The organism is Rhizobium acaciae, from assembly GCF_025941625.1.
In the GTDB taxonomy this organism is placed as follows: domain Bacteria; phylum Pseudomonadota; class Alphaproteobacteria; order Rhizobiales; family Rhizobiaceae; genus Rhizobium; species Rhizobium acaciae.
The window spans coordinates 1-57,671 of the sequence record NZ_JAPCZO010000029.1; the positions used below are offsets into that span (position 1 = coordinate 1).

Sequence of the window (57,671 nt, forward strand, 5' to 3'; positions counted from 1 at the left end):
CCCGCCAAACCATGCCGACCTTTCGACAAGTCATCGCGGAGGTGTCAGGCATGTCTCCGAACATCTGTCAGGTATGTATCCGGGCTTTACACTTGTGGGGGAGATGCCCGGCAGGGCAGAGGGGGTACCGCACGGCACAACATCTCCGCTCAATCCGCACGATTGATCACCCCGCCGATCTTCCCTAACCTTCGCCAGTCAACGGAGCATAGGGAGAAAACCCATGAAGGTCCTGCGCATCGTCGCCAATATCCAGGCAGCGGATATCGCCCTGGCCCGGCGCTTCTATCAGGATATCCTCGGTCTTGACGTCATCATGGATCACGGCTGGATTACGACGTTCGGCGCCGCGCGCTCGATGAACGTTCAGCTCAGCATCGCCAGTGAAGGCGGTTCCGGAACGGAGGTGCCGGACCTCTCGATCGAGGTCGACGATCTCGATGCCGCTTTCGAAGCGATGTCAGCTTCAGGCCTCCCGATCGAGTACGGCCCGGCCGACGAGCCTTGGGGCGTCAGGCGCTTTTATGTGCGCGATCCCTTCGGCAAGCTGGTGAACATCCTCGTCCATAAAAATTGAGCCGGCGGCCATCGGCCACCGGCTCCTTCATGTCGGGAAAATCCAAGCCCTTATTTCCGATCGTTCTGGCGATAGGCATTTGCCGTCCCGCCAATGCGGACGGGAACGGGGATGGTGGCGGTGTCGGCGACAAGTTTCCCCTTGACCTTGCCCTGCTGGCGCTTGCGCTCAAGATAATAGGCATAGGCGAATTGTATCGCGATCCCTGCAATCACAACGAGCGGACCGACCATCTGGTCCTTGTTGGTGATGTAGAGCACCACCTGGCCGATCATGGCGAGGATCGTGCCGGCGACGAAGATGTTCAGCGAATGGCGGCCGAGGATCGTCAGCGGATGGTTCGCAGGACGGCGCAGGATGCGCGAGAGCGCCGGGATGCTGATGACGAGATAGGTCAGCGCCAGCACATGCAGCAACCGCGGCAGCGACAGGAAGGTCTTGTCGAAACCGGTGATAACAGTCGGCAGGCCGAGTGCCGCCAGCGAATTGCCCCAGATCCAGAGATGGCCGGTCACCCAGATGAAAGACAGCATGACGTAACCGGCAGCGGCCGCAAGCAGCAGCGGATGCCGCGGGATCGTGCCGCCGCGCTTGATATGCAGCATCGAGACGATGCCGATCGAAAACAGGAACTGCCAGGAAAGCGGATTGAGGAACCAGTAGTCCTCGATCAGCATGTTGTGCGGCGCCACCTGGTAGATGCCCGCAAGCAGCCAGACCGCGGCCGATACGCCGAGCGCCAGCCACGGGCTGCGCGCATTCAACAGCAGGATGATCGGCACCATCAGCATCAGCGCGCCATACATCGGCAGGATATTGTTGTAGCCGATCTGGTGGCCGAGCAGCAGCAGCGCCGGAATGCCTTCCTTCAGGTTCATCAGAACCGCCAGGATATTGATCTCGACCAGCAACCCCGGCCGATGGAACAGCCAGGCACCGCAGATGAACAGCGCCAGCGTCATGAAGGTGGTGATCATATGGGCGAGATAGAGCGTGAAGGCGCGCTTTGCCGCCTTGATCGCCACCGTGAGCCGGTTGCCCGGCTGGAAGCGGGACCCATAGGCAAGGCCGACGGCAATGCCCGAGATCAGCACGAAGGCCTCGGCGGCGTCGGAGAAACCGAAATTCTTCGTCGTCACATATTCGAAGATCTGTCCGGGAACATGATTGATGAAGATCATGATCAGAGCCACGCCGCGCAAGACGTCGAGCCTCGTGTCACGCACTGGCGCAGCTGCGGATAGGGAGCTGCGCCCCGTGACGATGGCTTGGGTCGGCGTGCTTGCCATGGGTTTCTCCTTATTATCCGATTTGCAAACGCGACGATGGCCAAAAGGGTTCCCTTTTGGCCATCGCGAATCGCCGTGTTTTTCAGCGTGGAGAACGCTGTTATCCGAGCGGATATCCCTCTTCGGGATCGGTGACTTCGCAGCCGTTGATCGACAGAGTGTAGCCGCTGTCATTGGACGCTTTTGAGACCGAAATGCGGTATTTGCCGCCGCCTTGCTCCACCTCTGCCGCAAAACCGTCCCATTCCGACGGGAGCGACGGGCGCACATAGAGCCGGCCGTCCTTCAGCCGGATGCCGAGGATGCCCTCGACGGCGGCGCGGTAGAGCCAGCCGGCAGACCCGGTATACCAGGTCCAGCCGCCGCGCGACGTATAGGGCTCGTTTCCGTAGACATCGGCCGCCACGACATAGGGTTCGACGCGGTATTGCTCCGCTGAAGCCTTGTCGAGCGCATGGGTGATCGGGTTGAGGATCTGGAAGCAGCGGAAGGCATCATCGCCCCGCTTCAGCTCCGCCAGCGCCATCACCACCCAGGTCGCCGCATGGGTATATTGCCCGCCATTTTCACGCACACCCGGCGGATAGGCCTTGATATAGCCGGGATCCCTGGCGGAATTGACGAAAGGCGGCGTGAACAGCCGGATGATGCGGGCATCCTCGTCGACCAGCTGGTCAAGCACGGCCTCCATCGCCGTGACGGCGCGGGCCGGATCGCCCTCGCCCGACAGCACGCTCCAGGACTGCGCGATCGAATCGATCCGGCATTCCGGACTTTCCCTGGAGCCGAGCAGTGCACCGTCGTCGAACGTCCCGCGGCGATAGTAGCCGCCGTCCCAGGCCGCAGTTTCGAGCGCCTTCTTGAGCTCGGTAAGATGCGCCGCCCAGCGCTCCGTGCGGGCCGTGTCGCCACGCTCTTCAGCATAGGGAATGAAGGAGCGCAATGCGCCCGCCAGAAACCAGCCGAGCCAGACGCTGGTGCCGCGCCCGCCGATGCCGACGCGGTTCATGCCGTCGTTCCAGTCGCCGCCGAGGAACAGCGGCAGGCCGTTTGCCCCCTTGCGAGCGATGGCAAGATCGAGCGCCAGCGCCGCGTGTTCGTAAACGCTCGCCTTGTCCTCGGAAATTTCCGGCTTGTAGAACGAGTCGTGCTGGCCTTCGAGCAGTGCCGGCCCTTCCAGGAAAGCGATCTCCTCGTCGAGGACGTTTTTGTCGCCGGTGACGCTGCAATAGTGATGGATCGCGTAAGCGAGCCAGACCACGTCGTCCGAGATCAGCGTGCGCACGCCCGCACCCGTTCCCGGCAACCACCAATGTTGTACATCGCCTTCACGGAATTGCCGCGAAGCGGCATTCAGGATCTGCCGACGGGCAAGCGAGGGTTCGTGCAGCACGAAGGCCAGCGTGTCCTGCAGCTGGTCGCGGAAGCCGAAGGCGCCGCTTGCCTGGTAGAAGGCGGTGCGGGCCATGATGCGGCAGCCGAGGCTCTGATAGGGCAGCCAGGTGTTGACGAGATTGTTCATCCCGCGATCCGGAGTCGATATCTGCAGCCTGCCGGTGAAATCCCGCCAGAAGGCGCGGTTTGCCTCGACGGTCTCGTCGAACGAAGCCTTGCGGATATCGGCGATGACAGTCCGCGCTTCTTCTTCCGTCGGGGTATCGCCGAGGAAGAAGGTGAAGTCGCGCTCCTCGCCGGCGCCGAGCTCGATGTCGATAGCAAGCGCCGCGGCCGGATCACCATCGAGTTCCGTCGCGCCGGAAAGGGCGGCGGCGGAAATGACGGCCTGCGGTGCCTGGATCGTTCCCGCCTTGCCGATGAATTCGCGCCGGCTTGCCGAGAAACTCGAAAGCGTCTCGCTCGCCGCGAAGAAGGCGGTGCGGTTGGAAAAATCGATGCTGTAGGGATTGGTGGCAAACAGCGCCCCCGTCTCCTCATCATGGCTCGACAGGATGAAAGGCACCGTGCGTCCCGGATTGCTGCCGAGGATCCATTCGACATAACCGTAGAGACGCAGCTTGCGGCTGGTCGAACCGGTGTTGCGCAGGCGCAGGCGCTGCAGTTTCACCGGCTTTTCGCGATCGATCGTCTGCGTCAGCTCCAGCGCGATATCGTGCTGAACGCTGGAGAAGACGGAATAACCGAGCCCGTGGCGGGCTTCGAAACGAATGTCCGGCCGGCGGGAAAGCGCTGCGAACGGCGTCATGACGGCACCACTGTCCAGATCGGTGAGATAGAACGCCTCGCCCGAACGGTTGACCACTGCATCGTTCGACCAGGAGGTCAGCTGATAGTCGCGCGAATTGACGCTCCAGGTGAAGCCCGAGCCCTCGGCCGACACGTGGAAGCCGAAGCTGTCGTTGGAAATGACATTGATCCAGGGCTGCGGCGTCGCATGACCTCCAGGCAGCCGAACGACATATTCGCGTCCGTCGCGGGCAAAGCCGCCAATGCCGTTCCAGAAGTCGAGATCGCCTTCTTCCTCGATGACGACGGCGGGCACGACAGGTGGCGGCACCGGCGCAACACGCTTGACGGGGGCCTTGTTGCGCTCGACCCGTTCCATCTCCTGCAACTCCTCCTTGGAGGGTGCAAACAGCGCGACGGCGCGGTTGATCTGGTCGACCACCTTGCCGTTTTTGGTGTGCAACGTGACGCGAGAAGCCGCGATCAGCGCATGGTAGGTGCTTTCCTCCATCAGGTCCTTGCGAACCGCAAAGATATGCTGGCGCAACCCGTCGGCCTGGCCCATGCGGCGCACGTTTTCGCACATGGCGTCGAGCGCGTGCTGCATGTCCTGCGCATAGGACGAAGCGCGCTCATTCATGATGACGAGATCGGCGGTGACGCCGCGCGAGCGCAGATATTCCTGCGCCAGCAGCGCCTCGCGGGCGATATCGAGATCCATGTCGTCGTTAATGCGCAGCGTGAAGATCGGGAAGTCGCCGGAGATTGCCAGCGGCCAGAGCGCTGATTGCGACTGCAGGCCGGCCTCGACGGTCGCCTCGTCCTTGCGCAGCTGCATGTCGGGATAGACGAGGTAGCGTCCGAGATGCTGGAAGGCCGCCGCCTGCTGCGAGGTGACGCCGACATGGCGCATCTGCACCTGCGTGCGCGTCCAGGCTTGGACGAGCTCGTGGGTGAAGGCGTCGGGGTGGCGATAGCGGTTGACCGCCTTGTCGACTTCCTCGCGGGTTGGGGCAGCGATCGTCCAGAAGATCACGCTGACCTTCTTGCCGGCCGGCACGCGGACGGTGCGGCGCAGTGACATGACCGCATCGAGCATGAAGCCGTCGCTGCCGGAAAGCGTTGCACCCGGATCGAAGGCGGCCGCATCGGCAAGGCTGCGGCCACGGCCGATGAACTTGCGCCGGTCGGTCTCGAATTCGGTATGGCGGGTATCGCCGGCATTGTCGACGATCAGATGTGCGATGCTGATGTTCGGCTCGTTCGGATCACGCTTGCTGCGTTCGGCGCGGATGACGTCGCCGCGCTTGCCGATCTCTGTCTTGACGAACATGCGGGCGAATGCCGGATGCGCATTGTCGGTATCGTCGAAGGTGATCACCGGTTCGAGATAGGAGGTGACCTCGATGAAACGGTCTTCCGTACCCATGTTGAGCAGGGTGACGCGGCGGGCCTCGGCATCATGCTCGGTCGCGACGATGCACTCCACCTCGCTTGTGAGATCGCCGACCATCTTGGTGAACTGCGCCTTCTCATCGGCGAATTCGACCTTGATCTCTTCGCCTTCGACGCCCTTCGGCTCCGATGTCGCCGACCACCATTCATTAGTGGCGGTATCGCGCAGGAAGATGAAACTGCCCCAGCGGTCTTCGGTCGGATCAGGCTTCCAACGGGAAACGGAAAGATTGTTCCAGCGGGAATAACCGGCGCCCGTCGCCGTCAGCATCACCGAATAATGGCCGTTCGACAGGAACACGAGTTCGCGGTCGCGCGAAGCCGGATCGCTGATCTTCCTGAGTTCCGGCCGCAGGAGATCGTCCTGGATGCTGGCCGGCGTATCGGATTCGTGCTTGCCGCTCATGACCGGAATGTCGCGCGGCGCCTTTTCCTGCAACAGCAGCTCCGCTGCCTCGATGACGGGATCGGCGTGGAAGAGCTCGCGCAGATGACCATTGAAGGCGACGTTGGCGACTGCTGCGATCGACATGCCGTGATGGTGGGCATAATAATTGTAGACCACGGCGCATTTCTTGCCTTCCGGCACGCGCGTCGGCGTGAAGTCGACGGCGTCGTGGAAGCCGAACTTGCCGAGCGCCCCGACCTTGCGCAGCCTCTGCAGGTTTTCGAGCGCGGCCGGCGGGTCGTACTGGGCGGCAAGCAGCGAGGCATAAGGGGCGATGACGGCATTGTGGCCGAGACCGCGCTTCAGGCCGAGCGTGGGCACGCCGAAATTCGTGTACTGATAGTTGAGGTTATGGTCGCGGGCATTGAAGGCCGCTTCCGAAATGCCCCAGGGAATACCGAGCTTGCGGGCGTAATTCATCTGCTCGACGACGACCAGATTGTTGGTCTGGTTGAGAATCCCCCCACCGCGCTCCTGCATAACGAGCGGCGGCATCAGATATTCAAACATCGAGCCGGACCAGGAAACCAGCGCGCCGCGCGACCCCACAGGCACGACCTGGCGGCCGAGGCGGTACCAGTGTTCCGTCGGCAGGTCGCCCTTGGCGATGCCGAAGAGGCTGGTCAGGCGGCATTCCGAGGCGAGAAGGTCATAGCAGGCCTGGTCGAGTTCACCGCTTTCGACGCGATAGCCGATCGACAGCAGACGCCGCTCCGGCCGGAACAGGAAGCCGAAATCCATCGAGAAGGCGAGATCGCGCGCCTTGTCGCGCAGCGCCACCAGCCGCGGCCTCAGCGCATCGACCTTGGAAAGATCGAAGGTGCTGTCGGAAATATGCGCCTCGCAGACCTTCACCAGCGATGCCGCCCACAAGGTGACCTCTTCGCTCTGCTTCGACTTGACCTCATGGTCGAGATTGGCGGCGAGCTTCTCGATATCGCGCGCGAGAACGGCGAGATTGATGATGCGGATCGAGGCGAATTCGTGCTCGCGCTTGACGGCGGCAAGCGCGTTCTGGAAGCCGACAATGCGCTCCTCCAGGCGCCGGCGCAGCGGGCGCACAGTCTTGCGATCGTCGGGCAGGTCCGCCAGCACTTCGCCGAGAATGCCGGCCGTGTCGCCGACGCCGTCGAGATTGCCCTGCATATGGGCGGACGGCGCCTCGGCCCAGTTTCGGCAGGCCGATGAAATGGCGATCAGATGGCCGGCGAGATTGCCGCTGTCGACGGCCGAGACGTAACGGGGACCAAGCGTCTGCAGCGTATCGGTGTGGTACCAGTTGAACAGGTGACCGCGGAATTTCTCCATTTTGTCGATCGTCGCGATGGTCTGCTCCAGCCGCTCGAGCGTCTCCTCGAAGGAGAACCAGCCGAAATGCCGGCCGGAAACGACGGAAAGCAGATAGACGCCGATATTGGTCGGCGAGGTGCGCGCCGCGACAATCACATGCGGCGTTTCCTGGATATTGTCCGGCGGCAGATAGTTCTGCTCGGCCGTCGTGAAGGTCTCGAAATAACGCCAAGTGCGCCGGGCGATCTTGCGCAGTTCGCTCGACACGGAATCGGCGACCTCGAGCCGGTCCTCGGTCTCCGCCGACTGGCTGACATACCAGGCGACAACAGGCGACAGGATCCACAGCAGCGCGAAGGGAATGCCGACGAGGAAGGCGTTGTCGCCGGGAAGGGCAGCAAAACCGAGCGCCAGCAATGCCAGCACCGGTGCATGCCACATCGCCTTGTAATAGGAGATCAACGTACCCTGGCCGCCGGCCTGAACGCTGGCGGCGGTCCGCCACTGCAGCATCAGCTTGCGGCTGACGAACAGGCGGTAGAGCGAACGGCCGATCGCATCCGCCATCATGCAAGCCGAATCGGCGATGAAGACGATGCGCAGCGCAACCTGCGCATTGGCGGCCGTGATATCGGCCCAGACCGTATAGAGATGAGCGCGGGCGATGATATCGCTGGTGCGCGGGATGATGCCGTTGATGAGCGACAGCGTCGGCGCGACAAAGAGGCAGAAGATCAGCAGAATCTGCCAGATGAGCGCGCCGAGCGGCCCCATGAAATACCAGCCGAGCACCGAGGCGAAGAACCAGGCGATCGGCGTCAGCGAGCGGCGCAGATTGTCGAACATCTTCCAGCGGCCGAGTGCCGTGACGCCGTATTTTGGATTGAACATGTAGGGGAGAAGCTGCCAGTCGCCACGCGCCCAGCGATGCTGGCGCGAGGTTTCCACCTCGTAGCGGATCGGGAAATCCTCCACCAGTTCGAGATCTGTGACGAGTGCGCAACGCGCCATCGAACCTTCGAGAAGATCGTGGCTGAGCACGGAGTTCTCGTCGATCCGGCCCTTCAGCGACGCTTCGAAGGCGTCGACATGGTAAAGGCCCTTGCCGGTGAAGGTGCCTTCGCCGGCGAGATCCTGATAGACGTCGGAAACGGTGAAGACATAAGGATCGAGGCCGCGGTTGATCGAAAAGACGCGCTGGAAGACCGACGCGTCCTTGCCCGTCGTCAGCGACGGGGTGACCCGCGGCTGCAGCACACCATAGCCGCTTTCGACGCGGCCGGTTTTCGGATTGATGACCGGGCGGTTGATCGGATGATAGAGCTTGCCGACGAGCTTGGTGACGGCATCGCGCATCAGGCGCGTATCGGCATCGAGCGTCATGACATATTGCACATTGGCCGGCACGGTATTGGCGCCCGGCAGGTAGGTCGTGTCGCGGTCGCCGCGCAGAAGCATGTTCAGCTCGTGCAGCTTGCCGCGCTTGCGTTCCCAGCCCATCCAGACGCCTTCCGAGGGATTGTAGAGGCGGCGGCGATGCAGCAGATAGAAACGCGTCTTGCCGTCATAGGCATAGCGGGCGGAGAGATTGGCGATCTCGCGCCTGGCATAATCGAGAACCTCGAGATCGGCAGGCGTTTCCTCGGCCTCGCTGTCTGGCCAGTCGCTCAACATCGCGAAATAGATCTCGCCACGCGGATTGGCGAGATAATGGACTTCGAGATTGCGCACGTGGTCGTCGACGCTGTCGCGGTTCGAGATCAGGCAGGGCACGACGAGCAGCGTGCGCGCATCTTCCGGAATGCCTTCCTTGAACTCGTAACCGACGAGGCGCGCCGGCGTCACGAAGAAGGATAGCAAGGTGTTGAAGAGGCCTGTCGCCCCCTCCGACGCCGGCACTGAGAACATGATCAGCAGCAGGGCGATTTCAAACGCACCCATGCCGGCATTCGCCATGAACTTGCCGACGATCGCCATGGCGATAACCGTCAGCAGCATGACGGGCACGGCAATCGCCAGCCAGTTGAACCGGCGCACGGCGCGCACAAAATGCTGGATAACCGTCGGGCGATAATTCGCCCGCGCCTCGAGCTTCGGCCGCTGCGCGCCCGACAGGAAGCCGCCGACATTCGGTTCATGCGGCTGCGGCTCGTCGGAGGCCTTGGCGGCATCGGTCATGTCGAGCGCCAGCTGGGCGATTTCCATTTCCGACAGCGGCGAGCGCTTGGCCAGCTTCTCGATCTGCTTGCGATATTTGTTGCGCGAGCCGGAATCGAGTATGCCGTAATCCGAATGCTCCCAGAGCAGCTTGTCGACATGGCTGACCTGCTCGACCCAGACCGACCATTCGGCATCGTCGATCTCGCGAAGGCTGCGGATGATGTTGCCCATCGTCACATTGCCGGACGAGAGTCGGCTGTGTTCGGCCGTCGTCGCCTCTTCGGTGTTGCGGCCGAGCTCTTCCAGCCGCTCGTCGAGCCAGGTGATCGCCAGGCTCGATGTCTGCGAGCCGTCGCGCAGGCGATAGAGGAACTGCGTCGAGAAGGTATTGTCCTCGGCAAGCGGTTCCAGCGTCTTCAGATAGGCAGCCGCCCCGGCCGGATCGGTCAAGCGCACCAATTCGTCGGCCGCCTCGTTGGCTCGACGGCGCAGCCGGCGGCTGGCTTCGACACGGCTCGAAATGCGGCGAAGGTTTTCCACGAGCACGTAGCGCACCAGAGAGGGCAACGCCCAGAGTTCGCCGATCCTCAGCGTCTCGCTGGCCTGGAAGCCGTCGACCAGCGCCGTCAGACTTTCCTGGGAGATGGTGCTGTGGGTATGGGCGACATAGAGCCAGGCAAGTACGAGGGTGCGCGGCACCTCGACGCCGCCGACGACCATGGTCGGCAACTCGCGATAGAAGCGCCGGGGGAAGTCGCGCCGCACCTCCTGGATCGCCTCTTCGACGATATAGTGGTTGTCCAGCAGCCACTCCGCCGCCGGTGTGATCGTCTCGCCGGCCTCGACGTCGGTCGCCGTGGTCCGGTAGACGCGCAGGATTTCCTTCTCGTTTTCCTTATGCCGCGCGAAGAAATCGAAGGGGGCGAAAGCCGGCAGCTTGTCGACGCCGTTGCGGGCGACCGCATCGCCCATCGCCTTGATGTCCTCGATCGAAAGATAGGTCGAACGGATCGAACCGTTGTGATCGATCTGCTTCGTCTCGGGTTCGCGCGGAAGGCTCGGAGAAAGATGAGAAATAGACATGGGTTCGGTTCTGGGTCCAAACGAAGTTATGGCTGTTTTGCTCAGCCTTTTGCACTGCTTATCATGACTGCTACATGAACGGAGCCCTATTCTTCAAAGATCGATGAAGCCGGGGCGAACGATACTCGGGCCAAGCGATGCAGACGGGTTAAGCCCTGTTCAGGACGTCACCCGACGGGATCACGGCCATCGATACCCTCTCTACGAAAGCCATGTCGAAAATTTGGACACCCTCGGGAAAATTCAAGTCAATAGGCATGCGGCGCCGCCCGGCGAGCTTGTCCGGGCAGTGGAAATGATGAAATGCCGGCACCTGGTTGCGGCAACGCAAGAACTCTTCGATTTCAGAAAAACGAAAGACGGATGATCGGCTGACCATGCGTCCGGCGGCGGTTTCGGCGGTTGTGGCCCACGCCGCTTCCACTCGAGATCAAGGTCGCTCGGGATGGCGTGAAAAAACTACAGAAGAACGATGGGGATCGGAATGCCGATCACCAAATGCCTCTCGTGACCATTCTCCCTCTGACATTCGAGTGTCAGGAGAATGCACGAGACAAATTAAACGTTCCGGAATTCAATAAAGGCAGAAACCGCCGCAGCGCCGGCATCTGCCGACGCTTAATCATCCGCCGGATTACCCGACGACGCCACAAACCATGGCTACGACGAACAGGAATGCAGCGGTGAAGATCGCTCCATGGAGCATCGTCTGAAGCCTGTGGCGCGTGGTGAGCGGCTTCTTGGTCGGTACGGAACCATACTGGTTCACGTGAGCATGCGAAATACCCAGATCTGCCATATGTCGCCTCCGTTGTTCTCGTGCGGCCGGTTGTGCGGCTCGCGCTTATATTCTTATTTTCTCTATCAAGTAGGTAGAGATAAATTTTCGTCCAGAGCGAGCGGAAGAGAAAATTCAACCAGCCCTTTTAGCAGAGCGTGCGCCAAGCCCAGATCAACGAGCGCTCGACGGCGTTCTCGGTCTGCGACGGGTTGGAGGAAGTCTCGATCAGCCGACGGTCTTTTTCCGCAGGGATGGATGCCGAAATCTGTTCCCGGCGATCGGCTTTAACAGGAGGATCGAGGTAACCCATGGTCATCCCACCGAGAAAGAACATGCATCAACCTCCATCGATCACGAAAGCTAACAGTCGTTAACGGGATCATGACAGAAGCGAGGCAGCTGTCAATAGTCTAGCTGAATGGTCGTCTTTTAGGGAAGCATTATCCTTAACGCCGCCGCCGGTCTTTTCTTTTCAACGGTTTGAAAAGATTGACTTTCAGGCTTTGACGAAACCCTTGCTCGCGATCATCAAATTTCTCGTATAGTCCTCGTGAACCGTGCCTTGCGCCAGTTCCTGAGAGCTCAGCCGCTCGACGACGGCGCCGTTGCGCATCACGGCGAGCCTTTCACACATATGGGTGACGACACCGAGATCATGGCTGACCATCAAGAAGGTGAGCTTGCGATCGCGCCGGATCTCTTCCAGCAGGTTCAGCACTTCGGCCTGCACCGAGGCGTCGAGCGCCGATGTCGGCTCGTCAAGCAGCAGGATCGACGGTTCCACGATCAAAGCCCGGGCGATTGCCACCCGCTGGCGCTGGCCGCCGGAGAGCTGGTGCGGGTAGCGGAAACGGAAACCATTGCCGAGGCCGACCTCGTCAAGCGCGCGGGCGATGCGCTTCTCGCCGTCGGCGATGCCGTGGATTGCTAGCGGTTCGAGCAGAAGCCGGTCGATCGTCTGACGCGGATGCAGCGAACCATAAGGGTCCTGGAAGACCATTTGCACGCGCCGGTAGAAGGCTTTGCTGCGTTTCGAACCTTTCAGCGGCTCGCCATCGATGTTGATCGCACCGCCGCTGACCGGCGCGAGTCCGGCAACGGCCCGCAGCAAGGTCGATTTTCCCGAGCCGGACTCACCGACGAGACCAAAGGATTCGCCGCGTTCGACAGTGATGCTGACATCCTTCAGCGCATGAAAATGGTCGTAGACGACACTGAGATTGTCGACTTGGAGAGCTGCGCTCATGCCGCCCACTCCGGCTTGCGGTCGAGCACTGGCAACGGATGACGGTTTGCGCCGATCTCGGGCATGCAGTTCAGCAGCCCCTGTGTATAGGGATGCTGCGCATGTTTGAGATCGGACGCCGCCAGCTCCTCGACGATCTTTCCGGCATACATGACGATGACGCGATCGCAGAAGGAAGAGACCAGCCTCAGATCGTGGGAGACGAAGATCAGCCCCATGCCGCGCTCGGACACCAGCCTGTCCATGATCCTCAGCACGTCGAGTTGCACCGTCACGTCAAGCGCCGAGGTCGGTTCATCGGCAATCAGCAGTTCCGGCCCGGCAATCAGCATCATGGCGATCATCGCGCGCTGCCCCATGCCGCCCGAGACCTCGTGCGGATGCAGGTCGAAGACACGTTTCGGGTCGCGGATCTGCACTGCTTCCAGCATGGCGAGCGCGCGCTCGCGCGCCTCCGCCTTGCCGACCTTCTCATGCGTGCGCAGCGTTTCGCAGATCTGCCGTCCGATCGACATGACGGGATCGAGCGAATATTTCGGATCCTGCAGGATCATCGCGATGCGCTTGCCGCGCAGCCTGCGCCTTTCGCCGGCCGAGGCATTGATGAGATCGATGTCGTTGAAATCAAGCCTCTCGGCCGTGACGATACCGTGTTTCGGCGTCAGGCCCATGATTGCCCGTCCGGTCTGCGACTTGCCGGAACCGGATTCGCCGACGATGCCGAGCCTTTCCTTGCCGAGCGTGAAGGAGACGCCGCGCACGGCCTCGATCACGCCGGTGCGCGTGGGATAGCTGACCTTGAGCTTGTCCACCGTCAGAAGTGTCGTCATTGGCCGCTCTCCTTCGGATCGAGCGCGTCGCGCAGGCCGTCGCCGAGGAGATTGAAGCCGAGGCTGACGATGAGGATGGCGATGCCGGGCATCGCCGCGACCCACCATTGATCGAGGATGAAGCGCCGTCCCGAGGCGATCATCGCACCCCATTCCGGCAGCGGCGGCTGCGCCCCCAGGCCGAGGAAACCGAGACCGGCGGCCGTCAGGATGATGCCCGCCATGTCGAGCGTTACACGCACGATCAGCGAGGAAATGCAGAGCGGCATGACATGGCGCACGATAATGCGAAGCGGCGAGGCGCCCATCAGCTTCACCGCCGAAATATAGTCGGAACGCCGGACCGTCAGCGTCTCGGCGCGGGCGATGCGGGCATAGGGCGGCCAGGAGGTGATGGCAATGGCGATGATCGCGTTCTGGATGCCGGGGCCGAGGGCTGCGACGAAGGCGAGCGCCAGCACCAGCTTCGGAAAGGCGAGGAAGATATCGGTGATGCGCATCAGCGTCGCATCCACCCAGCCTCCGGCATAACCGGAGACCGTGCCGACGATCAGCCCGACTGGCGCCGAGATGACGGCGACGAGCACGACGACGAGCAGCGTCAATCGCGATCCGTAGATCAGCCGCGAATAGATATCACGACCCTGATCGTCCGAACCGAGCCAGAACTCCCCCGTGCCGGGCGGCAGCAGCCGGGCATTGCGCAGATCGCCGACAACGGGATTGTGCGTGGCGAGCACATCGGCAAAGGCGGCGATGAAAAGCAGCGCCACGATGATCAGCAGACCGACGACCGCGAGCCTGTTTGCCGTGAACTGCCGCCAGGTGACATAGGTGCGGCCGAGGCGGGCCTGCAGGCGCGATTGCGGCCGGTCGGAGAGCAGCCATTCGCGGCGGCTCATCGGCTGGGATGGGTTGGCGGGAACCGTCATCGGTTTCGCGTCCTCGGGTCGAGCGTCCGGTAGAGAAGATCGGACAGAAGGTTGATGCCGATGAAGACCGTACCGATGACGATCGTGCCGCCGAGCACGGCGTTCATGTCGGCGTTCTGCAGCGAATTGGTGATGTAGAGCCCGATGCCCGGCCAGGAAAAGACGGTCTCGGTCAGCACCGATCCTTCGAGCAAGCCGGCATAGGAAAGCGCAATCACGGTGACGAGCGGCACGGCGGCATTACGCAGCGCATGGCCCCAGATCACCCGCGTTTCCGAAAGCCCTTTGGCGCGTGCGGCAACGATATATTCCTGGGAAAGCTCGTTCAGCATGAAGCTGCGCGTCATGCGGCTGATATAGGCGAGCGAGAAGTAGCCGAGCAGCGAGGCGGGCAGGATGATGTGGCGGAAGACATCATAGAAGACATCCCATTGCCCCTGCCAGGCGCTGTCGAAGAGGTAGAGGCCGGTGATCGGCGTGAACGTATATTCGAAGACGATGTCGATGCGGCCGGGAAAGGCCACCCAGCGCAGCCGCGCATAGAAGATGACGAGCGAGATCAGCGCCAGCCAGAAGATGGGCACCGAATAACCGACGAGGCCGATGACGCGCACGACCTGGTCGGCGATGCTGCCGCGGCGCACCGCGGCGAGAACGCCGAGCGGTACGCCGACAACGGCGCCGATGATCGTTCCGAGCGTTGCGAGCTCGATTGTCGCCGGCAGCACCCGGCGAATATCGACCATCACAGGATTGGTCGTCAGCACCGAATTGCCGAAATCGCCGGACAGGATGCCTTTGATATAGATGAAGAACTGCTGATAGAGCGGCAGGTTGAAGCCCATCTCCTGTCGCACCCGTTCGACGACATGGTTGGGCGCGCGGTCACCGAGAATGGCGAGCACGGGATCGATCGGCACGACGCGGCCGATGAAGAAGGTGACGGCCAGAAGGCCGAGATAGGTGGTGACGGCGGCAAACAGAAACCGCCCTAGCGCCTTTGCGAAGGCCCTAGCACGGCCCCTTCGGGGCCGCGCCTCCTGCGTTGTTTCGACGGTGCTCAAGCGACCAATCCTGCCGGACTATTCCTTGGCGATCGGACCGACGAAATTGGTGTCGAAGCTCGGACCCAGCTTGAAGTCCTTCAGGTTCTTGCGGTAGCCGGCCACCTCGGTCTGCTGGAAGATGAAGACGAAGGGGCTGTTTGCCAGATACTTCTTCTGGATGTCCTGATATATGGCGGCGCGCTTGGCAGCGTCGCGTTCCAGAAGGGCTGCCTTGGCTTGCTTGTCGAGCTCCGGCGCTTCCCAGGTGTTGCGCCACGCGAGCGTCTTCACCGTGCCGGCATCGGAATTGTCTGGATTACCGGTAAAAGTGTCGGCATTGGAATTCGGGTCGAAATAGTCCGAACCCCACTGGCCGATATACATATCATGGGTACGGGCGCGGTACTTGGTCAGCGTCTGCTTGCCGTCGCCGGGGATGATTTCCATCTTGACGCCAGCCTGCGCCAGCGTCTGCTGCATCGATTCGGCGATACCGGTCACCGGCTGGTTGTTGCGCACGTCCATGGTGATCGAGAAACCGTCGGGTACGCCGGCCTTGGCGAGCAGTTCCTTGGCCTTGGCGACATCGAGCTTGTAGGGATTCTCATCGAGTGCGCCGAGCTGACCCTTCGGCAGGAAGGTCTGATGGATCTCGCCGATACCCTTGATCAGCGTTGCGCCGATTGCATCGTAATCGACCAGATATTTGAAGGCTTCCTGGACTTCCGGCTTCTTCAGGTTCTCGTTTTTGTTGTTCAGGCTGACATAATAGATCGTGCCCTTCGGCGCACTCGTTGTCGCGAGATCGGCATTCTTCGAAACCGCGTCGATATCGCCCGGCTCGAGATTGCGGGCGATATCGATATCACCGGCTTCGAGCGCCAGGCGCTGGGCAGCGCTTTCCTTCATGTAGCGGTAGATGACGCGGTTGAGCTTTGCCTTGTCGCCATAATAATTGTCGTTGCGCTCCAGCACGACGACTTCGTTGGCGCGCCATTCGCGCATCTTATAGGGGCCGGAGCCGGCATAGCCGGTCTTCAGCCATTCATTGCCGAAGTCGTTGTCGTATTTGTGGTCGGCATCGGGCGTCACCGCCTTCACATGCTCCAGCACCAGCTTCTTGTCGACGACGGAAGCGACCGTTGCCGTCAGGCAATTGAGCACAAAGCTCGGCGCATAGGCCTTGTCGACCGTGAAGACGAAGGTGCCGGCATCGGCCGCCTTGGCCTTTTCCGCGACGTTGTCGCCGGTCAGGCCGAACTGGGTGAGGATGAAGGCCGGGCTCTTGTCGAGTTTGACGGCGCGCTCGAACGAATAAGCGACGTCTTCGGCGGTGATCGGGTTGCCGGAGGCGAATTTCAGGCCAGACTTCAGCTTGAACGTATAGGTCAGACCGTCATCGGAAACGCTCCAGCTCTCGGCCAGATCGCCCTTCACCTTGGACGTGTCGTCCATATCGAGGCGGACGAGCAGGCTGTAGCTGTTGGTCGTGATTTCGGCCGTCGAAAGCTCGAAAGCCTCGCCCGGATCCATCGTGATGATGTCGTCGATGGCGAAGCCTTCGACCAGCGTATCCTTCGGCGTCTCGGCAAAGGCCGAGGGTGCGGCCATCATCAGCAGTGAAAGCGCGGCTCCTGCCGAAAGTAGGCGAAAATTGCGGCTGAGTTTGGTCATCATCATGGTCTGTTCCCCTGTTTTTTGATTGGATATGAAAGGCTTAGGCGTGGTCCTCCCGCCAAGCCTGAGCCAGAATGCGAAGCCAGTTTTCACGGGCAAGTTTTGCTAGGTCGGCGTCAGCATAGCCAACCTCTCTGAGAGCGGCAATCAGCTTCTGATTACCGGCTGCATCACCGATTTCCTCGGGAATGGTGGCCCCGTCGAAGTCCGATCCGAGCGCCACGCAGTCGATGCCGATGCGGTTCACAAGATAGTCGATGTGGCGGATCATGTCGGCAAGCGGCGTGTCGCTGTCCGAGCGGCCGTCGGCACGCAGCATGGCGGTGGCATAATTGATCCCGACGAGCCCACGGCTTTCGCGGATCGCATCGAGCTGCCTGTCCGTCAGGTTGCGGGCGACCGGCGTCAGGGCGTGGGCATTGGAATGGCTGGCGACCAGCGGCTGGTCCGTCTTCTTCGCCACGTCCCAGAAACCCTTCTCGGTGATATGGGCAAGGTCGATCAGGATACCGAGACGATTGCATTCCCTGACCAGCGCGAAGCCGGCATCCGTGAGGCCCGGCGCCGTGTCCGGCGACATCGGGAAGGCGAAGGGCACGCCGTGACCGAAGACATTGTGCCGGCTCCAGACCGGACCGAGCGACCGCAGCCCTGCCGCGTAGAATACTTCGAGCGCCGAGAGATCGGCGCCGATCGCCTCGCAGCCTTCCATATGCATGACGGCGGCGAAAATGCCGTCCGCCATGGCACCGCGGATATCCTTCACCGTCCGGCAGAGCCGCCAGGCGCCGGCCTGGTCGAGCCGTAGCGCGATCGCCGCCATTTCATTGGCGATGGCAAGCGAAGGCAGCGGATCGAGAGGGGCCGCCATCGGCGTCATATAGCGGCCATCGGCATCCGGATCGGCGAAGACGAGATCGCCTGAGGGAATATAGATGGCGCAGAGACCGCCTGAAAGACCGCCCTCTCGAGCCCTATGCGCATCGATATGGCCGACCGTCGTGCCGTCTGCGAATTCCGCGATCGGGTCGCTGCCGTCTTTTGAATGTGTCCAGAGTCGAAGGAGAACGTCGTTGTGACCGTCAAATACGAATTGCATCTGTCTTCCTGCGCTGCCCTACCGCATAATTCCTTAAATCGGAATCGATTTAAGAATAAAATTATGCAGCATTCAAAGTGCTACGGCGTCCTTTGCGCGTCTTTTCGGACGCGCGGCGCCGTAGAGGGCGAATGAAGCGGCAGAATAGAAAAGCTGACGGAATTCGCCACCTCTTTTTTTTAGAAATCCGTCGATGCTAGAGCCTTTCCTGGTCAGATTGCAGCATTCTGTTGGCTCAAACGGAGTCGGATGGTCGACCGGCCGGCGCGCGTCGTAGCCCAGCTCTACGGCCAAGCCGGCCGGTCGAGCAGGCGGCCCGTTTCAGCCAACCCGAAGGGCCGGGCATCTTTCCGCCAGGATCAAAGGCGATCGGCTCGGACGTACCTTGGGGTATGCCCGTCGCCAATCGCCTCTGCCCTGACGAAAACCTGCTCCGGCAGAATGATTCAATCTGACCAGGAAAGGCTCTAAAATGAAACGGGAGCCGAAGCTCCCGTAAAAAATCATCGCAGGCCAGAGATCAGTGCTTGCGGCGTTTCTTCTGTCGGTAGACGTCGATGACGACAGCCGCGATGATAATGAGACCCTTGACGATCTCCTGGTAATAGGCGTCGATCCTGAGGAACGTGAAGCCAGAGGTCATGACGCCGAGAATGATGGTGCCGATGACGGTGCCGGTGATGCGCCCGACACCGCCGGTGAGCGAGGTGCCGCCGATAACGGTCGCGGCGATCGCGTCGAGTTCATATCCGACACCCATGCTGGCCTGTGCGGTTTCAGCGCGTGCCGCCGTGACGATACCGGCAAGGCCGGCGAGCAATCCGGCAATCACATAGACCTTGACGAGATGCGCCTCGATGTTGATGCCGGAAACACGCGCGGCCTGCGGGTTCGCGCCGATGGCATAGGTGAACTTTCCATAACGGGTGTAGCGCAGCGCAATGTGAAAGATCAGTGCGACGACCAGGAAGACGACAACCGGCCAGGCTTTCGTTCCGATGAAATGAAACTGCTCGGTGATCCCGGAAACCGGCTGCCCCTTGGTATACCACTTCGCCACACCTCTGGCCGAAACGAACATGCCAAGCGTGGCAATGAACGGCGGGATCTTCGTGTAGGCGATGAGGGCGCCGTTCGCGAGGCCGGCGGCCGCCCCGATCAGCAGACCAACGACGATGGGCACGAAAGCCGGCAGGTCGGTCAGCGAGGGAAAGACGGCCCGTCCCCAGGTCGAGGACTGGGCGAAGCTCGTTGCGATCATCGCCGTCATGCCGACGACCGAACCCGACGAAAGATCGATGCCGCCGGTAATGATGACCTGCGTCACGCCGACGGCGATGATGCCGATGACGGAGACCTGCAGGATCATGATCGTCAGACGCTGCCAATTCATCAGGAAGCTTTGGCCGATGAACATCCAGCCGAGCACTTCGTAAATGAGCGCGATGCCGACGAGCACGAGGAAAATGCTAAGCTCCGTCGGTATGCGCCGCCGCCTTTGCCGGGTTGCGAGCGGAGCCGCGCCCTCTGCTGCCTTGGTAGTCATGTCAAACCTCCCTTGGGCAATCGCCGTCAACGCATCACTGCGCAGCCAGCTCCATCACCTTGATCTGCGTTGCTTCATCGCGATTGAGGAAACCGGTCACGCGTCCCTCGTGCATGACCATGATGCGGTCGCTCATCCCGAGAACTTCGGGCATCTCGGACGAGATCATCACCACCGCCACACCGTCTCGCGCCATCTCCGTGACCAGCCGGTGGATTTCCGCCTTGGCGCCGACATCGATGCCACGCGTCGGCTCGTCGAGGATGAGAATGCGCGGATTGGTGAGCAGCCAGCGCCCGATCAGCACCTTTTGCTGATTGCCGCCCGAAAGATTTTCCACCCGCTCGTATAGATTGGGCGTTTTCACGCGCAGCTTTTTTGCCATGTCTTCGCAGGTTGCCTCGACTGCGCCCTGCTGCACGAAGCCGCCCTTGACATATCTGTCCTGCAGAACGGCGATCTGCATGTTCTCGAGAATATCGAGGATCAGCAGGCAGCCGGTATCTTTCCGGTCTTCGGTCAGGAACGCCATCCGATTGCGGATAGCCTCGGTCGGCGAAGAAATGGCTACCGGCTTGCCGTAGAGCTCGATCGAGCCGGAACTTGCCGGCGTCACCCCAAACAGCGTTTCGGCGACATTCGACCGGCCGGAGCCGACCAGGCCGGCCACGCCGAGGATTTCGCCGGCCCTGACCTCGAAGGAGACGTTGTTGAAGACGCCCTTCAGACAAAGATCCTTGACGGAGAGCACGACCTCGCCGATCGGCACCTCTTCCTTGGGAAACATCTGGGTGATCTCGCGCCCGACCATCATGCGGATGATGTCGTCGCGGGTGACGTCGGTCGAGGCATGTGTGCCGATATATCGGCCGTCGCGGAAGACGGAGAACTCGTCGGCGATCTCGAAAAGCTCGTTCATCTTGTGGGTGATGTAGACGATGCCGATGCCTTGGGCCCTGAGGTCGCGGATAATACGGAAAAGATGCTCGACCTCGCGCTCCGTTAGCGCCGAAGTCGGCTCGTCCATGATCAGCACGTCGGAATTATAGGAAACCGCCTTGGCGATCTCGACCATCTGCCGGTTGGCGACCGACAGGAACCGGACCTCGATATCGGGATCGATGGCGATATTGAGCCGAGTAAACAATTCCTCGGTCATGCGGTGCATCACGCCGTGATCGATGAAACCGAGGCGGTTCTTCGGTTCGCGGCGAATCCAGATATTTTCGGCAACCGTCATGAACGGCATCAGGTTCAGCTCCTGATGGATCATGGCAATGCCGTTCTCCAGCGCGTCGAGCGGAGATTTCAGCTGGATCTCGATCCCCTTCAGGCGAATATCGCCCTTGTCCGGCGTATAGATGCCGGCGAGGATCTTCATCAATGTCGATTTTCCGGCGCCGTTTTCGCCCATCAGCGCATGCACGGTGGCGCGCTTCAACCGGAACTGCACGTCGTCAAGTGCGACGACACCAGGAAATTCCTTGCGGACACCCTCGGCGCTCAAGAGATATTCCGCATTCGGGACCGCGCCGCTCGCGCGCACGGCGGCCATGGTTGTCGGGCTGACGGCCATATCATCTCCTCCGGATACGGGTAGGCGAAAAGGATGCGGGCAAAGCCCGCATCCTGCTTGGCGTTCGCCTCAGTTCTTGGTGACGAAGTCCTTGACGTTGGCAGGCGTGACGAGCTGGAAGGGAATGTAGACCTTCTTTTCGACCTTTTCGCCCTTGGCGAGCTTGAGCGCTGCATCGAGCGAACCCTTGCCCTGGCCGGCGGCATCCTGGAACACCGTAACGTCGAGATCGCCCGCCTGCATGGCGGCAAGCGCGTCCTGCGTGGCGTCGACGCCACCGACGACGACCTTGCTCATATCCTTGCCGGCTGCCTTCAGCGCCTGGATGGCGCCGATCGCCATTTCGTCGTTGTTGGCGATCACGGCGTCGAATTCGATGCCACTGGAGAGCCAGTTGGTCATCAGGTCGGCGCCCTGGGTGCGGTCCCAATTCGCCGTCTGCTCTTCGACGATTTCCAGCCCCTTGCATTCATCCGTCTTGATGACGTCGTGAATGTCCTGCGTCCGCATGCGCGCAGCCTGGTTGGAAAGCTCGCCCATGATGACGACGGCCTTGCCCTTGCCGCCGAGAATGCGGCAGACTTCCTTGGTTTCCAGCGTGCCGGATTCCAGCTCGTTGGAAGCGACGAAGGCCTGCTTGTCCGGCAGCGTGTCGACGTTGACCGGCTCGCGGTTGACATAAACCAGCGGAATGCCGGCATCGGCTGCGAGCTTCGACATCGCCGTGGTCGCATCGGTATCGACAGGGTTGACGATGATTGCATCGACCTTGGAGGCGATGAAATTCTGGATCTGGCTCTGCTGCTTGGAAACGTCGTTCTGTGCGTCTTCGACCTGCAGCGTCACGCCGCTCAGTGTCTTTGCATAATCGGTCATGCCATTGCGCAGAACGGTCAGGAAATTGTCGTCGAATTTGGCCATCGAGACACCGACCGTCTCTGCGTGAGCGGCCGTCGACATGACGAGCGCCATCGCAGTGCCCAGGATAAACTTTTTCATTTTCACTTCCTCCACAAAGCGGTGCCCGGCTGCACCCTCCTCACGCCGGAGCTCCAGGCATTTGCTCTGAAGCCGCAATTCCCCGCGCCACCTCTCCCGCGGCGCTCCGCAAAACGGAACAAACAAACCGTTAAATCTGTTCTGCGGAATATTCATTCCATTTTCTGGGAACGGCGTCAAGTATCTTTAGCGGCGACGAGATATGGAGGAGAGCGAAATGCCATGCGGGCTTCACGACCGACGCCCGCATTGTCGGTGTTGTGAAAGACGAAACGAGCATCCATCTATGGGAGAGTCGAAGACAGGCTCTCGGCCGCAGACGCCTTCGACCTCTCGCCGCGACCCAATCATTTGAAGATTTTGGAGACAGGACAGATGTCCATTTCGATGTATCGCCTTACCGTTCCGATGTTCCAGCGCGGCCTCGCCAGCCTGAAAACCTACCTCGACAAGGCCGAATCCTATGCGAAGGAAAAGAATATCGATCCTGTCATATTGGCCGCCGCTCGCCTTGCGCCCGACATGCTGCCGCTCTCCGGTCAGTATCAGCGCGCCAGCGACACCGCCAAATTTGCGCTCGCTCGCCTGACGGCGACCGACGCCCCGAAATTCGAGGATAACGAAACGACGTTCGACGACCTGCGTGAGCGCCTGGCAAAGACCGAAGCCTATCTCGGCGGCTTCTCGGCGGAAGCACTGGAAGGCACAGAAGCCCGCCAGATCACCCTGCCGGGAAAAAGTGGTATCGTGCTGCCGGGTTCCGAATATATCACCACGTTCGCCCTGCCGAACTTCTATTTCCACGTCGCGACGGCCCACGCCATCCTGCGCAGCCAGGGTGCTCCGATCGGCAAGCGCGATTATCTCGGTTGAGTGATTGAGTGAATATCAGGGCCGGTGCGTCACCGGCCCTCTTTCCGTCAGCTCGGTATAGGCGAGCGTCTGATCGAGATGCCGTGCTCTAAGCGACAGCAGCTTCTCGGCATAGTCGAGCCGTATCGCCGCATAGGCCGGATCTGCCGCGACATTGTCGAGTTCCATCGGATCGTCGGCAAGATTGAAGAGCAGCGGCGGCAAAGCGGTAAAATGCACATATTTGAACCGCGCGTCGCGGATCACCGCGAGATTGCATTCGTTGGACCGCAGCCGGAAATGCCGCTCGGCCTCGCCATGCGCAATGTCGCGGAAATCGAATTCCCAGAATGCCGCATCCCGCCAGCCCCGTCCGCTCCCACCCCTGACAAACGGCATGAGCGACCGGCCATCGAGCCCGTTCTTCGCGTCGATGCCGAGCCTTTGGCAAAGTGTCGGAAAAATATCGGCAGCGCTGGTGAATTTGTCGACGACCCCACCCGCAGCACTGCTTGCGGGATCGCGGATCACCAGCGGAATATGATAGCTGCCGTCGAAGAAGCCGCCCTTGCCGAGCGTCCAGTGATCGCCCGCCATCTCGGCGTGGTCCGAGGTGAAGATAACAAGTGTGTCGTCCCAGGCGCCCGCAACCTTGAGGGCCTGCCAGATGCGGCTGAGCTGCGCATCGACCTCTGATATCATGCCGTAATAGATCGCCCGGATCGCGGCGAAATCCTCACCGTTCCAGCCGCTGAGCGGCCCCGTTGCACCGTGGATAAAACTGCCCTTGCCAGAACGCGGCATGGCATAGGCGAGATAGGGATGACCGTTCTCTTCCGCTTCGCAGCTTGCCGCGCGTGCAAAAACCGGTCCGTCCCCCGGCGTGAACATTCGGTTGAACGGCTCCGGCACGGAGAATGGCGGATGCGGACGCAAGAAAGAGACATGCGCAAACCACGGCCTGTCCTGTTCACCCACCCAGCGGATGAACTCGCCGGCCAGGAAAGCAGTCTGGGTCTCGTCGCGCGAATAGGCCGGCGCCGCATCGGAAATTTCTCCTGCTTCCACGCCGACAGGAATATGGATATCGCGGCTGACGGCATCGGCATGGCCGCGAGACCTGAGCCAGGAGAGCCATTGTTTCTCATGCTCCGGCAGAAGCTGGCGGGCTGTAAAGCCCGGCAGCACGCATTCGTAGGTCGTCAGATGCGGGTCCCCAGCATCCATCCCGCGCGGATCGGGCGCCGTATCCGTATAGCCGAACAGCGTCGGGTCGTACCCCGCCCGCCGGCCGGCCAGCGCCAGATTGTCGAAGCGGGCATCGAGCGGCGAACCGTTGCGGCAGACGCGGTGGTTCATCTGATAGAGACCGGTATAGAGCGTGGCCCGCGCCGGCGAGCAGGGGGCCGCGCCGGCATAGTGCCGCCGGAAGAGCGTACCTTCGCGCGCCAGCGCATCGACACCAGGTGTTTTCACACAGGCATGGCCGACGGCCGACAGGCAATCACCGCGCCACTGATCCGCCGTGATCAGCAGGATGTTCGGCCGACGCGCTTTCTCGATGCTAGTTGGCTCAATGCTGGTTGGATTTTGCATGCCAATCCCAGGCGGAGCGGATGATCTCAGACAGATCATACTGCGGCACCCAGCCGAGCACGTCGCGCGCCTTGTCGTTATTGGCGACCAGTGTATGCGAATCACCTTCGCGACGGCCGATATATTCGACCGGGAAAGGCCGGTTCGACACGTCCTCGATCGCGCCAAGCAATTCCTTGACTGTCGTGCCGGTTCCGGTGCCGAGATTGAGCGCGACGGAATCGCCGCCCTTCAACAGATATTCGACGGCGCGCACATGCGCGTCGGCCAAATCCAACACATGGATATAGTCGCGCACACAAGTGCCGTCGCGAGTCTCGTAGTCGCTGCCGAAGACTTTGAAACCCTGGCGGCGGCCGAGTGCCGCGTCGATCGCGAGCGGTATCGCATGCGTTTCCGGCTGGTGCCATTCGCCAATCCGGCCTTCGAAATCGGCGCCGGCTGCATTGAAATAACGCAGCACCACCGAGCGCAGGCTCCTGTACTGGTCGTAATCGGCAAGCGCCTGTTCGACGATATATTTCGTCCGTCCGTAGGGATTGATCGGCACCTGCCGGTGCGTCTCGTCGAGCGGCACGCTCTGCGGCAGGCCGTAGGTGGCGCAGGTGGAGGAGAAGACGAAGGCGTTGATCCCGGCCGCCTGTGCCGCCGAAAGCAGCGTCAACGTGCCGATCACATTGTTCTCGTAGAAGGAAACCGGATCCTTGACCGATTCGCCAACCTCGATCAGCGCCGCGAAATGCAGGATCGCCGCCGGCTGGTGTTTGGCCAGCACCTCATCCAGCCGGGCGCGATCGCGAATATCGCCTTCCTCGGCCGGCCCCCATCTGACGAACTCGCGATGGCCGTTCGAAAAATTGTCGAAGACGACAGGCGTATAGCCCTTATTCGCCAGGTCGAGGCACGTATGCGAGCCGATATAGCCAGCGCCGCCGACGACAAGAACCGTTTCACCTGCCATGCACCACCCTTATTTTTCATTGAGAGACGGGAGAAACCTAGACGAGATACACGTCAATAAAAAGAAGGAACTGCGATCGGCGTCAACGGACAATACGTCAAATGCCGAAGCCACGCTCGACCAGGTGCGATCCGCCACTCGCGCAATTTGTGCCGGATCAGGAAGAAACACAAATTATTCGCGTGATTTGCATAGCCGCCCGATCTAAGGCGCTTGCACCACCATGTGATGATCAACGGTCTGCAGCCATCAGGCAGGGAGAGCGCGAATGAGGAAAGCATTGGTCGTTTGGGGCGGCTGGCAAGGACACGAGCCGGAGCAATGTGCCGGTATCGTCGCCGATCTCTTGCGCGAGGATGATTTCACCGTCGAGGTGACCGGCGATCTCGGCGTGTTCGGATCTCCAACGCTGGCGAAAGCCGATCTGCTGGTGCCGATCATCACCGGCGAAAAGCTCGAGAAGGAGCATGCCGCTGGCCTTGTCGAAGCCGTGCGCGGCGGGCTCGGGCTTGCCGGCCATCACGGCGCACTCGCCACGTCCTTCAAGGAAAGCGCCCCTTTCCGTTATGTCTCCGGCGTCACCTGGGTCGCCCATCCCGGCAACATCATCGACTTCCGCGTCGCCGTCACCCGCCAGGACGATCCCGTCATGGAGGGCATTCCCGATTTCGACTATCGCTCGGAGCAATATTATCTCCATTACGATCCGACCGTCGAAATCCTTGCAACCACCACCTTCACCGGCGCCTACGATCCTGCAGCCCGCAATGTGGTGATGCCCGTCGTCTTCAAGCGTCATTTCGGTACCGGCCGCATCTTCTATTCCGCCCTCGGCCATGTCGCAGCCGAATTCGACCACCCCTATATGCCGCTCATCCTGCGACGGGGCCTGAGCTGGGCCGCACGCCAGTAGCGTCGGGACGAGCCGTATGCAGGCGAATGCCGACCGACGGCGGCAGCTGGCGACGTCGACCTCTAAAGAATGAGCATTTTAAGCTGGAGGGCAGCCTCGCCTTATCGGGCTATCGATGCTTCTGGTTGCCGGTTTCGTCGAAGTGGCAAGACGCCTGCCGGCAAGACTGTGGTCCGCCTGGAATGCCGCTGAATATTTCGGCAACCCAGGGATTGATAAATACGGCCTAGCGAGCCGCTTTGATCTGCCGGTTGTTCCCTGCAGCCGGAGCCGCCTCGTCACAGATTCGCATCAGCCGCCCGGCTGCCTTGAGCTTCTCGATGAGATCGTTTCCATCAGGCGAGGCCTTCGTCAGCTCCAACTGCTCGAACTCCCTCAACGCCTGCGCCCAATGGCTTTCCCCACGCCCATCCGGCCTGCCTTCCGATTCCCATAGTGAATAAGCGCGCTGGCTGACCCAGGCGTCTTTATTATGACTCATAATCAACCCCAGCGAGAAATTTGGAAGCAATATTCGACAGGCAACAAGGTGCCAAAACCGGCTTTAGGAGTCGTTACGAGGCAGCGTTAGTTTTTAGCTAATAGCGAGGTGCCGAAGGATTATCCCGTGCACACATTCCCGGACCTTGGCCTAGTACCGCCTCCAGGATAGGGTCATCACAGAAACGACAGCGATGACCGATGGCAGCCAAGACAACACTCAATGCGAAGAATCTTGAATCCCTTGGTGCGCAGCGCCTCGCCGAGCTGCTGATCGAGGTCAGCATGGGCAGCGCTGCCCACAAGCGACGGCTTCGAATGGAGCTTGCCGGCAATCACGGCGGCGCCGAGGTGGCGCGTGAGGTGCGAAAGCGGCTTGCCAGCATTGCCCGCGCCCGCACCGTCATCAACTGGCGCAAAGTGAAAGCGCTGAAGAGCGATCTCGAAACTCAGCGCAAGACGATTGCAGAGACGGTTGCCGCCGATGATCCTCAGGAGGCGTTCGAACTGATATGGCAGTTCCTCGCAATGGCAAATCCGATCTTTGAGAGATCCAGCGACAGCAGCAGTTCTGTCATCCAAAGTTTTCATCAGGCTTGCGAGGATGCTGCCGCCATCGCCGTGTCCGCCAAGATCGATTCCAATGTCCTGGCCGACAAGGTGTTCAAAGCCGTGCAAGACGATGGTTACGGCCAGTACGACAACCTGATTGCGGCGATGGCGCCAGCTCTCGGCAAGGATGGTCTCGATTGCTTGAAAACCCTCTTCGTCGAATGGTCCAAGGAGCCGAAAGACAAGCCGGCTAATGACAAGCGCGAGATCATCGGCTGGGGCAGCGCGGGGCCTCTTTACGAAGATGAGATCTACGGCACTCAGCGAGATCTGACGGTGCGCATAGCCTTGCAGGAAATTGCCGATGCCCAGGGCGATGTTGATGACTACATCGCTCAGCAACCCGAGAAAACGCGCAAGATGCCGATGATTGCGGCCGACATCGCCAATCGCCTGGTCTCGGCGGGCCGGGCGAAGGAGGCACTTGAGGTGCTGAATGAGGTCGATGCGACAGGCCAGGCCGGCATGCCATTCGAATGGCAGCTCGCGCGCGTCGAGACACTCGAGGCCCTGGGGCGGGGAGAGGAGGCGCAGACCTATCGATGGACATGCTTCGAGCAGTCGCTGCATGGCGGACACCTCAAGGCCTTCCTCAAGCGGCTGCCGGACTTCGACGATCTGGAGGCCGAGGAGAAGGCATTCGCTTATGCCCAGGCTTTCGCGGACGTCCACCAGGCGCTTACATTTTTCCTGAATTGGCCGGCACCGGCAGAGGCAGCAAAACTCGTGATGAGGCGGAAGGCGGAACTGGATGGCAATCTCTATGAGCTGATGCCGGCGGCGGCCGAAGCTCTGGCGGAGAAACATCCGCTTTCGGCGACCATCCTCTTGCGCTCCATGATCGATTTCGCGCTCGATAGCGGCCGGTCCAGCCGCTATAAGCATGCGGCGAGGCATCTTGCGGACTGCGCATCGCTTGCGCCTCATATCAATGACTTCGGCAACACAAGACCCCATGACGCCTATGTCGCGGAACTTAAGCGTCGGCACGGCAAGAGGTATGGCTTCTGGAGCCTGGTGACCTAAGTCGCTGCGGATGCTTTACCTTCAGAGAGGAATTCCATGACGACCACTTCCTGGCATGCAGATCCACTCACTTGGGGCAATGGACCCCGCATCTTCGAAGCCTTTTTGGAACCGACTTGCCCCTATTCGGTCAGAGCGTTCAACAAGCTCGACGAACTGCTCGGCGAGGCCGGCGAAGACAAGATCACCGTGAAGATCCGCCTGCAGTCGCAACCTTGGCATATGTATTCGGGTGTCCTCGTCCGCGGCATCATCGCAGCCTCGACTCTGGAAGGTGGTAAGGAAACTGCAAAGAAGGTGATGGCTGCCATCGCCGCCCATCGCGAGGAGTTCGAGTTTGAACACCATGCCGGCGGCCCGAATATGGATGTGACGCCGAACCAGATCATCGAGCGCCTGGAAGCCTATAGTAGCGTCAAGCTGAAAGAAGCCTTCGCAATCCCGGATCTCGACCGGGAGATCAAATGGCACTGCAAATATGCCCGGCAGAACGGCATCCACGTCTCGCCGACCTTCATGATCGACGGGCTGGTGCAGTCCGACATGAGCAGCGGCGATGAGGTTGGAGCCTGGGTGAAGAAGGCGCTGGGCAATTGACGCTGGCCGTGTGCCAGAACTATCAAGGTGAGCCGTCTCGCCGATGTCCTTATTGCGCTCGCCTGAGGGATGGAGTCACTAATCAATCTGGGCTAATTGCTTTTTAAGGCATTGCTGATGAACTGCCTTCATGACAAAGCCGCCCCGCAAGCCTTCCAAGCCGCTGCTCGGTGAAACCTACGAGCCGCTCCGCAGCCGACCGCGCCGGCGGCGAGATCCCGCTCAGCCTCATCTTCCTCTCGATCCGATGCCGGCGCGTATCGCGCCGTATCGAGCGTCAGGGAGACACGGTTTCGGATGACGGACGACCCGGAATTGGATCAGGTCGAAGGTCAGCAATGTCAGCAGCAGACGAGCGCCTGGGACAGGGCTGCTCGCAAATACCCGAGCCTCGACACGGCGATCTTGCTGGGGATCCTGATTGTTGCCATCGTCTTCAGGTTCCACAAGATCACCTTGCCGCTGGTTGACGGCTTCAGCTGGCGCGAGATAAGCACCGCAATGATGGCCGACAATTTCCAGCAGCGCAGCTGGAACATCTTTTTTCCGGAGGTCAGCTGGACAGGACCCGGGCCAAGCTATCAGGGCCGCGAGTTCCAGATCGTCAGCTATCTCACGGCCTTGCTTTACCAACTCTTCGGCTGGCACGACTGGTTCGGCCGTATGGTTGCGGCCTTCTTCGGTCTGGTGACGGTGTTTTCGCTGCATCGGCTGACGGCGCTCTGTTGGGACGAGATGCACGCCCACGCGGCGGCGCTGGCCTACGCGCTGATGCCGGCGGCGATCATGGTCGACAGCTCCTTTCTTCCCGATCCCGCGATGCTGGCCTTGGTCACTCTTGGCGTCTGGCTGTTCGCCAAATACTGGGCCGGCGGCAGCCGCTGGCTCTTGCCGCTCGCCACTGTCAGCTTCTCGCTCGGCGTGCTGTCAAAGCCACCCGGCATCGCGGCCGGCGCCGCCATCTTCTATCTCATGGTCTGCTGGATTCGGGAGAAAAAGCGAAAGCAGGCGACCTTTGTCTTCCTGTCGGGGCTTCTGAGCCTAGCCATCATCGGCGCCTATTTCAGCTGGGCGATTTATCTCGGCCGCAGCTATCCGCCGTTTCATATCGCCGGCACCGGCGGCTATATCTGGGATTACGGCTTCTGGACATATGTCAGGGACAGGTTCTACTTCAAATCCTTGTGGAACACCTCGGTCTTGTGGTTCTACGGCTATCCGTTCCTGGTGCTGCTGGCCGTCGGCTTGTGGATACCGCGCAGCCGCGCCGAAGACCCGAAGCAACGCAGCCTTTCGGCCATTCCCTATGTGTGGTTGGCTGCGGCCATCATCCTCTATCTGGCGGCGGCGGGCGAGATCACCAGCAACGTATGGAACTTTCACATCTTCCATGTGCCGATCGCGATGTTCTGCGGCCACGGCGCGCTTCTTCTGGCAACGCTTGGGTCGAGAACCGTTCTGACGCCGGCGGTGGTGCTTCGCTCGATCTTCATCGTGGCCATCGCGCTTGCCTGGTCGACCTTGCCCCTCGTCAGGACGATGAAGAAGCCAATCGCCATGAACGGCAAGCTGCTTGGCGAGGAACTGGCGCGGTTGGCGCAACCGGGCGACCTCGTCGTCGCCATCGCGCCTGAGGTCGGCGATCCCGTCGCAATCTACTACAGCAGGGCGCGCGGCTGGGTGTTCCCGCCTGGCGGAGGTGATGCCGAATGGTCGAAATTCGTTGCGGATGACGCTGCCGCGATCGCGCAGCTCGAGGAACTGCGCGCGCAGGGCGCGGATCTGTTCGGCGTGGCCAAGAACGCCGCCGACAAGGAGGGTCGGCTGTTCATCGAGCATCATGATGGGGTTATCGACCATCTGGACAAGACCGCAACCAAACTTTCGGATTCGGATAATTTGCTGGTCTATAAGATCACCCGCCCATGAGAGCCGCGACTGGTGCAGCCCGACATGAGTAGCGGCGACGAGGTTGGAGCCTGGGTGAAGAAGACGCTGGGCAACTGACGCGGGCCCGTGCGAGAAGTTAGCGTATTCGCAAAACCCCGCTCCGGTCACGACCTTGTGTCAGCAGGGTTCATTCGGTAGAATCAGGGCCGGCAATCTACGGCGGCGGGTGAAGGTTCGAGCATGTAGGTCATTGGGAACTCGATCCCGGTGGCGCACCGAAATTCCGCTCGTAACGCCTTCGGACAAGTTGACCATGACTGGCGTCGACGATCGGCTTCTCGAAAGCAAGATGATCCAGATCGAGCAGGCTCGATCCTGGAGCCCGCGCGTGATCTCTAAGTTCGAAGCGCTGATCAGGGACGGCAACGACCTCGCCCTTTATCGCGTCAATCCGCTGGCGTTCGCACGTGACCGCGCGATCACTGACACGGAATCCATTGACCTGTTCCTCCATGCCACCCGATGCGGCCTGTTCGAGATGACCTGGGATGTGCTTTGTCCCCAATCTGGAATGGTGCTCGACAGCTTCGGCGCCTTGCGCACGCTCAAGACCCACTATGTCTGCGGCTTGTGCGACGTATCGGGCGAAACTGACCTTGATGACTTCATCGAAGTTACGTTCTCCGTGTCGCCGCATCTTCGGCGGCTGCCGTTTCATGATCCCGACTCGCTCTCGGTCGAAGACTTCCACTGGAAGCTTCGCTTCGCCAACGACGGGAGGCTGCCCGGCCAGCAAGCTCGATTTCTCGACTACCTGCGCGGACTGGTCCGCGGCCTCACTTATCTGCCGCCGAACTCGAGCGTCACGCTACGGGCGGAGCTGGGTCCTGGTGTTCTCTCCGGCGTGAATGTCCAAACGCAAGCTGCCTTCATAACGCCGATATCAGGTGAGCCGGCCACAGCGCCGACGCTGCTGCGGGTCCGGTATGATGGGCAACGCTTTTCCCCGGCCCTCGCCGTTTTATCGCCGGGTCCTTGTATTATCGAGGTGGAAAATACAGGACCCGTTCGCGGCTCGCTGCTTTTGATAAACTGGCCGCCCGAGGTGGCAGCCCTGGCAATCAAGCCGCAGCTCGAATTCGAGCCGTATATCTCCGGCGGGATGTTGCTAGCAAGGCAGACCTTCAGACGCCTGTTCCGGTCCGAGCGAATCGATGAGCGGGAAGGGCTCGGCATTCGCCAAGTGACTTTCCTCTTCACAGACCTAAAAGGTTCAACGGCTCTGTATGAGCGCTTGGGCGACCTGAACGCCTACGCCTTGGTGAGGGAGCATTTTGCTCTCCTCGAATTGACGGCGCAGCAACATTCCGGCGCCATCGTAAAGACGATCGGCGACGCAGTGATGGCCGTCTTCTCTCGTCCAACAGACGCGGTTTCGGCGGCATTGCAGATCTTAAAGGAAATCGAGCGTTTCAATCTCGAACATGGTGAACCGGGCATCATCCTCAAAATCGGCGCACACTGCGGCCCATCCATAGCTGTCACACTAAACGATAATCTCGACTATTTTGGTCAGACCGTAAATGTTGCCGCCCGCGTGCAATCTCTGGCAGATGCCGGCGAAATCTGTATCTCGGAAGCGCTCTATACGGCGCCAGGTGTCATTCATCTCCTGACTGGCCACCATGTCGTGGAGTTTGGTTCCTCACTCCACGGAGTTGAGGGCAATGCTTCCGTGTATCGCATCATCAACGGACCATAACCACCTGCGTCGGCCTCTTGGGGACGGGTTGCTTCAGCCGCGCCGCAGATATGGCCCCGCAGTCAAATGTGGCCCAGGTCAAAACCGCACGTTTTCGCACGTGCTTCATTGCATGATAATTATGTTTGATGGCGGAGAGGGTGGGATTTGAACCCACGATACCCTTGCAGGTATGCCGCATTTCGAGTGCGGTGCATTCGACCACTCTGCCACCTCTCCGCGGTCTGGTCGGCGCTTGTTCGGCGCGGGCGTTCTCATAACGGGCAAATGACAGGCTGGCAAGCCGAAAAGTCGAAGCTTTCCATCCTTTTGCCTTGACACCTTTTTGTCACTCGCGTATCTCGGCTGCGCAATAGGTTTGGAGAAATCCGCGCCTTGGCCGTCCCGCGCTCGCGCGGGGCTTCACCGGCAGGACGAGTTCGAGGATTAGACCTCTGAAATCCCTGCTTAACTTCGACTGATAAAAAGACAGCCACCTGCTGGATTTGCGGGGAGCGCTGGAACGAACATGAAAGGATAAAAAATGTTCGCAGTCATCAAGACCGGCGGTAAACAGTACCGTGTGGCAGCCAACGACGTGCTGACCATCGAAAAGCTGGAAGCCACCGCTGGCGACTCCATTGAATTCACCGAAGTGCTCGTGATCGGCGAAGGCGCCGACGCTGCGATCGGTGCGCCCTTCGTAACCGGCGCCTCTGTCAAGGCAGAAGTCGTCGAACAGAACCGCGGCAAGAAGGTCATCGCCTTCAAGAAGCGCCGCCGTCAGAATTCGAAGCGTTCGCGCGGCCATCGTCAGCATCACACGGTCGTCCGTATCACGGACATCGTGGCTGCCAAGTAAGATCAACGAGACAGGGTTTTAAAGGAGAACTCCAATGGCACACAAAAAAGCTGGCGGTTCATCGCGCAACGGTCGCGATTCTCAGTCCAAGCGCCTTGGCGTGAAGAAGTTCGGCGGCGAAGCCGTCATTGCAGGCAACATCATCGTGCGTCAGCGCGGTACTGAGTGGCATCCGGGTTCCAACGTCGGCCTCGGCAAGGATCACACGATTTTTGCGCTTACCGCCGGCAATGTGAACTACCGAACCAAGGCCAACGGTCGCGTCTACGTGTCTGTCATGCCGAAAGCGGAAGCAGCGGAATAAGCCGGTAGCGCTCAAAAACAGCCGGCGTCTCATCGACCCGGCTGGCCGTATCAGGTTCAGTCTAGAAAACAGGGGAGATGGGGCGCCATCTCCCCTTTTTCTTTACCCCTCAAGGAGGACTGAACCATGCAAGGCGAATTGTTAAGGGTAGACCAATCACGGTCTCCCCAGGAAGACCAGCGGTCTTCCACGGAGCGGCTGAGGCCGGAACGGTTAAGGACCGATTGCCCTGTCTTGTTATCGGAAAGGCTCGTCATGCGCGCGCCCCACGAAGAAGACATCGACGCCCTTGCCCATCTCGCCAATAACGCCAAAGTCGCCACCATGGTATCGCGTATGCCGCACCCTTATACCGCCGATGATGCTGCCGACTTCGTGCGTCGCACGAAAAATGGCGAGATTGGCAAGTGCGTCTATGCGATCACCAAAGCCGAAAACGGTGCCTTTATCGGCTGCTGCGGTGTTGAGCCGCAGACAGACGGCAAGACCGTCGAGATCGGTTACTGGCTGGGCGAGCCTTATTGGAACAAGGGTTATACGACCGAGGCCTGCCATGCCCTGGTCGATATGGTGTTCAGGACCCGTCAGGACGTCGATCAGATCGACGCCCGTTGCCGGGTCATGAACGTCGCCTCGCGCCGCGTCATCCAGAAGTGCGGCTTCCAGTTCCAGGGTTCGGGGCTCGCCGCCTCGCTGGCGCTCGGCAGCAACGTGCCGGTCGAATGGTACAGGCTCGACCGCAAGACCTGGATGTCCCTCCGAAGCTGGGGGAACATCGCATGAGCACGACTGCGCTGCAAAGGCCAGAGGTCAAGCCGATGATGCCCGGCCCTGCGCCTGTTATCTCGACCGCCCGGCTGACGCTCCGCCCCCACAGGCTGAGCGATGCGCCTGATATCGCGGAATCGCTTTCCGATTTCGCGGTCACGCGGATGCTGTCCCGCGTACCCGCGCCGTTCGACCGGCAGGATGCGCTGGACTGGCTGATCCCGGTCACATCAGGCACCCTGCCCGACTGGCCGCTGGCGATTACCGGCAAGGACGATGTCCATATCGGCAACGTCTCGATCGAGTTGCGCCACGGCCGCTGGCACCTCGGCTATTGGCTGAACCGCTACTACTGGCGGCGCGGCTATATGAGCGAGGCGGTGACTGCGATCATCGAGCGCTTCTCGCGCCGCATGCCGGAGACGCCTGTTCATTCCGGCGTCTTCGCCGACAACCCGGCTTCGCTGCGACTGCAGGAGAAGCTCGGTTTCCGCATGACGGGTTGCGGCGAAATCTATTGTTTCGCCCGCAACACCATGGTGTCGCACATCGAAACGGTGCTGCAGCCGGGCACGCTGCAGCCGCGAAAGGTCGCCTGATAGAGCATGATGCCGAAAAGTGTATGCGGTTTTCGGACAACATCATGCTCCAGGTTTAGAAAGCAGACGTCGCCGCACTGGCGGCGTCTCCATCAAACGCCGATCTCGACCCATAGAGGGAAATGGTCGGAACCGACGGATTGCGTATCGATCCGGGCGGATTTCAACCGGCCCTCAAGGCCGCAACTGACGAAGCAATAATCGAGATGCATGCGTTTGCCGTGATCTTCGGGATCCATCCAGCTGTAGCTCTTCGGAGAGTAAGCCTCGAGCGCCGCAAAGGCGTCGACCGGCGTGCCGATCCTTGCCACCCGGCCATAATATCCGCCGCCAGTCCCGGCAAGCGCGCAATATTCCGGCGATTCCGGCTCCATGTTGAAATCGCCCATGATGACATAATCCTCCGGCAGCGGCGGCTCCGGCAGGTCGAATTCACCACCCCCCGTCAGCGACCCACCCTCCTGGACGAAGGCATTGATATGGGCATTCAGAAATTGCAGCTGGCGGATGCGCTCGTCGGCGGAGACATGGTCAAGATGGACGGAGTAGACGCGGATCGCACCGCCGGGTTCGTCGATCACCGCCTCGGTCGCGCCGCGCTGCAGGTTGATCTTGCCGATCGTGCGGCTGCGCGGCAGAAGCAACGTTCGGGTCGAGAGGATCGGCCAGCGCGACAGCACCATGTTGCCGAACTGGAAACGGGTCCCGCGCACCGGCTGGAGCCCGCCTTCATCAGCTTCGACATGCATGTCGCAGGCCGGTCCATACACCCAGAAATAGTCGGGAAAAAGGGCGGCAATATCGGCTGCCATGTCGGCAAAACCGTTGCGGGAGAAACCGCGGGTGACCTCCTGCAGCGCGATGACATCGGCACCCTCGAGACTCCGGGCAATGCGCGCCAGATCGTATCTGCCGTCGAGACCGAAGCCGTACTGTATGTTATAGCTCGCAAAATTCACGATAATCTTTGACCTCCGTCGGAACCGCCTATATCGAATGGGCCAAGACGGGCCGTCCAACTGCCACTGAATATTGGAAGTAAAATGAAATTTCTCGACGAAGCAAAGGTCTATATCAAGTCCGGGGACGGCGGCGGCGGCAGCGTTTCGTTCCGGCGCGAGAAATTCATCGAGTTCGGCGGCCCGGATGGCGGTGATGGCGGACGCGGCGGCGACGTCTGGGTCGAGGCCGTCAACGGCCTCAACACGCTGATCGATTTCCGCTACCAGCAGCATTTCAAGGCGACGATCGGCACCCATGGCATGGGCCGGAACCGCACCGGCGCCAACGGCAGCGATGTGACGCTGAAGGTTCCCGTCGGCACCCAGATCTTCGAGGAAGACCAGGAAACGCTGATCTGCGACCTGACCGTCGAAGGCCAGCGTTACTGCCTCGCCCATGGCGGCAATGGCGGCTTCGGCAACGCCCACTTCAAGACCTCGACCAATCAGGCGCCGGATTGGGCCAATCCCGGCCTGCCCGGCGAAGAAAAAACCATCTGGCTTCATCTGAAACTGATTGCCGATGCCGGCCTCGTCGGCATGCCGAATGCCGGCAAGTCGACTTTCCTTGCCGCTGTCACCCGGGCCCGGCCGAAGATCGCCAACTATCCCTTCACCACGCTGCATCCCAATCTCGGCGTCGCCACGATCGATGAGCGCGAATTCATCCTGGCCGACATTCCGGGCCTGATCGAAGGCGCCCATGAAGGTGTCGGCATCGGCGACCGTTTCCTCGGCCATGTCGAGCGCACCCGTGTGCTGCTCCACCTCATCTCCGCCCAGGAAGAAAAGGTCGGCAAGGCCTATAAGACGGTCAAGCACGAACTCGAAGCCTACGGAAACGAGCTGACCGACAAGGCGGAGATTGTGGCGCTGTCGCAGATCGACGTGCTCGACGATGCCGAATTGAAGAAGAAGACCAAGGAATTGGCCAAGGCCTGCGGCAAGACGCCATTCCAGATTTCGGCCGTCACCGGCAAGGGCATGACCGAGGTGTTGCGTGCGCTGCGCGACATCATCGTCGAAGCCAATACCGAGGAGAAGCCGGCCAAGGTGCCGAAGCTGCGCCATCGCGACATGGTCGTCACCGATGAGGGCGAGGGCAAGGGTGGAGACGAGGGCGATGACCAGCCGTAAGCCGCTTGGCCGCTACCGCCGCATCGTCATCAAGATCGGATCCGCGCTTCTGGTCGACCGCAAGGCCGGGCTGAAGAAGGCCTGGCTCGACGCCATGTGCGCCGATATCTCCGGCCTGAAGGCCAAGGGTATCGACGTGCTCGTCGTCTCTTCGGGCGCAATCGCGCTCGGCCGCTCGGTGCTCGACCTGCCGTCAGGCGCGCTGAAGCTGGAGGAAAGCCAGGCGGCCGCTGCCGTCGGCCAGATTGTGCTGGCGCGTGCCTGGTCGGAAAGCCTGTCGCGCGACGAGATCGTCGCCGGCCAGATCCTGCTGACGCTCGGCGATACCGAGGAACGCCGTCGCTATCTCAATGCGCGCGCCACCATCAATCAGCTTTTGAAGATCGGCGCCGTGCCGATCATCAATGAAAACGACACGGTCGCCACCAGCGAGATCCGCTATGGCGACAACGACCGCCTGGCCGCCCGCGTCGCGACGATGACCGGCGCCGATCTGCTCATTCTTCTCTCCGATATCGACGGTCTCTACACCGCGCCGCCCCATCTCGATCCAAACGCAGCGTTCCTCGAGACGATTGCCGAAATCACCCCCGAGATCGAGGCAATGGCCGGGGGTGCTGCCTCCGAGCTTTCGCGCGGCGGCATGCGCACCAAGATCGATGCCGGCAAGATTGCGACGGCATCAGGCTGCGCCATGATCATCGCCTCCGGCAAGACCGACAACCCTCTGTCGGCGATCGAAAACGGCGCGCGTTCCTCCTGGTTCGCGCCATCTGGCACACCCGTTACCGCCCGCAAGACCTGGATTGCCGGGCAGTTGCAGCCGGCTGGCGAACTGCATGTCGATGACGGCGCCGTCGCAGCCCTCGGGGCCGGCAAGAGCCTGCTTCCCGCCGGCGTTCGCAGCGTGTCCGGCCTCTTCAGCCGCGGCGACACGGTGGCGATCATCGGCCCGGCCGGCCGCGAGATCGCCCGCGGCCTGGTAAGCTACGATGCCGACGACGCCCGTCGGATTGCCGGCCGCAAGTCGGCGGAGATCGAGACCATTCTCGGTTATGCCGGACGCGCCGCCATGGTCCATCGCGACGACATGGTGATGACCGCGCAGATCGGTTCGAAATCGGAAAGGCAGAAGAAGGACGCGAGTTATGCTTGATACCGTTGCGCCGGGCCCTGACATTGAGGTGCTGATGAACGACATTGGCCGCAAGGCAAAGTCTGCCGCACGACCGCTGAGCTTTGCGTCGACTGAGGCCAAGAACAGGGCTTTAAATGCCATGGCCGATGCGATCCTGGCGAACAAGGCGCATATTCTTGCCGAGAACGCCAAGGACCTGAAGGATATCGAAGGCACCGAGATACTCGCTTCCTTCGTCGACCGGCTGACGCTGAACGACAAGCGCATCGCCGAGATGGCCGAGGGAATCCGCGCCATCGCCGCTCTTGCCGATCCGGTCGGCGAAGTCATCGCTGCCTGGGACCGACCGAACGGGTTGAAGATCGAGCGTGTCCGCACGCCGCTCGGCGTCATCGGCGTCATCTTCGAAAGCCGACCGAACGTCACGGCCGATGCCGGCGCCCTCTGCCTCAAGGCAGGCAATGCCGTCATCCTGCGTTGCGGATCGGATTCGCGCCGTTCATCGCAGGCTATTCATGCCTGCCTGGTCGAGGGCCTGAAGGCGGCGGGACTTCCAGAGCATGCTATTCAACTCGTGCCGATCACCGACCGTGCGGCCGTCGGCGCCATGCTGCGGGGCCTCGACGGCGCGATCGACGTCATCGTGCCGCGCGGCGGCAAGAGCCTGGTTGCCCGCGTGCAGAGCGAGGCTCGCGTGCCGGTTTTTGCCCATCTCGAAGGCCTTTGCCACATCTATGTCGATGCTTCGGCCGATATCGAAATGGCGAAGAAGATCATCGTCAATTCCAAGATGCGCCGCACCGGCATCTGCGGGGCGGCCGAAACCCTGCTCGTCGATGGCGCCGCGATCGGCACGCATCTGACGCCGCTGCTTGAGGTTCTGACGGAGGCCGGCTGCGAGATCCGCGCTTCGGCAACGGTGCTGAAGGTCGCACCCGGCATGAAGCCCGCGACCGAGGAGGACTGGTCGACCGAATATCTCGACGCGATCATCTCGGTTGCCGTCGTCGACGGCATATCGGGCGCCATCGCCCATATCCAGACATATTCCTCCAACCATACCGAGGCTGTGATCGCCGAGGACCCTGCCGTCGTCGCGCGTTTCTTCACCGAAGTCGATTCGGCGATCCTGCTGCACAATGCCTCGACGCAGTTTGCCGATGGCGGCGAGTTCGGCATGGGTGCGGAAATCGGCATCGCCACCGGCAAGATGCATGCCCGTGGCCCCGTCGGCGTCGAACAGCTCACCTCTTTCAAATATCGGGTGCATGGTGCCGGACAGACGCGGCCCTGACGTGACGACCGAGAATGTGGACCGGCGCTATCGCCGCATGCCGCACAGCGAGCGCGGCATGGTCGTCGGTCTGTTCGGCGGCTCGTTCAATCCGCCGCATCAGGGCCACGCGCTCGTCGCTGAGATCGCCCTCAAGCGACTTGGCCTCGACCAGCTCTGGTGGATGGTCACCCCGGGCAATCCGCTGAAGAGCCGCAACCAGCTTGCCCCGCTTGCCGAGCGCATTGCCGAAAGCGAGCGTGTTGCCGCCGACCCGCGGGTCAAGGTCACCGCCTTCGAACAGACGCTGGGCACCAGCTACACCGCCAATACGCTTGCCCGCGTCAAGGCGCGTAATCCACATGTGCATTTCGTCTGGATCATGGGCGCTGACAGCCTGCAGACCTTTCACAAATGGCAGAAATGGCAGGAGATTGCCCGCACCTTTCCGATCGCGGTGATCGATCGGCCGGGCGCGACGCTTTCCTTCCTGTCCTCAAAAATGGCCAGGACTTTCGATTTCGCCCGTGTCGATGAGGATGACGCCCGTGTTCTCTGGAAGAAGCGTGCGCCGGCCTGGACCTTCATCCACGGACCGCGCTCCGGCCTGAGCTCGACGGCAATCCGCAATGGCTCGTCGCACAGCGACGCCGAATAGCCTAATTTTAAGAAGACCCGAAAACGAGAAAGCCCGACGGGGGAGGAGATCCGTCGGGCTTATAAACTCGATCGACAACTGGGAGGAGGAGTGTTGTCGACCCTATCGAACGGCTATGGGAGGAGGAGAAGCCGTTCGATGATTATGTTGTAGCATATTTCGCAGGAAGATGAATATCGATTGGTGCATTGCAGCAATGCATTGCGTGCAATCCTGTGCAGCCTTGTGGCTTTGGCATTGCCGTTTTTCTTAGCAGAAATCGACGGAGCATGCTCTGCCGCCGGGAGTCCTTGCGGTTTGCCAACCTGTCGCCCGGGTATTTCCACCTATGGATCTCACGCTGCGGTTCAAGCCATGCACTTCAACAACGCGTAACTCTATTGGGTCGTTGCGGACACCGCGGTCCAATACGGTTATATTTTCTTGGATATATCCCTAGCCAAGATGCCTCGTACCGTTATATTCGTTGCAATATTTCGAACTTCCGGGAATGAACTATGCAGAACCGCCGCCAATGGATGAAACTGGCAACCGCTGCGATCTCGGCCCTCTGGCTTGGCGCGACAGCGCTGCCGGCGCCTGCCGCCGCAGCCGAAAAACTTACCGTCTTTGCGGCGGCGAGCCTCAAGGATGCGCTCGACACCGCCAATGCCGCCTGGACGAAGGAAAGCGGCAAGGAAGTCGTCGTATCCTATGCGGCGAGCGGCGCTCTGGCCAAACAGATCGAAAACGCGGCCCCTGCCGATGTCTTCATCTCGGCCGACCTCGACTGGATGGATTATCTCGCCAAGAAGAGCCTGATCAAGGCCGACACTCGCTCCAACCTGCTCGGCAACAAGATTGTGCTCGTTGCCGAAAAGGCCAAGGCAAAACCGGTCGAGATCAAGCAAGGCTTCGATCTCGCCGGGCTTTTGGGTGACGGCAAGCTTGCCATGGGTGAGCCGAAATCGGTTCCCGCCGGCAAATACGGCATGGCCGCGCTCGAAAAGCTCGGCGTCTGGAAATCGGTCGAAACCAAGGTCGCCGGCGGCGAAAGCGTGCGCGCCGCCCTGGCCCTCGTCTCCCGCGGCGAGGCGCCTTATGGCATCGTCTACCAGACGGATGCGGCAGCCGATAAGGGTGTCACTGTCGTCGGCACCTTCCCCGCCGAGTCCCATCCACCGATCATCTATCCGATCGCAATCCTCGCCGAGAGCAAGAACCCGGATGCATCAGCCTATCTCGACTTCCTGAAATCCGACAAGGCAGCCGCCTTCTTCACGGCGCAGGGTTTCACCATCCTCAAGTGACTACGGATCTGCACATGAGCGCCTCACTTGAGGCTCACATCACGATGCTTCAGTCTGCTGACGACGACCGCTAACTACTCTATCGTCATGCTCGGGCTTGTCCCGAGCATCTGCATCCGGTCGATTTTGGATAGGCAGCAGATCCTCGGCACAGGGCCGAGGATGACGCCGAGTAAAGAACGAGTTTGTCAACAAACGGCTCGCATATGCGAGCCTTCATTTTTGAGAGGAATAGAAGCGCTTGTTGGACGCTCTGGGCTTGAGCAATGAGGAGTGGACGGCGATCCTGCTCAGCCTGCGCGTCTCGATTGTCGCCATGTTGGCAAGCCTGCCCTTCGGCATCCTCGTCGCCCTGTTGCTTGCCCGCGGCCGCTTCTGGGGCAAGTCGGTGCTGAACGGCGTCGTTCACCTGCCGCTGATCCTGCCCCCGGTCGTCACCGGTTTCCTTCTCCTCATTCTGTTTGGCCGCCGCGGTCCGATCGGCAGCCTGCTCGACCAGTATTTCGGCATTGTTCTCTCCTTCCGCTGGACAGGCGCGGCCTTGGCCTGCGCCATCATGGCCTTTCCGCTGATGGTGCGCAGCATCCGCCTGTCGATCGAGGCGGTCGACCGCAAGCTGGAAGAGGCGGCCGGAACGCTCGGCGCCGGCCCTGTCTGGGTCTTCCTGACGATCACCCTGCCACTGACCCTGCCCGGCATCATTGCCGGCATGATCCTCGCTTTTGCCAAGGCGATGGGCGAATTCGGCGCGACGATCACCTTTGTCTCCAACATTCCCGGCGAAACCCAGACGCTGTCGGCGGCGATCTACACCTTCACCCAGGTGCCAGGCGGCGATGCTGGCGCGCTCCGTCTGACGCTTGTCGCCATCGTCATTTCGATGGCCGCCCTGCTCGCCTCCGAATTCCTCGCCCGTCTCGCCGGCAGGAGGATCGATCCGGAATGACGTTGATAGTCGAGGCAAAACAGCGGCTCGGCGCCTTTTCGCTCGATGCCGCCTTCACTTCCGAGCGCGGCGTCACCGCGCTGTTCGGCCGTTCCGGCTCCGGCAAGACCTCGATGATCCGCATCGTCGCCGGCCTCGCACGCCCGGACCAAGGCCGCGTCGTCCTCGACGGCGAGGTCTTGACCGAAACCGAAACCGACATCTTCGTCCCGAAGCATCGCCGCTGCTTCGGTTATGTCTTCCAGGAGGCGCGGCTTTTCCCGCATCTCAGCGTTCGCGCCAATCTCTCCTACGGCCGCTGGTTCGCGGCGAGAATGGCGCGCGGCGAGAGCTTCGACCGCATCGTCGACCTGCTCGGCATTGAGACGCTGCTGGAGCGCAGTCCAGCGAAGCTTTCCGGCGGCGAGAAGCAGCGCGTCGCCATCGGCCGCGCACTTCTCTCCTCCCCCCGCCTGCTGTTGATGGACGAGCCGCTCGCCGCCCTCGATGATGCCCGCAAGGCGGAGATTCTGCCTTATCTCGAGCGATTGCGCGACGAAACCGACATACCGATCGTCTATGTCAGCCACTCGATCGCCGAGGTGGCGCGGCTGGCAAACCAGGTCGTCGTCATGCGGGACGGCAAGGTGGAAGCAACAGGCCCCGCCATCGACATATTGAGCCGCCCCTCCACCTCCTCCGACCGGCGGGAGGCAGGCGCACTGCTGGAAGGCACGGTGGAAAGCTTCGATGCGCGGCACCGTCTATCGACGGTCGCGCTGAAATCGTGCCAGCTCCATATTCCGGGCGCGGCTCTTGCGCCCGGCAAATCGGTCCGCATCCGCATCCCCTCCCGCGATGTCATGCTGGCGACCGCAAGGCCCGAGGGGCTCAGCGCGTTGAATATCCTGGAAGCAAGGATAGACGGGATCTCGTCGACTGAGGACGGAACGGTAGAAATCCGGCTCGATTGCGGCGGCGATATCATTCTTTCCCGGATCACGACATTGTCCTGCGAACGTCTGGATCTTCGACAGGGAAGGGCGGTCTTCGCCGTCATCAAGACAGTTGCGCTGGAGGCCTGATCAGCTGCGCTCGCCCTGTTGCAGGTTGCGCTTGGCCTCGAGCCAGGCGAGATCTTCGGCAAGGCTCGCGCGCATCGTCCTTTCCATCCGGCGGAAACGCCCGAGCAATTCCTCGCCGAACGGCGTCAGCGCCGCGCCGCCGCCCTTCTGCCCGCCGCGCTGCGATTCCACCACCTGTTCGTTGAACATCCGGTTCATCTCGCTGACCAGCAGCCACGCCCGACGATAGGACATGTCCATCGCCCGCCCGGCGGCCGAGATCGATCCGGTCTGGCGGATATGCTCCAGCAGTTCCATCTTGCCATGGCCGAGGCGATCCTCCTCCGGGAAGCTGATTCGCAGGACGGGCACGAGTGTTTTTGCGGCTGAGTCGGTCATTGAATCTGGAGATCGTGGAATTTGCCGCACTTTACGCTGCGGCATGGAAACTGTACACCGCCCGCACGAGGCCGCCCCGAGCGGTCAAATACTTCAATTCGAACGGCAGATCGGATTTTCGACCGTTCTGTACCTTAGCATGTCTTGAAACATTAATGGTTTGATGCCTATCTTAACCATGATCCGGTCGTGATCGGATCTGTGTTGTGCATAGTTTGTCATTCCAGGAAAGGGAAAGCACTGACAACAGTACACGCCAAGGGAAAAACGCTCGCCGTTATCCCGAAGAGTGCGGAACGTGGCGCCGATGCCGCCGCCCGTGCCCTAGAAACCGTCCTCGCCAGCCTCGAGGACTCCAAAGCTGAAGATATCGTCACCATCGACATTGCCGGAAAATCGGCGCTGGGAGACTACATGATCGTCGTCTCCGGCCGCTCGAACAGGCATGTCATGGCGATCTCGGATCACCTGCTTACCGACCTTAAGGACGACGGCCTCGGTACGGCCCGCGTCGAAGGTCAAGAGGGCGGTGATTGGGTCCTGATCGACACTGGTGACATTATCGTGCATGTGTTCCGTCCCGAAATCCGCGAGTTCTACAACATCGAAAAGATGTGGGCGGCTCCGGATATGGATGAAGAAACACGGCACTGACAGGCGAGCCGGCATTCTGTCCGGCGCCTGAGACGTGGCATTGGCTGGCCGGCAAACAGATAAGCCGGCCGGTGGCGTAGCGTGCGCCCGATGTGCCGCATGAGCGGGAGCGGATGAATGCGAATAGGTCTTTTTGCGGTGGGACGGCTGAAGTCCGGCCCGGAAAAGGATCTTGCCTCCCGTTATTTCGACCGTTTTGCCAAGGCCGGCCCTGCCGTCGGTCTCGAATTGACCCGTGTTGCCGAAGTTGCCGAAAGCCGGGCCTCCAATGCGGAGACCCGCAAGCGCGAAGAGGCGGCGATGCTTCTGAAATCGCTTGCCGATGGCAGCATCCTCATTCTTCTCGATGAACGCGGCAAGGCGCTCGACAGCGAAGCCTTCGCAAACCTGCTCGGCTCCTATCGCGACCAGGGTAAACGCGAGCTGACCATCGCGATCGGCGGCGCCGACGGCCTCGATCCCTCGCTTTACGACCGTGCCGATACCACGCTGTGCCTGGGCAGGATGACCTGGCCGCATCAGCTCGTGCGCACACTGATCGCCGAACAGCTCTATCGTGCCGTCACCATCCTGTCCGGCCACCCCTATCACCGCGTCTGAGGCCGCGTCGGCCTGATGTGGCAATCGCAATGTCACGCAGCCGTGTTTTGCTAGGCAGCCCGTTCTCCTTCAAACTTTCTGGCAAAGCGTACCAAATCAGCTTAGTCTCCGCGCGATTTGAGAAAGTGCCCCAACCCGCATGACGAGAGCATCCACCAGGCGACACCGCATGATCCTGCCGGCTATCGCGGCCGGCGTCGGTGTAGCGGTGATTGTCATGTCGGCAAATCCGTTCATCGTCCGGGCGCAAGATGCCGCGCCCGAGGCGGCACAATCTGCACCGCAGCCGGCAGCCGAGCCGCCGCCGCCCGATCCGGCGGCCGAACTTGCCGCCAAGCGTGACCAGACCCGTGCCGAACTCGAAACCCTGTCGAAGACGATCAACCTCTCCACCGACAAGGTAAGCGCGCTTCAGCAAAGCATCGCCGATCTCGAAAAGAGCACGGAAAGCATCCGCCGGGCACTGATCGATTCCGCTGCCCGCCGCAAGACGCTCGAAAAGCAAATCCTCGAAAGCGAGAAGAAGCTTGCCGATCTCGGCGTCAAGGAGGATGGCATCCGCCGTTCCCTGCACGAGCGCCGCGGCCTGCTGGCCGAGGTGCTGGCAGCGCTCCAGCGCATGGGCCGCAACCCGCCGCCCGCTTTGCTCGTTACCCCCGATGATGCGCTCGCCTCCGTGCGCAGCGCCATTCTGCTCGGTGCCGTCGTGCCCGGCATCCGCAAGGAGACCGACAAGCTTGCGGCAGACCTCGCAAGCCTCGCCGCATTGCAGACCGCAAGTGCCGCCGAGAAGGCCTCGCTGACCGGGACGATGACTGATGGCATCGAGGAAGAGCGGCGCATGGACCTGCTGCTTGCCGAAAACGACAAGCTCAGCCGCAGCAACGCCGCCGAACTCGAGGCCGAAAGGAAACGTTCCGAGGAGCTGGCGGGCAAAGCGACCAGCCTTGAAGGCCTGGTCGCCTCGATGGAATCCGAGATCGCTTCGGTGCGGGATGCCGCCGCTGCCGCCCGTCAGGCGGAGGAAAACCGCAAGCTCCTGACGGACGAGCAGCGCGCCCAGGCCAAGGCACTTGCCGACAACGGCGTGCCCGATAAAAACCGCATTGCGCCCGCATATCCCTTCGGAGAATTGAAGGCGAAATTGGAGGTGCCCGTTACGGGCGATATCCTGCGCCAGTTCGGCGATGCCGACGGCACCGGGCACGAGGCCATGGGAATGACGGTCGCCACCAATCCAGAGACAGTGGTGACGGCGCCTGCGGATGGTCTGGTGGTTTTCGCCGGCGCATTCCGCAGTTACGGCCAGATGATCATCCTCGACGCGGGCGATGGATACCACCTGGTTCTCTCGGGAATGGATACGATCAATACCCGTCAGGGAAAATTTGTTTTCTCCGGCGAGCCGCTTGCCGTGATGGGCGCGAAAAGAGTGGCAAGCGCAACTGCATTGGCGCTGGAAACGAACCGGCCAACGCTTTACATTGAATTTCGAAAGGACGGTAAACCGGTCGATTCCCGGCCGTGGTGGACCGCCAAAGACACTGGAAAGGCACGCAATGATTCGTAGGGCTTCTCTTGTTCTGGTCGGCGCATTGATGGGTGCGACCGCAATGAGCGTCATTTACTCGGCGGGTGTGCCGGCAGAAGCGGCCGGATCCTCGACCTACAAGGAACTTTCGGTTTTCGGAGATGTCTTCGAGCGTGTGCGTGCGCAATATGTGACGCCGCCTGCGGAAGACAAGCTGATCGAGAACGCCATCAACGGCATGCTCTCCTCGCTCGATCCGCATTCGAGCTATATGAATGCGAAGGACGCCGAAGACATGCGCACCCAGACGAAGGGTGAGTTCGGCGGCCTCGGCATCGAAGTCACGATGGAAGACGAACTCGTCAAGGTCATCACCCCGATCGACGATACGCCCGCCGCCAAGGCCGGCGTTCTCGCCGGCGATTACATCTCCGAGATCGACGGCCAGTCCGTGCGCGGCCTGAAGCTGGAAGACGCCGTCGAGAAGATGCGCGGCGCCGTCAACACGCCGATCAAGCTAACGCTGATCCGCAAGGGTGCCGACAAGCCGATCGAGCTGACGATCGTCCGTGACGTCGTCGCCGTCCAGGCAGTCAAGTCGCGTGTCGAGGACGATGTCGGTTATCTCCGCATCATTTCCTTCACCGAGAAGACCTATCCTGACATGGAAAAGGCGATCAAGAAGATCAAGGACACCGTTCCGGCCGACAAGCTGAAGGGCTATGTTCTCGACCTGCGCCTCAATCCGGGCGGTCTGCTAGACCAGGCGATCAACGTGTCCGATGCCCTGCTCCAGCGTGGCGAAGTCGTTTCGACCCGCGGCCGCAATCCGGATGAAACCCGCCGCTTCAATGCAGGCCCGGGCGATCTGACGGATGGCAAGCCGGTGATCGTGCTGATCAACGGCGGTTCGGCTTCCGCATCGGAAATCGTCGCTGGCGCTCTTCAGGATCTGCGCCGTGCCACCGTTCTCGGCACGCGCTCCTTCGGCAAGGGCTCCGTCCAGACGATCATCCCGCTCGGTGAAAACGGCGCGCTGCGCCTGACCACGGCGCTCTACTACACACCGTCGGGCCGCTCGATCCAGGGTACCGGCATCACTCCCGACATCAAGGTCGAGGAGCCGCTGCCGGAGGAACTGCAGGGCAAGATGGTGACCGAAGGCGAATCCAGCCTGCGCGGCCACATCAAGGGCCAGAGCGAGACGGACGAAGGTTCAGGCTCCGTTGCCTACGTTCCGCCGGACCCGAAGGACGACGTTCAGCTGAACTACGCGCTCGACCTTCTGCGCGGCAAGAAGACCGATCCGGCCTTCCCGCCGAACCCGGACAAGGCCGTCGTCGCCAAGTGATCGATCAACTCAAGGCCGGGCACTCGCCCGGCCTTGACCCTTTCTGCTGTTTCCCGGTTTTGGAGCGGGCGAAAAATTGGGAACGGACCTGCATGCGCCTTTGGGCCGCAACCGCAAAGCCGGCAGCCGGCGTCCGGGCATTCTGCGCCTGGGCCGCATCGCCGCCAGCCTTTGCCTTTTCGCGATAGGCGGCTTTTCCCTCTATACGGCATTTCGCGGCGATGGGCTCGAACGCACCAAACCGCCAGCGGCCGAACAAGCCACAACACCCCCTGCCAATGCGCCTCAGCCGCCGACGGCCACCACGGGCCAAGCGGCGGATGGCATGCCCCGCGCCGACCCGCGCTCGGGCGCCAATGTCGAGCAGATGGTCACCGGCGACGGCTCGGTCGTCACCAAATACAGCCCCCGCCCGCGCGACGGTAGCGGACCGGTGCTGGTTGACGCCATGCAGATCGGCCAGGATCCGCGCATGGCAGCCCAGCCCAATGATGCGCTGCTCGAAGAGACGCGCTTTGGCAGGCTGCCGATCGTCGGCCCCGATGGCCGGCGGCCGATGGATCAATATGCGCGTCCCTCGTCCGGCACGCGCGGCGTCCGCATCGCCATCGTCGTCAGCGGCCTCGGGCTCAGCCAGACCGGAACGCAGCGCGCCATCGCGGAATTGCCGGAAGAGATCACCTTTGCTTTTGCCGCAAGCGGCAACAGCCTGCAGCGCTGGATGCAGGAAGCCCGCCGCGGCGGTCACGAGATTCTTTTGCAAGTGCCGCTCGAGCCCTTTGATTACCCGGCGAACGATCCAGGCCCCGAAACGCTGCTGACCACGAAACCGGCCGCCCGCAACATCGAGAACCTGCACAAGGCGATGGGCGAGATCACCAACTATACCGGCGTCATGAATTATCTCGGCGGCCGTTTCCTGTCTGATCCGGCCGCCATGGAACCTGTCATGCGCGATATCGGCAAGCGCGGGTTGCTGTTTCTCGACGACGGCACATCGGCGCAGTCGAAGACGGCGGCGATCGCCAAGGGAACCGAACTGCCCTATGCCTTCGCCGACCTGCAGCTCGACGGCCAGCTCGATATCAACGCCGTCCTGAAGAAGCTCGACGAGCTCGAGCGTATCGCCCGCAAGAACGGCCAGGCGATCGGCGTCGCCTCGGCTTTCGATGAGAGCGTTGACGCTATCGCCAAATGGAGCGAGGAGGCGGCGATGCGCGGCATCGAGATCGTCGGCGTTGCCGCCCTTTCCAACGACCCCCGGAATCCTTGAGAAGAATCCCAGAACGGAGAAGAAGATGAGCCAGGCGACCGTGAAGGCCGAGGATCTGCCCTACCGCCCCTGCGTCGGCGTGATGATCCTGAACCGCGATGGCCTCGTCTGGGCGGGAAGACGCATCTCCGACGGCAATTCCGAATATGACGGCTCCCCACAGCTCTGGCAGATGCCGCAGGGAGGCATCGACAAGGGCGAGGATCCATTGGACGCCGCCTATCGCGAGCTCTACGAGGAGACCGGCATCAAGACGGTGACCCTGCTTGCCGAAGCGAGAGACTGGATCAACTATGATTTGCCGCCGGCACTGATCGGCATCGGGCTGAGAGGAAAATTCCGCGGCCAGACACAGCGCTGGTTCGCCTTCCGCTTCGACGGCGACGACAACGAGATCGCCATCAACCCGCCGCCTGGTGGGCACGAGCCGGAATTCGATGCCTGGGAATGGAAGCCGATGCGGCAACTGCCGGAGCTGATCGTGCCCTTCAAGCGCGCCGTCTACGACAAGGTGGTGGCCGAGTTCCAGCATTTGGAAACACTTCAATCGGAAGACTGATCACGGCAGGATGACCGCCTCCGTTTGCGCTCAGATCCGGCACACCGGCCGCCATGGGCGGCCGGCATCTCGTTCGAATATTATTCGGCTTCGTTGGCGGAATCGGCGTTGAGCTGGCCGTATTTGCTCTCGCCGATTTTCTCGAGCAGGTCGATCTGTGTTTCGAGGAAGTCGATATGACCTTCCTCGTCCGCCAGCAGCTCCTCGAAAAGTTTCATGGAAACATAGTCACCGGCGTCATGACAGATATCGCGCGACTTTTTGTAGGCCGCGCGGGCGTCGTACTCGCCGGCAAGATCGGCTTCCAGAACTTCCTTGACGTTCTGGCCGATGCGCAGAGGTGCAAGGGTCTGCAGATTGGGATGGCCTTCGAGGAAGATGATGCGCGCAACAAGCCGGTCGGCATGGTGCATCTCTTCGATGGATTCGGCGCGCTCCTTCTTGGCGAGCTTGGTGTATCCCCAGTCCTCAAGAAGACGATAATGAACCCAGTATTGGTTGACCGCACCGAGTTCGAGGAACAACGCCTCGTTAAGCCGCTCGATGACCTTTTTGTCGCCTTTCAATGTCCGCTCTCCTGTTTTCCTCATGGAATTGTTTCAAGCGGGACATGAAATCAAATATTTCGGTCTCCGTCGAGTGGCGACGGGCGTGATATTCTTCGGTCGTCTGGATAATGATGTCGACGACGTTGGGGAAACAGCCGCAGCAGCGGCCGCGCTTTTCCATGGCGTGATAGACCTTCGCAGGCACGATAAGCTGCCAACAGTCTTCATCGAGAAGGCTGGTGATAACCTCCCGGATTTCCTTATCGGTTATATAGTTGCAGCTGCAGACGAGCACGTCTTCATTCCAAACATGACACTGACTATCGTGTTTTCTGCTAAAGAAGATGGTGGCTGTCAAGAAAAAATTCGAGTCCCACATCATTGAACAGCGGTGTCCGGTGAGGCCTTCATGCATGTCGTCCGAGATTATGCAGCGGTTTCAGGATGATGACGCCATAAGGCAAATGAAGGCGCGCCGCATGGTCTTGATCGGTGCAATGCATTTTTAATGAAAGTTGCGTCCGCGCGGCATCACCTCAGCGGTTTCCGTCGCGCCCGCATGGCGGCCTGTGGCAACCATCCGTTTTTCCAGCTCGGCCCTCTCCTGCACATTTACAAGCTTTTTCTGCCGCTGATCGACGCCCGGCCTCAGCACCTCGTCTGCCCGCTCGCAGACGCCGAAACGCCTGGCCTCGCGTTGCAGGATACCGAGCGCCGGCGTCATGTCCTCGATATGCTCGACGACGGTATGGATCACCCCGCTCTGGCTTTGCAGCCTGCCGCGGACTTTCACCAGCCGGGCGCCCATCACGACCGACCGGTATTTGTCGAACATTTTCGACCAGACGATCACATTGGCCACACCGGTCTCGTCTTCCAGCGTCATGAAGATCACACCTTTGGCCGAACCTGGCCGCTGGCGCACCAGCACGAGGCCCGCGATCGTCACCCGCTTTCCGTTCGCGACCTTCAACAGATCGACATTGCGCGTGATGCCGGCCTTGCGCAATTCCTCGCGCAGGAAGGAGACGGGGTGCGCCTTCAGCGACAGTGAGAGATAACGATAGTCCTCGATGACCTGCTCTCCGGGCAGCATTTCCGGCAGCTTCGCTACAGGCTCGGCCTGGAGGTCGACATGACGGACCTGCTCGAAAAGCGGCAGCTCCTCAGTAGCACTCTTCACATCCAGCGCCCGCACTGCCCAGAGCGCCTCGCGTCGTGACAGTTTGAGGGATTGAAACGCATCGGCATCCGCCAGTCGCTCGATGACCGACTTCTGCAGACCGGACCGCAGCCAGAGATCCCGCACCGAGCTGTAGCCTTCGCCTCGATGGCTGACGAGCCGTTCCATATCGTCTGTCGAGAGACCCTTGATCTGCCGGAAGCCGAGCCGCACCGCATGCCGGGTCTTGATGATCTCGCGCATCTCATGATGTCGAAAATCGACGGCATTCCGATCGAAAGCGGCCTCTTCCAGATCGCAATCCCAGTTCGATTCATTGATATCGACCGGCAAGATTCTTACCCCGTGCTCGCGTGCATCCCGCACCAGCTGCGCCGGTGCATAAAAGCCCATCGGCTGGGAGTTCAGCATCGCCGCGCAGAAGACATCGGGATAATAGGCCTTGAGCCATGAGGAGGCATAGACGAGCAGCGCGAAAGAGGCGGCATGGCTTTCCGGAAAACCATATTCGCCGAAGCCTTTGATCTGGTTGAAGCATTGCTTCGCGAACTCGGGATCATAATCCCTTGAGACCATTCCCTCGATGAACCGCTTTTCGAAGTTGCCGATCGTTCCCGTTCTCTTGAACGTCGCCATCGCTCTGCGAAGCTTGTCGGCTTCCGCCGGTTCGAAGCCTGCGGCGGTAATGGCGATCTGCATGGCCTGCTCCTGGAACAAGGGCACGCCGAGAGTTCTTTGCAGAACCGTTTCCAGCTCCTTGCTCGGATATTTGATCGGAATGTTCTTGGCCCGCTGCTCACGGCGCTTCAGATAGGGATGCACCATGTCGCCCTGGATCGGTCCTGGCCGCACGATCGCCACCTCGATGACGAGATCGTAGAACACCTTCGGCTTCAGACGCGGCAGCATGCTCATCTGCGCCCGGCTTTCGATCTGGAAGACACCGAGCGTATCGGCCCGACCCATCATCTCGTAAACCGGCTCGCCTTCGTCCCCATGCTCCTTGTTGCCGAGGTCTGCGAGCGTCTTCTTCACGTCGTAATGCAATTCAAGCAGCGAGAAGGCCTTCCGCAGGCAGGTCAGCATCCCGAGCGCCAGCACATCCACCTTGAGGATCTTGACGTTGTCGAGGTCGTCCTTGTCCCACTCGATCATGTAGCGATCCGGCATCGCCGTCTTCATGATCGGCACCACCTCGTCGAGCCTGTCCCGCGTAATGACAAAGCCGCCGACATGCTGGGTGAGGTGACGCGGGAAGCCGAGAAGTTCGGAGGCATATTTCAGCACGTTCTGCGTCACCGGATCTTTGATGTCGAGGCCCGCCGCTTTTGCATCCCGTTCGGAAAGATTGTCCTCCGACCAGCCCCAGACGAGGCTGCTGATCGCCGACTGGACATCCTCCGACAGCCCGAAGGCCTTGGAGACCTCGCGGCCCGCCGAGCGGGTGCGGTAGGTGGTCACCCCTGCCGTCAGCCCGGCATGTTCTTTTTTGTAGGTTTTGTAGATGAACTGGATGACCTCTTCACGCCGATCATGCTCGAAATCGACATCGATATCCGGCGGTTCGTCGCGGTCCATAGAAATGAAGCGGTCGAAGAGCAGTGTGCTTTTTTGAGGATCGACTTCCGTTATCTCAAGGCAATAGCAGATGACCGAATTTGCCGCCGATCCGCGCCCCTGGCACAAGACCTTGAGTTCATAGCGGGCATGCTGAATGATCCTGTGAACCGTCAGGAAATAAGAGGCATATTTCTTTTTTTTAATGAGATCGAGTTCATACTCGATCTGTGGCGCCACCTTGGGCGGGATACCCTTGGGATAGCGTCTTGCCGCTCCCGCTCTCGTCAGCCTTTCGAGTGTCTCCTGCGGCGTTTCGCCGGGATCGTTTTCTGGCGGATAATTGTGCTCCAGTTCCTTCAGCGAAAAGGTCAAGCTGTCGAAAAATACCTGCGTATTCCCGACCGCATCAGGATAATCCCGGAAGATCCGGACCATTTCACGTGAATCCTTGAGGTAGCGCTCAGCATTCGGCGCAAGCAGGAATCCGGCTTGCGCTATCTGCACGTGCTCTCGGATCGCGATCACGACATCCGAAAGCGGCCGGCGCTCGGGATGATGGTAAAGCGGCTGGTTGGTAGCAATCAGCGGCACGCGATTTCGGGCACCAAGCATGGCAAGCACCGCAAAGACCTGCCTGTCGCGACCGTCATAGGCTGGCGCCAGCGCCATAAAAAAAGCCTTGCGGAAGCGTCTGCGAAAGCGTTCCAGATAATCTTCCAGCGTCGACTGAGCTGCCTGATGATCGACGAGGGTGCGATCCGGAACGAGGGCAAGCATCATCTCGTCTCCCCATTCCATGAGTTCCGCTTCCGTCAGAATGCAGCTTCCCTTGACCGCTTCCTCCTTCAGATTGCCGGCGCTCAGAAGACGGCAAAGGTTCGCCCAGCCCCGCCGGTTACGGGGATAGGCGAGGATATTAGGCGTTCCGTCGGAAAAGACGAGACGGGCGCCCGGCTGAATCCGGATAGGATCGAGGATCTCCTCCTCTTTTCCTTCCTTCTTCGCTTGGGCCAGAATCTCATCTCTGTTCTTGTATCTCTCCTCAAGCTGCTCCGCCTGCGCATGCGCCCGCACCACGCCGGCAACTGAATTCCGGTCCGCAATGCCGAGACCGCCGAGCCGTAGACGAGCAGCCTGCACGATCATCTCCTCGGGGCCAGAGGCGCCTTCAAGAAACGAGAAGTTCGTCCTTGTGCCGATCTCGAAGAATGCGCGCGCGGTTGTCATGCGAACACGCCATGCATGAACCAGCGAGGATCAAGCGCCTGACCATAAAAGCCCCGCCGATAGATCCAGAAACGATGTCCGGTCTCATCCTCGATGCGGAAATAGTCACGCGCCTCGGCGTCATTTCCATCGATCCACCATTCCATGGCAATCCGTTCCGGCCCTTCGCTTCTTGCCACCTGATGCTGCATGCGCCGCCAGCGGAAGATCTGCGGCGGACCATCGGGCACTTCGGCAAGCATGATCTCGACCGGCTCCGGCGTTGCAAAGAGCCGCAGCGGGCGCTCTTCGCGGAAAGGAAGAGGAATGTCCTGCGCCGCCTTCCGCCTGGGAAGGCTCTCCATCACAGGAACCGTGATGACGGCGCGTTCCGGCACATGGCTCTCGCGGAGCTGGAAGCTTTGCAGGCAATCCGCACCAAGCCGGGCCGAGACCCGGTCGACGAAGGCCGAAAGCGAGACCTCTCCCTGACGGTCGCCCTCGAAATCACCCTGCGCCTCGTTGAAAGGATCGTGCCGCAACACATTCAACCGCAGGATCTCGAAACCATAGCCGGCATCGAGATCGTCATAGACCGCCTGCAATCGCTCGGAAAAAAGCCCGGCGATGAACTTTGGTTCGCGAAGCGGCTGCGAAGCGCCGACGGAGATACGAAAGACCCTGCCGTCGACGCGGAACAGGACCAGTTCGAACACCCGCCCGCCAGCCCCCCGCGCCTCCAGCGACGGCTGCAGCGATAAGGCGACCTGCCTGGTGACGGCAAGGATCTGCTCTTCCGTCCCGATGGGCTCGATCAGCCGGCTTTCGGCCGAGAGGCTGGCAACAGGACGCCGGGGCGAGACCGGCTCCTCTTCACGTCCCAGCGCCTGGTCGAGACGCAGAAGCAGCTCCGGGCCGAACCGGCGGGTCAGCGGCGCTCGCGGTGCATCGATGACGTCGCCGATATATTTCAGACCGAGCTTCTTCAGGGCATCGACGGTTTGTCCTTCCAGCCGCAAGGCTGCAACCGGCAAGGACACCAGCACATGTTCCGTCTCTTCGTCCTCGATCACGCCGCCTTGCCCGAAGCGGGACGCGGCCCAGGAAAGGCCGGGTGACGATGAGATCGCACCGCGGGCATCGAACCCCATATGAAAAAGCCGCGACAGCACATCCCTAAGAAGCGCCTTTTCACCGCCGAAAAGATGAGCGCAGCCGCTAATGTCGAGAAACAGGCCGTCCTTGCCGTCGAACGCCACCAGCGGCGTATAACGGTCGCACCAGTCGGCAATTGCCTCCAGCAACCGGCGGTCGGCCGCCGGATCCTCTTCCGCGACATCGAGCATCGGGTACATGGCGCGCGCTTCGGCAACGCCCAGCTCCTTCTTCAGCCCCAGCCTTTCGGCCAACTCGTCCAGTGCCGTCAGCCGCATGGCATTGTTGAGCTTGCCGGAACAGACGATAGGCGGCGTCTCAGGACGCCCTTTCGAACGCCAAGAGAGCCCCCATCGCTTGCGGGCGATGCGGTCCGTTGGCAGATGTGGGAAGCTGAGCGCCAGAATGCGCTGACTGTTCGCCTGGGGGACGAACGAGGTTTGGTTCGGCGACAGGGAGAAATTCGCGTTCATGAGGATTCCACTCCAGAAGAAAGGAGAGCGGGGCCGGATTTCGGCTCTTCTCCAGTGTGAGACGGAAAATCGGATTGCCGATGCCGCCGGAAAGTGTCGATCCATCCGGCAACGACCGCAGAGCGGACGGGGCCGGTTCGACAAGCAGACGCAAGGCCGCACTGCTTGCCTCCTCCCCTCCGGCTTGACGGACAAGAAAGAGCGGACGGCGGGCAGCATGCGCCCTGAGACTGAGCCGGCGGCTTTCGGTCAGGCCGAAATGGACGGGATTGCCCCGCACTTCGAAGATGACGGCCGAGAAGGCAGCGCTTTCCACCGCCACCTCCGCCAGCCAGAGCGCCTCGTCCAGCTTACGCGGCGCCGCATGGAGAAACCGCTCCGGGCTCAGTCCGAAATCCCGAAGCCCGGGAGCATAGGGACGGCCGGCCTCCAGCGTGCCGACGGCATCGCCGATCCAGAGCAACGGCAGAAGGCGGCCGGCATCCGCCTCCCGTTTTTGCAGTCGCGCGGCAACAGCCATCGCCAGCCCGCTTGCAGCACCAGCATCGCGAGACAGAGCGGAACGGAATTCGGTGATCGCATCGAGCGGCAGGCCGCCTTCCAGCGTCCCGTCGAGAAACTCCGCCCCAAACGGCAGGGGCGGCAGCGTGCGCTCCTGGCGGGGCTTACGTCCTTCCGCCAGGGCTTCCCGTTCCGCTGCGGCAAGCGCCGGCGCGGGCCTTCCCTCCAGTCTGGCGATGGTTTCGCGGAGCGCAAAAAGCCGCTCGCGCGCCAGGGCGTGCTGCGCCATGGCGTTCTCCGATCCGTCTTGTTCCTGTTATGTTCTTATAGATTCCAGAGAGCTAATGAAGAGTCAACGGCCATTTTCTATGAAAATATTCCTGCCTTTGATTCCGCACTCGAAAATCGGCGATAAAGGTTCTATATGGGCCCGCAAAGGAAGGAATATTCATGGCCCGCATAGACCAGAGCGATGATTGGCGCGATCGCCATGCGCCGACGATCAGCGCCTTCGAGTCGCTAGCGATGGAGGCCTACAGCCATCTCCCGGATGAATTCCGCCAGCTGACGACCAACCTCACGATCGAGATCGAAGATTTCCCCGATGACGACGTTTTCGAGGACATGGCGCTGGAAACCCCTTTCGATCTGCTCGGCCTTTTCGAGGGCAGGGGCATTTCCGAACGTTTCACGGTGGAAACCGGCGAGATGCCGAACCGCATCCGCCTCTACCGCCGTCCCATTCTCGACTACTGGGCCGAGAACGACGAGACG

At 61.0% G+C, this 57,671-nt stretch carries 49 protein-coding genes, 1 tRNA gene and 2 pseudogenes (1 of these 52 running past the window's edge); 27 read left to right on the forward strand and 25 right to left on the reverse strand.

Features of this window, described 5'->3' with window-relative positions:
- Positions 1-223 precede the first annotated feature (223 nt).
- A complete protein-coding gene (locus OLZ32_RS33025) occupies positions 224-577 on the forward strand; it encodes a VOC family protein (protein ID WP_003543851.1) in 354 nt (117 codons plus the stop codon).
- 50 nt (positions 578-627) lie between these two features.
- On the opposite strand, the gene OLZ32_RS33030 is transcribed toward OLZ32_RS33025, so the two are convergent.
- From OLZ32_RS33030 to OLZ32_RS33095, 14 genes are all read right to left on the reverse strand, one after another.
- Entirely contained in the window at positions 628-1,866 is a 1,239-nt protein-coding gene (locus OLZ32_RS33030; protein WP_003543853.1) for an OpgC family protein, read from the reverse strand.
- 100 nt (positions 1,867-1,966) lie between these two features.
- Entirely contained in the window at positions 1,967-10,486 is an 8,520-nt protein-coding gene (locus OLZ32_RS33035) for a GH36-type glycosyl hydrolase domain-containing protein (RefSeq protein ID WP_264424538.1), read from the reverse strand.
- 148 nt (positions 10,487-10,634) lie between these two features.
- A complete protein-coding gene (locus tag OLZ32_RS33040) occupies positions 10,635-10,910 on the reverse strand; it encodes a hypothetical protein (RefSeq protein WP_264424539.1) in 276 nt (91 codons plus the stop codon).
- A 210-nt stretch (positions 10,911-11,120) separates the two neighbouring features.
- Positions 11,121-11,285: a hypothetical protein gene (locus OLZ32_RS33045; RefSeq protein WP_003543858.1), complete on the reverse strand. Its 165-nt coding sequence runs from the start codon at positions 11,283-11,285 to the stop codon at positions 11,121-11,123.
- 127 nt (positions 11,286-11,412) lie between these two features.
- Entirely contained in the window at positions 11,413-11,601 is a 189-nt protein-coding gene (locus tag OLZ32_RS33050; RefSeq protein WP_003543859.1) for a hypothetical protein, read from the reverse strand.
- 162 nt (positions 11,602-11,763) lie between these two features.
- On the reverse strand, positions 11,764-12,513 hold the full coding sequence (locus tag OLZ32_RS33055; RefSeq protein WP_264424540.1) for an ABC transporter ATP-binding protein: 750 nt from the start codon (positions 12,511-12,513) through the stop codon (positions 11,764-11,766).
- Positions 12,510-13,343, reverse strand: a complete 834-nt coding sequence (locus tag OLZ32_RS33060; RefSeq protein WP_264424542.1) for an ABC transporter ATP-binding protein — start codon at positions 13,341-13,343, stop codon at positions 12,510-12,512. Before OLZ32_RS33060 ends, OLZ32_RS33055 begins: the two co-directional genes overlap by 4 nt.
- Positions 13,340-14,275 (reverse strand): ABC transporter permease, encoded by a 936-nt coding sequence (locus OLZ32_RS33065; RefSeq protein WP_003543863.1) that lies wholly within the window; start codon positions 14,273-14,275, stop codon positions 13,340-13,342. Before OLZ32_RS33065 ends, OLZ32_RS33060 begins: the two co-directional genes overlap by 4 nt.
- The gene (locus OLZ32_RS33070; RefSeq protein WP_003543864.1) at positions 14,272-15,339 is read right to left on the reverse strand and encodes an ABC transporter permease; all 1,068 of its coding nucleotides are present in this window, start codon (positions 15,337-15,339) and stop codon (positions 14,272-14,274) included. The genes OLZ32_RS33065 and OLZ32_RS33070 overlap by 4 nt, the downstream gene beginning before the upstream one ends.
- Positions 15,340-15,357: 18 nt before the next feature.
- Entirely contained in the window at positions 15,358-17,001 is a 1,644-nt protein-coding gene (locus OLZ32_RS33075) for an ABC transporter substrate-binding protein (RefSeq protein ID WP_264424544.1), read from the reverse strand.
- 37 nt (positions 17,002-17,038) lie between these two features.
- Complete coding sequence (locus OLZ32_RS33080) at positions 17,039-18,097, reverse strand: dipeptidase (RefSeq protein WP_264396429.1); 1,059 nt, start codon at positions 18,095-18,097, stop codon at positions 17,039-17,041.
- 520 nt (positions 18,098-18,617) lie between these two features.
- On the reverse strand, positions 18,618-19,643 hold the full coding sequence (locus tag OLZ32_RS33085) for an ABC transporter permease (protein WP_003543867.1): 1,026 nt from the start codon (positions 19,641-19,643) through the stop codon (positions 18,618-18,620).
- A 34-nt stretch (positions 19,644-19,677) separates the two neighbouring features.
- On the reverse strand, positions 19,678-21,219 hold the full coding sequence (locus OLZ32_RS33090; RefSeq protein ID WP_003543869.1) for a sugar ABC transporter ATP-binding protein: 1,542 nt from the start codon (positions 21,217-21,219) through the stop codon (positions 19,678-19,680).
- A 69-nt stretch (positions 21,220-21,288) separates the two neighbouring features.
- Positions 21,289-22,218: a sugar ABC transporter substrate-binding protein gene (locus OLZ32_RS33095; protein ID WP_003543879.1), complete on the reverse strand. Its 930-nt coding sequence runs from the start codon at positions 22,216-22,218 to the stop codon at positions 21,289-21,291.
- A gap of 375 nt (positions 22,219-22,593) precedes the next feature.
- Here OLZ32_RS33095 and OLZ32_RS33100 point away from each other — a divergent pair, with 375 nt between their 5' ends.
- Positions 22,594-23,091, forward strand: a complete 498-nt coding sequence (locus tag OLZ32_RS33100) for a DUF1993 domain-containing protein (protein WP_017989816.1) — start codon at positions 22,594-22,596, stop codon at positions 23,089-23,091.
- A gap of 15 nt (positions 23,092-23,106) precedes the next feature.
- Here the strand turns inward: OLZ32_RS33100 and OLZ32_RS33105 are convergent, their stop codons facing one another.
- Together OLZ32_RS33105 and galE are read right to left on the reverse strand one after the other, a co-directional pair.
- Complete coding sequence (locus OLZ32_RS33105; RefSeq protein WP_264424545.1) at positions 23,107-24,666, reverse strand: alkaline phosphatase family protein; 1,560 nt, start codon at positions 24,664-24,666, stop codon at positions 23,107-23,109.
- Complete coding sequence (gene galE / locus OLZ32_RS33110) at positions 24,644-25,627, reverse strand: UDP-glucose 4-epimerase GalE (RefSeq protein WP_003543887.1); 984 nt, start codon at positions 25,625-25,627, stop codon at positions 24,644-24,646. The genes OLZ32_RS33105 and galE overlap by 23 nt, the downstream gene beginning before the upstream one ends.
- 268 nt (positions 25,628-25,895) lie before the next feature.
- Between galE and OLZ32_RS33115 the strand changes: the two genes are divergently transcribed.
- Entirely contained in the window at positions 25,896-26,540 is a 645-nt protein-coding gene (locus OLZ32_RS33115) for a ThuA domain-containing protein (RefSeq protein WP_264424547.1), read from the forward strand.
- Between the two features lie 226 nt (positions 26,541-26,766).
- On the opposite strand, the gene OLZ32_RS33120 is transcribed toward OLZ32_RS33115, so the two are convergent.
- The gene (locus OLZ32_RS33120) at positions 26,767-27,021 is read right to left on the reverse strand and encodes a DUF2934 domain-containing protein (RefSeq protein ID WP_026160053.1); all 255 of its coding nucleotides are present in this window, start codon (positions 27,019-27,021) and stop codon (positions 26,767-26,769) included.
- A 200-nt stretch (positions 27,022-27,221) separates the two neighbouring features.
- Between OLZ32_RS33120 and OLZ32_RS33125 the strand changes: the two genes are divergently transcribed.
- The 6 genes and pseudogenes from OLZ32_RS33125 (at position 27,222) to OLZ32_RS33145 (ending at position 32,907) form a co-directional block, all read left to right on the forward strand.
- Complete coding sequence (locus OLZ32_RS33125; protein WP_003543900.1) at positions 27,222-28,658, forward strand: DUF6880 family protein; 1,437 nt, start codon at positions 27,222-27,224, stop codon at positions 28,656-28,658.
- 36 nt (positions 28,659-28,694) lie between these two features.
- Positions 28,695-29,255 carry a DsbA family protein gene (locus OLZ32_RS33130; RefSeq protein ID WP_017989820.1) on the forward strand — a complete coding sequence of 187 codons (561 nt, stop codon included), beginning with the start codon at positions 28,695-28,697 and terminating at the stop codon, positions 29,253-29,255.
- Between the two features lie 130 nt (positions 29,256-29,385).
- Positions 29,386-29,523: pseudogene (locus OLZ32_RS33135) on the forward strand (non-homologous end-joining DNA ligase); the annotation flags it as partial.
- Positions 29,524-29,552: 29 nt separating this feature from the next.
- Positions 29,553-31,184: an ArnT family glycosyltransferase gene (locus OLZ32_RS33140; protein WP_264424550.1), complete on the forward strand. Its 1,632-nt coding sequence runs from the start codon at positions 29,553-29,555 to the stop codon at positions 31,182-31,184.
- A 9-nt stretch (positions 31,185-31,193) separates the two neighbouring features.
- Positions 31,194-31,262 (forward strand): annotated as a pseudogene (locus tag OLZ32_RS39280) (thioredoxin); the annotation flags it as partial.
- A gap of 196 nt (positions 31,263-31,458) precedes the next feature.
- Positions 31,459-32,907, forward strand: a complete 1,449-nt coding sequence (locus OLZ32_RS33145; RefSeq protein WP_003543903.1) for an adenylate/guanylate cyclase domain-containing protein — start codon at positions 31,459-31,461, stop codon at positions 32,905-32,907.
- A 129-nt stretch (positions 32,908-33,036) separates the two neighbouring features.
- Here the strand turns inward: OLZ32_RS33145 and OLZ32_RS33150 are convergent.
- A tRNA-Ser gene (locus tag OLZ32_RS33150) sits at positions 33,037-33,126 on the reverse strand.
- Positions 33,127-33,430: 304 nt separating this feature from the next.
- On the opposite strand from OLZ32_RS33150, the gene rplU reads away from it, so the two are divergent.
- The 4 genes from rplU (at position 33,431) to OLZ32_RS33170 (ending at position 35,419) form a co-directional block, all read left to right on the forward strand.
- Positions 33,431-33,748: a 50S ribosomal protein L21 gene (rplU, locus tag OLZ32_RS33155; RefSeq protein ID WP_003543907.1), complete on the forward strand. Its 318-nt coding sequence runs from the start codon at positions 33,431-33,433 to the stop codon at positions 33,746-33,748.
- Between the two features lie 34 nt (positions 33,749-33,782).
- Positions 33,783-34,052, forward strand: coding sequence for a 50S ribosomal protein L27 (rpmA, locus tag OLZ32_RS33160; RefSeq protein ID WP_003543909.1), 270 nt, complete (start codon positions 33,783-33,785; stop codon positions 34,050-34,052).
- 126 nt (positions 34,053-34,178) lie between these two features.
- On the forward strand, positions 34,179-34,835 hold the full coding sequence (locus tag OLZ32_RS33165) for a GNAT family N-acetyltransferase (RefSeq protein ID WP_003543911.1): 657 nt from the start codon (positions 34,179-34,181) through the stop codon (positions 34,833-34,835).
- A complete protein-coding gene (locus OLZ32_RS33170; protein WP_026160055.1) occupies positions 34,832-35,419 on the forward strand; it encodes a GNAT family N-acetyltransferase in 588 nt (195 codons plus the stop codon). The genes OLZ32_RS33165 and OLZ32_RS33170 overlap by 4 nt, the downstream gene beginning before the upstream one ends.
- 92 nt (positions 35,420-35,511) lie before the next feature.
- Here the strand turns inward: OLZ32_RS33170 and OLZ32_RS33175 are convergent, their stop codons facing one another.
- Complete coding sequence (locus tag OLZ32_RS33175; protein WP_264424552.1) at positions 35,512-36,378, reverse strand: endonuclease/exonuclease/phosphatase family protein; 867 nt, start codon at positions 36,376-36,378, stop codon at positions 35,512-35,514.
- Positions 36,379-36,462: 84 nt separating this feature from the next.
- On the opposite strand from OLZ32_RS33175, the gene obgE reads away from it, so the two are divergent.
- The 7 genes from obgE (at position 36,463) to modC (ending at position 43,925) form a co-directional block, all read left to right on the forward strand.
- Positions 36,463-37,557 carry a GTPase ObgE gene (gene obgE, locus OLZ32_RS33180; RefSeq protein ID WP_003543917.1) on the forward strand — a complete coding sequence of 365 codons (1,095 nt, stop codon included), beginning with the start codon at positions 36,463-36,465 and terminating at the stop codon, positions 37,555-37,557.
- Positions 37,544-38,713, forward strand: coding sequence for a glutamate 5-kinase (gene proB / locus OLZ32_RS33185; RefSeq protein WP_026160056.1), 1,170 nt, complete (start codon positions 37,544-37,546; stop codon positions 38,711-38,713). The genes obgE and proB overlap by 14 nt, the downstream gene beginning before the upstream one ends.
- Complete coding sequence (locus OLZ32_RS33190; protein ID WP_264424556.1) at positions 38,706-39,989, forward strand: glutamate-5-semialdehyde dehydrogenase; 1,284 nt, start codon at positions 38,706-38,708, stop codon at positions 39,987-39,989. Before proB ends, OLZ32_RS33190 begins: the two co-directional genes overlap by 8 nt.
- A complete protein-coding gene (locus tag OLZ32_RS33195; protein WP_264424557.1) occupies positions 39,964-40,626 on the forward strand; it encodes a nicotinate-nucleotide adenylyltransferase in 663 nt (220 codons plus the stop codon). The genes OLZ32_RS33190 and OLZ32_RS33195 overlap by 26 nt, the downstream gene beginning before the upstream one ends.
- A gap of 497 nt (positions 40,627-41,123) precedes the next feature.
- Entirely contained in the window at positions 41,124-41,915 is a 792-nt protein-coding gene (gene modA / locus OLZ32_RS33200) for a molybdate ABC transporter substrate-binding protein (protein WP_003543925.1), read from the forward strand.
- Positions 41,916-42,159: 244 nt separating this feature from the next.
- Positions 42,160-42,861, forward strand: coding sequence for a molybdate ABC transporter permease subunit (gene modB / locus OLZ32_RS33205; RefSeq protein WP_026160057.1), 702 nt, complete (start codon positions 42,160-42,162; stop codon positions 42,859-42,861).
- Positions 42,858-43,925 carry a molybdenum ABC transporter ATP-binding protein gene (gene modC, locus OLZ32_RS33210; protein ID WP_017989827.1) on the forward strand — a complete coding sequence of 356 codons (1,068 nt, stop codon included), beginning with the start codon at positions 42,858-42,860 and terminating at the stop codon, positions 43,923-43,925. The genes modB and modC overlap by 4 nt, the downstream gene beginning before the upstream one ends.
- Here modC and OLZ32_RS33215 read toward each other — a convergent pair whose 3' ends face one another.
- Complete coding sequence (locus OLZ32_RS33215) at positions 43,926-44,303, reverse strand: winged helix-turn-helix domain-containing protein (protein WP_003543932.1); 378 nt, start codon at positions 44,301-44,303, stop codon at positions 43,926-43,928.
- 210 nt (positions 44,304-44,513) lie between these two features.
- Between OLZ32_RS33215 and rsfS the strand changes: the two genes are divergently transcribed.
- From rsfS to OLZ32_RS33245, 6 genes are all read left to right on the forward strand, one after another.
- Positions 44,514-44,957 (forward strand): ribosome silencing factor, encoded by a 444-nt coding sequence (gene rsfS / locus OLZ32_RS33220; RefSeq protein ID WP_032984631.1) that lies wholly within the window; start codon positions 44,514-44,516, stop codon positions 44,955-44,957.
- Positions 44,958-45,074: 117 nt separating this feature from the next.
- Positions 45,075-45,557 (forward strand): 23S rRNA (pseudouridine(1915)-N(3))-methyltransferase RlmH, encoded by a 483-nt coding sequence (gene rlmH / locus OLZ32_RS33225; RefSeq protein WP_264424559.1) that lies wholly within the window; start codon positions 45,075-45,077, stop codon positions 45,555-45,557.
- Positions 45,558-45,726: 169 nt separating this feature from the next.
- A complete protein-coding gene (locus tag OLZ32_RS33230) occupies positions 45,727-47,127 on the forward strand; it encodes a murein hydrolase activator EnvC family protein (RefSeq protein ID WP_264424561.1) in 1,401 nt (466 codons plus the stop codon).
- Positions 47,117-48,439 (forward strand): S41 family peptidase, encoded by a 1,323-nt coding sequence (locus OLZ32_RS33235; RefSeq protein ID WP_003543943.1) that lies wholly within the window; start codon positions 47,117-47,119, stop codon positions 48,437-48,439. The genes OLZ32_RS33230 and OLZ32_RS33235 overlap by 11 nt, the downstream gene beginning before the upstream one ends.
- A 76-nt stretch (positions 48,440-48,515) precedes the next feature.
- A complete protein-coding gene (locus OLZ32_RS33240; protein ID WP_264424563.1) occupies positions 48,516-49,712 on the forward strand; it encodes a divergent polysaccharide deacetylase family protein in 1,197 nt (398 codons plus the stop codon).
- A gap of 25 nt (positions 49,713-49,737) precedes the next feature.
- Positions 49,738-50,271: an RNA pyrophosphohydrolase gene (locus tag OLZ32_RS33245; RefSeq protein WP_017989832.1), complete on the forward strand. Its 534-nt coding sequence runs from the start codon at positions 49,738-49,740 to the stop codon at positions 50,269-50,271.
- Positions 50,272-50,351: 80 nt separating this feature from the next.
- On the opposite strand, the gene bfr is transcribed toward OLZ32_RS33245, so the two are convergent.
- The 5 genes from bfr to OLZ32_RS33270 all read right to left on the reverse strand — a co-directional run bounded on the left by bfr (position 50,352) and on the right by OLZ32_RS33270 (position 57,186).
- Positions 50,352-50,837, reverse strand: coding sequence for a bacterioferritin (gene bfr, locus OLZ32_RS33250; RefSeq protein WP_003543950.1), 486 nt, complete (start codon positions 50,835-50,837; stop codon positions 50,352-50,354).
- Entirely contained in the window at positions 50,803-51,201 is a 399-nt protein-coding gene (locus OLZ32_RS33255) for a (2Fe-2S)-binding protein (RefSeq protein ID WP_264396443.1), read from the reverse strand. The genes bfr and OLZ32_RS33255 overlap by 35 nt, the downstream gene beginning before the upstream one ends.
- Positions 51,202-51,324: 123 nt before the next feature.
- Positions 51,325-54,789, reverse strand: coding sequence for an error-prone DNA polymerase (locus OLZ32_RS33260; RefSeq protein WP_264424565.1), 3,465 nt, complete (start codon positions 54,787-54,789; stop codon positions 51,325-51,327).
- Positions 54,786-56,330 carry a Y-family DNA polymerase gene (locus OLZ32_RS33265; protein WP_264396486.1) on the reverse strand — a complete coding sequence of 515 codons (1,545 nt, stop codon included), beginning with the start codon at positions 56,328-56,330 and terminating at the stop codon, positions 54,786-54,788. Before OLZ32_RS33265 ends, OLZ32_RS33260 begins: the two co-directional genes overlap by 4 nt.
- A complete protein-coding gene (locus tag OLZ32_RS33270) occupies positions 56,242-57,186 on the reverse strand; it encodes an ImuA family protein (protein ID WP_264396445.1) in 945 nt (314 codons plus the stop codon). The genes OLZ32_RS33265 and OLZ32_RS33270 overlap by 89 nt, the downstream gene beginning before the upstream one ends.
- Positions 57,187-57,347: 161 nt before the next feature.
- Here OLZ32_RS33270 and OLZ32_RS33275 point away from each other — a divergent pair, with 161 nt between their 5' ends.
- Positions 57,348-57,671, forward strand: partial view of a metallopeptidase family protein gene (locus OLZ32_RS33275; RefSeq protein ID WP_003543974.1) — the 5' portion only. 114 nt of this gene lie beyond the right edge of the window; the window shows 324 of its 438 coding nt (coding positions 1-324); the start codon lies at positions 57,348-57,350; its stop codon lies beyond the right edge, outside the window.

What these genes read in the sequence shown, in the direction of transcription:
- OLZ32_RS33025 (WP_003543851.1), top strand. Translation starts at nt 224, where the DNA reads ATGAAGGTCCTGCGCATCGTCGCCAATATCCAGGCAGCGGATATCGCC.
- OLZ32_RS33030 (WP_003543853.1), bottom strand. Translation starts at nt 1,866, where the DNA reads ATGGCAAGCACGCCGACCCAAGCCATCGTCACGGGGCGCAGCTCCCTA.
- OLZ32_RS33035 (WP_264424538.1), bottom strand. Translation starts at nt 10,486, where the DNA reads ATGTCTATTTCTCATCTTTCTCCGAGCCTTCCGCGCGAACCCGAGACG.
- OLZ32_RS33045 (WP_003543858.1), bottom strand. Translation starts at nt 11,285, where the DNA reads ATGGCAGATCTGGGTATTTCGCATGCTCACGTGAACCAGTATGGTTCC.
- OLZ32_RS33050 (WP_003543859.1), bottom strand. Translation starts at nt 11,601, where the DNA reads ATGTTCTTTCTCGGTGGGATGACCATGGGTTACCTCGATCCTCCTGTT.
- OLZ32_RS33055 (WP_264424540.1), bottom strand. Translation starts at nt 12,513, where the DNA reads ATGAGCGCAGCTCTCCAAGTCGACAATCTCAGTGTCGTCTACGACCAT.
- OLZ32_RS33060 (WP_264424542.1), bottom strand. Translation starts at nt 13,343, where the DNA reads ATGACGACACTTCTGACGGTGGACAAGCTCAAGGTCAGCTATCCCACG.
- OLZ32_RS33065 (WP_003543863.1), bottom strand. Translation starts at nt 14,275, where the DNA reads ATGACGGTTCCCGCCAACCCATCCCAGCCGATGAGCCGCCGCGAATGG.
- OLZ32_RS33075 (WP_264424544.1), bottom strand. Translation starts at nt 17,001, where the DNA reads ATGATGATGACCAAACTCAGCCGCAATTTTCGCCTACTTTCGGCAGGA.
- OLZ32_RS33080 (WP_264396429.1), bottom strand. Translation starts at nt 18,097, where the DNA reads ATGCAATTCGTATTTGACGGTCACAACGACGTTCTCCTTCGACTCTGG.
- OLZ32_RS33085 (WP_003543867.1), bottom strand. Translation starts at nt 19,643, where the DNA reads ATGACTACCAAGGCAGCAGAGGGCGCGGCTCCGCTCGCAACCCGGCAA.
- OLZ32_RS33090 (WP_003543869.1), bottom strand. Translation starts at nt 21,219, where the DNA reads ATGGCCGTCAGCCCGACAACCATGGCCGCCGTGCGCGCGAGCGGCGCG.
- OLZ32_RS33095 (WP_003543879.1), bottom strand. Translation starts at nt 22,218, where the DNA reads ATGAAAAAGTTTATCCTGGGCACTGCGATGGCGCTCGTCATGTCGACG.
- OLZ32_RS33100 (WP_017989816.1), top strand. Translation starts at nt 22,594, where the DNA reads ATGTCCATTTCGATGTATCGCCTTACCGTTCCGATGTTCCAGCGCGGC.
- OLZ32_RS33105 (WP_264424545.1), bottom strand. Translation starts at nt 24,666, where the DNA reads ATGCAAAATCCAACCAGCATTGAGCCAACTAGCATCGAGAAAGCGCGT.
- galE (WP_003543887.1), bottom strand. Translation starts at nt 25,627, where the DNA reads ATGGCAGGTGAAACGGTTCTTGTCGTCGGCGGCGCTGGCTATATCGGC.
- OLZ32_RS33115 (WP_264424547.1), top strand. Translation starts at nt 25,896, where the DNA reads ATGAGGAAAGCATTGGTCGTTTGGGGCGGCTGGCAAGGACACGAGCCG.
- OLZ32_RS33120 (WP_026160053.1), bottom strand. Translation starts at nt 27,021, where the DNA reads ATGAGTCATAATAAAGACGCCTGGGTCAGCCAGCGCGCTTATTCACTA.
- OLZ32_RS33125 (WP_003543900.1), top strand. Translation starts at nt 27,222, where the DNA reads ATGGCAGCCAAGACAACACTCAATGCGAAGAATCTTGAATCCCTTGGT.
- OLZ32_RS33130 (WP_017989820.1), top strand. Translation starts at nt 28,695, where the DNA reads ATGACGACCACTTCCTGGCATGCAGATCCACTCACTTGGGGCAATGGA.
- OLZ32_RS33140 (WP_264424550.1), top strand. Translation starts at nt 29,553, where the DNA reads ATGACGGACGACCCGGAATTGGATCAGGTCGAAGGTCAGCAATGTCAG.
- OLZ32_RS33145 (WP_003543903.1), top strand. Translation starts at nt 31,459, where the DNA reads ATGACTGGCGTCGACGATCGGCTTCTCGAAAGCAAGATGATCCAGATC.
- rplU (WP_003543907.1), top strand. Translation starts at nt 33,431, where the DNA reads ATGTTCGCAGTCATCAAGACCGGCGGTAAACAGTACCGTGTGGCAGCC.
- rpmA (WP_003543909.1), top strand. Translation starts at nt 33,783, where the DNA reads ATGGCACACAAAAAAGCTGGCGGTTCATCGCGCAACGGTCGCGATTCT.
- OLZ32_RS33165 (WP_003543911.1), top strand. Translation starts at nt 34,179, where the DNA reads ATGCAAGGCGAATTGTTAAGGGTAGACCAATCACGGTCTCCCCAGGAA.
- OLZ32_RS33170 (WP_026160055.1), top strand. Translation starts at nt 34,832, where the DNA reads ATGAGCACGACTGCGCTGCAAAGGCCAGAGGTCAAGCCGATGATGCCC.
- obgE (WP_003543917.1), top strand. Translation starts at nt 36,463, where the DNA reads ATGAAATTTCTCGACGAAGCAAAGGTCTATATCAAGTCCGGGGACGGC.
- proB (WP_026160056.1), top strand. Translation starts at nt 37,544, where the DNA reads ATGACCAGCCGTAAGCCGCTTGGCCGCTACCGCCGCATCGTCATCAAG.
- OLZ32_RS33190 (WP_264424556.1), top strand. Translation starts at nt 38,706, where the DNA reads ATGCTTGATACCGTTGCGCCGGGCCCTGACATTGAGGTGCTGATGAAC.
- OLZ32_RS33195 (WP_264424557.1), top strand. Translation starts at nt 39,964, where the DNA reads ATGGTGCCGGACAGACGCGGCCCTGACGTGACGACCGAGAATGTGGAC.
- modA (WP_003543925.1), top strand. Translation starts at nt 41,124, where the DNA reads ATGCAGAACCGCCGCCAATGGATGAAACTGGCAACCGCTGCGATCTCG.
- modC (WP_017989827.1), top strand. Translation starts at nt 42,858, where the DNA reads ATGACGTTGATAGTCGAGGCAAAACAGCGGCTCGGCGCCTTTTCGCTC.
- OLZ32_RS33215 (WP_003543932.1), bottom strand. Translation starts at nt 44,303, where the DNA reads ATGACCGACTCAGCCGCAAAAACACTCGTGCCCGTCCTGCGAATCAGC.
- rlmH (WP_264424559.1), top strand. Translation starts at nt 45,075, where the DNA reads ATGCGAATAGGTCTTTTTGCGGTGGGACGGCTGAAGTCCGGCCCGGAA.
- OLZ32_RS33230 (WP_264424561.1), top strand. Translation starts at nt 45,727, where the DNA reads ATGATCCTGCCGGCTATCGCGGCCGGCGTCGGTGTAGCGGTGATTGTC.
- OLZ32_RS33235 (WP_003543943.1), top strand. Translation starts at nt 47,117, where the DNA reads ATGATTCGTAGGGCTTCTCTTGTTCTGGTCGGCGCATTGATGGGTGCG.
- OLZ32_RS33245 (WP_017989832.1), top strand. Translation starts at nt 49,738, where the DNA reads ATGAGCCAGGCGACCGTGAAGGCCGAGGATCTGCCCTACCGCCCCTGC.
- OLZ32_RS33255 (WP_264396443.1), bottom strand. Translation starts at nt 51,201, where the DNA reads ATGATGTGGGACTCGAATTTTTTCTTGACAGCCACCATCTTCTTTAGC.
- OLZ32_RS33260 (WP_264424565.1), bottom strand. Translation starts at nt 54,789, where the DNA reads ATGACAACCGCGCGCGCATTCTTCGAGATCGGCACAAGGACGAACTTC.
- OLZ32_RS33270 (WP_264396445.1), bottom strand. Translation starts at nt 57,186, where the DNA reads ATGGCGCAGCACGCCCTGGCGCGCGAGCGGCTTTTTGCGCTCCGCGAA.